Origin of the sequence: Nonomuraea sp. NPDC050783, from assembly GCF_040802095.1 — a bacterium.
In the GTDB taxonomy this organism is placed as follows: Bacteria; Actinomycetota; Actinomycetes; order Streptosporangiales; family Streptosporangiaceae; genus Nonomuraea.
This window is the reverse complement of the sequence record NZ_JBFAHK010000009.1, coordinates 112,707-168,595: the sequence shown is the minus strand read 5'-3', so window position 1 is coordinate 168,595 and position 55,889 is coordinate 112,707. Positions and strand designations below refer to the sequence as shown.

At 74.6% G+C, this 55,889-nt stretch carries 54 protein-coding genes (2 of these 54 cut by a window edge); 31 read left to right on the top strand and 23 right to left on the bottom strand.

Annotated elements, in window-relative coordinates; translation table 11 throughout:
- A protein-coding gene (locus AB0H75_RS25245) for an amino acid adenylation domain-containing protein (protein WP_367800030.1) crosses the window boundary here: on the bottom strand, nt 1–3,001 show its beginning. 3,539 nt of this gene lie to the left of the window's left edge; 3,001 of the gene's 6,540 nt are visible here — the first part of the coding sequence; the start codon lies at nt 2,999–3,001; its stop codon lies beyond the left edge, outside the window.
- A gap of 322 nt (nt 3,002–3,323) precedes the next feature.
- On the opposite strand from AB0H75_RS25245, the gene AB0H75_RS25240 reads away from it, so the two are divergent.
- The 10 genes from AB0H75_RS25240 to AB0H75_RS25195 all read left to right on the top strand — a co-directional run bounded on the left by AB0H75_RS25240 (nt 3,324) and on the right by AB0H75_RS25195 (nt 14,048).
- Nucleotides 3,324–3,644: a phosphopantetheine-binding protein gene (locus AB0H75_RS25240; RefSeq protein ID WP_367800028.1), complete on the top strand. Its 321-nt coding sequence runs from the start codon at nt 3,324–3,326 to the stop codon at nt 3,642–3,644.
- Nucleotides 3,641–5,050, top strand: a complete 1,410-nt coding sequence (locus AB0H75_RS25235) for a glycosyltransferase (protein ID WP_367800026.1) — start codon at nt 3,641–3,643, stop codon at nt 5,048–5,050. The genes AB0H75_RS25240 and AB0H75_RS25235 overlap by 4 nt, the downstream gene beginning before the upstream one ends.
- Complete coding sequence (locus AB0H75_RS25230; protein ID WP_367800024.1) at nt 5,050–6,312, top strand: glycosyltransferase family 4 protein; 1,263 nt, start codon at nt 5,050–5,052, stop codon at nt 6,310–6,312. Before AB0H75_RS25235 ends, AB0H75_RS25230 begins: the two co-directional genes overlap by 1 nt.
- Nucleotides 6,309–7,256 (top strand): thiamine pyrophosphate-dependent dehydrogenase E1 component subunit alpha, encoded by a 948-nt coding sequence (locus AB0H75_RS25225; RefSeq protein ID WP_367800022.1) that lies wholly within the window; start codon nt 6,309–6,311, stop codon nt 7,254–7,256. The genes AB0H75_RS25230 and AB0H75_RS25225 overlap by 4 nt, the downstream gene beginning before the upstream one ends.
- Nucleotides 7,253–8,257 carry an alpha-ketoacid dehydrogenase subunit beta gene (locus tag AB0H75_RS25220; RefSeq protein WP_367800020.1) on the top strand — a complete coding sequence of 335 codons (1,005 nt, stop codon included), beginning with the start codon at nt 7,253–7,255 and terminating at the stop codon, nt 8,255–8,257. The genes AB0H75_RS25225 and AB0H75_RS25220 overlap by 4 nt, the downstream gene beginning before the upstream one ends.
- Nucleotides 8,254–9,441 (top strand): 2-oxo acid dehydrogenase subunit E2, encoded by a 1,188-nt coding sequence (locus AB0H75_RS25215; protein WP_367800018.1) that lies wholly within the window; start codon nt 8,254–8,256, stop codon nt 9,439–9,441. The genes AB0H75_RS25220 and AB0H75_RS25215 overlap by 4 nt, the downstream gene beginning before the upstream one ends.
- On the top strand, nt 9,438–10,850 hold the full coding sequence (locus AB0H75_RS25210; protein ID WP_367800016.1) for a condensation domain-containing protein: 1,413 nt from the start codon (nt 9,438–9,440) through the stop codon (nt 10,848–10,850). Before AB0H75_RS25215 ends, AB0H75_RS25210 begins: the two co-directional genes overlap by 4 nt.
- 70 nt (nt 10,851–10,920) lie before the next feature.
- Nucleotides 10,921–12,531 (top strand): PP2C family protein-serine/threonine phosphatase, encoded by a 1,611-nt coding sequence (locus AB0H75_RS25205; RefSeq protein ID WP_367800014.1) that lies wholly within the window; start codon nt 10,921–10,923, stop codon nt 12,529–12,531.
- A complete protein-coding gene (locus tag AB0H75_RS25200; protein ID WP_367800012.1) occupies nt 12,528–13,616 on the top strand; it encodes a B12-binding domain-containing protein in 1,089 nt (362 codons plus the stop codon). Before AB0H75_RS25205 ends, AB0H75_RS25200 begins: the two co-directional genes overlap by 4 nt.
- Before the next feature lie 60 nt (nt 13,617–13,676).
- A complete protein-coding gene (locus AB0H75_RS25195; RefSeq protein ID WP_367800010.1) occupies nt 13,677–14,048 on the top strand; it encodes an STAS domain-containing protein in 372 nt (123 codons plus the stop codon).
- Nucleotides 14,049–14,072: 24 nt separating this feature from the next.
- Here the strand turns inward: AB0H75_RS25195 and AB0H75_RS25190 are convergent, their stop codons facing one another.
- Nucleotides 14,073–14,498, bottom strand: a complete 426-nt coding sequence (locus AB0H75_RS25190; protein ID WP_367800008.1) for an STAS domain-containing protein — start codon at nt 14,496–14,498, stop codon at nt 14,073–14,075.
- A gap of 329 nt (nt 14,499–14,827) precedes the next feature.
- Here AB0H75_RS25190 and AB0H75_RS25185 point away from each other — a divergent pair, with 329 nt between their 5' ends.
- Nucleotides 14,828–15,775, top strand: coding sequence for a lytic murein transglycosylase (locus AB0H75_RS25185; protein WP_367800006.1), 948 nt, complete (start codon nt 14,828–14,830; stop codon nt 15,773–15,775).
- A gap of 13 nt (nt 15,776–15,788) precedes the next feature.
- Here the strand turns inward: AB0H75_RS25185 and AB0H75_RS25180 are convergent, their stop codons facing one another.
- A complete protein-coding gene (locus tag AB0H75_RS25180; RefSeq protein WP_367800004.1) occupies nt 15,789–17,579 on the bottom strand; it encodes a glycoside hydrolase family 15 protein in 1,791 nt (596 codons plus the stop codon).
- 37 nt (nt 17,580–17,616) lie between these two features.
- Nucleotides 17,617–18,222 carry a YitT family protein gene (locus AB0H75_RS25175; protein ID WP_367800002.1) on the bottom strand — a complete coding sequence of 202 codons (606 nt, stop codon included), beginning with the start codon at nt 18,220–18,222 and terminating at the stop codon, nt 17,617–17,619.
- 62 nt (nt 18,223–18,284) lie between these two features.
- Here AB0H75_RS25175 and AB0H75_RS25170 point away from each other — a divergent pair, with 62 nt between their 5' ends.
- Entirely contained in the window at nt 18,285–19,715 is a 1,431-nt protein-coding gene (locus tag AB0H75_RS25170) for a PLP-dependent aminotransferase family protein (RefSeq protein ID WP_367800000.1), read from the top strand.
- A 70-nt stretch (nt 19,716–19,785) separates the two neighbouring features.
- Here the strand turns inward: AB0H75_RS25170 and AB0H75_RS25165 are convergent, their stop codons facing one another.
- Entirely contained in the window at nt 19,786–20,394 is a 609-nt protein-coding gene (locus tag AB0H75_RS25165) for a trimeric intracellular cation channel family protein (protein ID WP_367799998.1), read from the bottom strand.
- Nucleotides 20,395–20,404: 10 nt separating this feature from the next.
- Complete coding sequence (locus AB0H75_RS25160) at nt 20,405–21,898, bottom strand: peptide MFS transporter (RefSeq protein WP_367799996.1); 1,494 nt, start codon at nt 21,896–21,898, stop codon at nt 20,405–20,407.
- Between the two features lie 149 nt (nt 21,899–22,047).
- Between AB0H75_RS25160 and AB0H75_RS25155 the strand changes: the two genes are divergently transcribed.
- The 5 genes from AB0H75_RS25155 to AB0H75_RS25135 all read left to right on the top strand — a co-directional run bounded on the left by AB0H75_RS25155 (nt 22,048) and on the right by AB0H75_RS25135 (nt 28,145).
- A complete protein-coding gene (locus tag AB0H75_RS25155) occupies nt 22,048–23,898 on the top strand; it encodes a long-chain fatty acid--CoA ligase (RefSeq protein WP_367799994.1) in 1,851 nt (616 codons plus the stop codon).
- 80 nt (nt 23,899–23,978) lie between these two features.
- A complete protein-coding gene (locus AB0H75_RS25150; protein ID WP_367799992.1) occupies nt 23,979–25,349 on the top strand; it encodes a hypothetical protein in 1,371 nt (456 codons plus the stop codon).
- A gap of 115 nt (nt 25,350–25,464) precedes the next feature.
- A complete protein-coding gene (locus tag AB0H75_RS25145) occupies nt 25,465–25,956 on the top strand; it encodes a hypothetical protein (RefSeq protein WP_367799990.1) in 492 nt (163 codons plus the stop codon).
- A gap of 332 nt (nt 25,957–26,288) precedes the next feature.
- The gene (moaA, locus tag AB0H75_RS25140) at nt 26,289–27,278 is read left to right on the top strand and encodes a GTP 3',8-cyclase MoaA (RefSeq protein WP_367799988.1); all 990 of its coding nucleotides are present in this window, start codon (nt 26,289–26,291) and stop codon (nt 27,276–27,278) included.
- Nucleotides 27,279–27,290: 12 nt separating this feature from the next.
- Nucleotides 27,291–28,145, top strand: coding sequence for an NTP transferase domain-containing protein (locus AB0H75_RS25135; RefSeq protein WP_367799986.1), 855 nt, complete (start codon nt 27,291–27,293; stop codon nt 28,143–28,145).
- A 314-nt stretch (nt 28,146–28,459) separates the two neighbouring features.
- Here AB0H75_RS25135 and AB0H75_RS25130 read toward each other — a convergent pair whose 3' ends face one another.
- Nucleotides 28,460–28,774: a DUF3099 domain-containing protein gene (locus tag AB0H75_RS25130; RefSeq protein WP_367799984.1), complete on the bottom strand. Its 315-nt coding sequence runs from the start codon at nt 28,772–28,774 to the stop codon at nt 28,460–28,462.
- Nucleotides 28,775–28,873: 99 nt separating this feature from the next.
- Between AB0H75_RS25130 and AB0H75_RS25125 the strand changes: the two genes are divergently transcribed.
- A complete protein-coding gene (locus AB0H75_RS25125; RefSeq protein WP_080046529.1) occupies nt 28,874–29,086 on the top strand; it encodes a dodecin in 213 nt (70 codons plus the stop codon).
- A gap of 218 nt (nt 29,087–29,304) precedes the next feature.
- On the opposite strand, the gene AB0H75_RS25120 is transcribed toward AB0H75_RS25125, so the two are convergent.
- Both AB0H75_RS25120 and AB0H75_RS25115 read right to left on the bottom strand, forming a co-directional pair.
- Nucleotides 29,305–30,675, bottom strand: a complete 1,371-nt coding sequence (locus AB0H75_RS25120; RefSeq protein ID WP_367799981.1) for a metallopeptidase TldD-related protein — start codon at nt 30,673–30,675, stop codon at nt 29,305–29,307.
- Nucleotides 30,672–32,165, bottom strand: coding sequence for a TldD/PmbA family protein (locus AB0H75_RS25115; RefSeq protein ID WP_367799979.1), 1,494 nt, complete (start codon nt 32,163–32,165; stop codon nt 30,672–30,674). The genes AB0H75_RS25120 and AB0H75_RS25115 overlap by 4 nt, the downstream gene beginning before the upstream one ends.
- 77 nt (nt 32,166–32,242) lie before the next feature.
- Here AB0H75_RS25115 and AB0H75_RS25110 point away from each other — a divergent pair, with 77 nt between their 5' ends.
- Entirely contained in the window at nt 32,243–32,938 is a 696-nt protein-coding gene (locus AB0H75_RS25110; RefSeq protein ID WP_367799977.1) for a beta-ketoacyl-ACP reductase, read from the top strand.
- Nucleotide 32,939: 1 nt separating this feature from the next.
- Nucleotides 32,940–33,704, top strand: coding sequence for an enoyl-ACP reductase FabI (fabI, locus tag AB0H75_RS25105; protein ID WP_367799975.1), 765 nt, complete (start codon nt 32,940–32,942; stop codon nt 33,702–33,704).
- Nucleotides 33,705–33,775: 71 nt separating this feature from the next.
- On the opposite strand, the gene AB0H75_RS25100 is transcribed toward fabI, so the two are convergent.
- Together AB0H75_RS25100 and AB0H75_RS25095 are read right to left on the bottom strand one after the other, a co-directional pair.
- Entirely contained in the window at nt 33,776–34,666 is an 891-nt protein-coding gene (locus tag AB0H75_RS25100; RefSeq protein WP_367799973.1) for a hypothetical protein, read from the bottom strand.
- Between the two features lie 127 nt (nt 34,667–34,793).
- A complete protein-coding gene (locus tag AB0H75_RS25095) occupies nt 34,794–35,741 on the bottom strand; it encodes an aldo/keto reductase (protein WP_367799971.1) in 948 nt (315 codons plus the stop codon).
- A 132-nt stretch (nt 35,742–35,873) separates the two neighbouring features.
- Here AB0H75_RS25095 and AB0H75_RS25090 point away from each other — a divergent pair, with 132 nt between their 5' ends.
- The 6 genes from AB0H75_RS25090 (at nt 35,874) to AB0H75_RS25065 (ending at nt 40,892) form a co-directional block, all read left to right on the top strand.
- Complete coding sequence (locus AB0H75_RS25090; protein WP_367799968.1) at nt 35,874–36,560, top strand: MSMEG_4193 family putative phosphomutase; 687 nt, start codon at nt 35,874–35,876, stop codon at nt 36,558–36,560.
- A 9-nt stretch (nt 36,561–36,569) separates the two neighbouring features.
- Nucleotides 36,570–37,118: a DUF3090 domain-containing protein gene (locus AB0H75_RS25085; RefSeq protein ID WP_367799966.1), complete on the top strand. Its 549-nt coding sequence runs from the start codon at nt 36,570–36,572 to the stop codon at nt 37,116–37,118.
- On the top strand, nt 37,115–37,879 hold the full coding sequence (locus tag AB0H75_RS25080) for an SCO1664 family protein (RefSeq protein ID WP_367799964.1): 765 nt from the start codon (nt 37,115–37,117) through the stop codon (nt 37,877–37,879). The genes AB0H75_RS25085 and AB0H75_RS25080 overlap by 4 nt, the downstream gene beginning before the upstream one ends.
- A 31-nt stretch (nt 37,880–37,910) precedes the next feature.
- Nucleotides 37,911–38,561, top strand: a complete 651-nt coding sequence (locus tag AB0H75_RS25075) for an NRDE family protein (RefSeq protein ID WP_367799962.1) — start codon at nt 37,911–37,913, stop codon at nt 38,559–38,561.
- A gap of 10 nt (nt 38,562–38,571) precedes the next feature.
- Nucleotides 38,572–39,798, top strand: a complete 1,227-nt coding sequence (gene mshC, locus AB0H75_RS25070) for a cysteine--1-D-myo-inosityl 2-amino-2-deoxy-alpha-D-glucopyranoside ligase (protein ID WP_367799960.1) — start codon at nt 38,572–38,574, stop codon at nt 39,796–39,798.
- Between the two features lie 140 nt (nt 39,799–39,938).
- Nucleotides 39,939–40,892 (top strand): NAD-dependent epimerase/dehydratase family protein, encoded by a 954-nt coding sequence (locus AB0H75_RS25065; protein ID WP_367799958.1) that lies wholly within the window; start codon nt 39,939–39,941, stop codon nt 40,890–40,892.
- Between the two features lie 65 nt (nt 40,893–40,957).
- Here AB0H75_RS25065 and AB0H75_RS25060 read toward each other — a convergent pair whose 3' ends face one another.
- The 9 genes from AB0H75_RS25060 to AB0H75_RS25020 all read right to left on the bottom strand — a co-directional run bounded on the left by AB0H75_RS25060 (nt 40,958) and on the right by AB0H75_RS25020 (nt 50,493).
- Complete coding sequence (locus AB0H75_RS25060) at nt 40,958–41,926, bottom strand: UDP-glucuronic acid decarboxylase family protein (RefSeq protein WP_367799956.1); 969 nt, start codon at nt 41,924–41,926, stop codon at nt 40,958–40,960.
- Nucleotides 41,923–42,810: a glycosyltransferase family 9 protein gene (locus AB0H75_RS25055; RefSeq protein WP_367799954.1), complete on the bottom strand. Its 888-nt coding sequence runs from the start codon at nt 42,808–42,810 to the stop codon at nt 41,923–41,925. The genes AB0H75_RS25060 and AB0H75_RS25055 overlap by 4 nt, the downstream gene beginning before the upstream one ends.
- Entirely contained in the window at nt 42,801–43,475 is a 675-nt protein-coding gene (locus AB0H75_RS25050; protein WP_367799952.1) for an SDR family oxidoreductase, read from the bottom strand. The genes AB0H75_RS25055 and AB0H75_RS25050 overlap by 10 nt, the downstream gene beginning before the upstream one ends.
- Nucleotides 43,472–44,824 (bottom strand): PfkB family carbohydrate kinase, encoded by a 1,353-nt coding sequence (locus tag AB0H75_RS25045; protein ID WP_367799951.1) that lies wholly within the window; start codon nt 44,822–44,824, stop codon nt 43,472–43,474. The genes AB0H75_RS25050 and AB0H75_RS25045 overlap by 4 nt, the downstream gene beginning before the upstream one ends.
- Complete coding sequence (locus AB0H75_RS25040; RefSeq protein WP_367799949.1) at nt 44,825–45,373, bottom strand: SIS domain-containing protein; 549 nt, start codon at nt 45,371–45,373, stop codon at nt 44,825–44,827.
- Nucleotides 45,374–45,375: 2 nt separating this feature from the next.
- Complete coding sequence (locus tag AB0H75_RS25035) at nt 45,376–46,563, bottom strand: glycosyltransferase (RefSeq protein WP_367799947.1); 1,188 nt, start codon at nt 46,561–46,563, stop codon at nt 45,376–45,378.
- Nucleotides 46,560–47,567 (bottom strand): glycosyltransferase family 9 protein, encoded by a 1,008-nt coding sequence (locus tag AB0H75_RS25030; protein ID WP_367799946.1) that lies wholly within the window; start codon nt 47,565–47,567, stop codon nt 46,560–46,562. Before AB0H75_RS25030 ends, AB0H75_RS25035 begins: the two co-directional genes overlap by 4 nt.
- Before the next feature lie 185 nt (nt 47,568–47,752).
- Complete coding sequence (locus tag AB0H75_RS25025; protein WP_367799944.1) at nt 47,753–48,865, bottom strand: glycosyltransferase family 2 protein; 1,113 nt, start codon at nt 48,863–48,865, stop codon at nt 47,753–47,755.
- Nucleotides 48,862–50,493, bottom strand: coding sequence for a carbamoyltransferase (locus AB0H75_RS25020; protein ID WP_367799942.1), 1,632 nt, complete (start codon nt 50,491–50,493; stop codon nt 48,862–48,864). Before AB0H75_RS25020 ends, AB0H75_RS25025 begins: the two co-directional genes overlap by 4 nt.
- Nucleotides 50,494–50,676: 183 nt before the next feature.
- Between AB0H75_RS25020 and AB0H75_RS25015 the strand changes: the two genes are divergently transcribed.
- From AB0H75_RS25015 to AB0H75_RS25005, 3 genes are all read left to right on the top strand, one after another.
- On the top strand, nt 50,677–51,267 hold the full coding sequence (locus AB0H75_RS25015) for a D-glycero-alpha-D-manno-heptose-1,7-bisphosphate 7-phosphatase (protein ID WP_367799940.1): 591 nt from the start codon (nt 50,677–50,679) through the stop codon (nt 51,265–51,267).
- Nucleotides 51,264–52,184, top strand: a complete 921-nt coding sequence (locus tag AB0H75_RS25010) for a glycosyltransferase (protein WP_367799938.1) — start codon at nt 51,264–51,266, stop codon at nt 52,182–52,184. Before AB0H75_RS25015 ends, AB0H75_RS25010 begins: the two co-directional genes overlap by 4 nt.
- Nucleotides 52,185–52,255: 71 nt before the next feature.
- A complete protein-coding gene (locus AB0H75_RS25005; RefSeq protein WP_367800282.1) occupies nt 52,256–52,534 on the top strand; it encodes a WhiB family transcriptional regulator in 279 nt (92 codons plus the stop codon).
- Here AB0H75_RS25005 and def read toward each other — a convergent pair.
- Complete coding sequence (gene def / locus AB0H75_RS25000; RefSeq protein WP_367799936.1) at nt 52,470–52,985, bottom strand: peptide deformylase; 516 nt, start codon at nt 52,983–52,985, stop codon at nt 52,470–52,472. The two genes, AB0H75_RS25005 and def, sit on opposite strands and share 65 nt — an antisense overlap.
- A gap of 223 nt (nt 52,986–53,208) precedes the next feature.
- Between def and AB0H75_RS24995 the strand changes: the two genes are divergently transcribed.
- Nucleotides 53,209–54,375, top strand: a complete 1,167-nt coding sequence (locus tag AB0H75_RS24995) for a uroporphyrinogen-III synthase (RefSeq protein ID WP_367799935.1) — start codon at nt 53,209–53,211, stop codon at nt 54,373–54,375.
- Complete coding sequence (locus tag AB0H75_RS24990; RefSeq protein ID WP_367799933.1) at nt 54,372–55,178, top strand: sirohydrochlorin chelatase; 807 nt, start codon at nt 54,372–54,374, stop codon at nt 55,176–55,178. Before AB0H75_RS24995 ends, AB0H75_RS24990 begins: the two co-directional genes overlap by 4 nt.
- On the opposite strand, the gene AB0H75_RS24985 is transcribed toward AB0H75_RS24990, so the two are convergent.
- Nucleotides 55,064–55,633, bottom strand: coding sequence for a hypothetical protein (locus AB0H75_RS24985; protein WP_367799932.1), 570 nt, complete (start codon nt 55,631–55,633; stop codon nt 55,064–55,066). The two genes, AB0H75_RS24990 and AB0H75_RS24985, sit on opposite strands and share 115 nt — an antisense overlap.
- Before the next feature lie 237 nt (nt 55,634–55,870).
- On the bottom strand, nt 55,871–55,889 hold the 3' end of the coding sequence (locus AB0H75_RS24980) for a PAC2 family protein (RefSeq protein ID WP_367799930.1). The gene runs 836 nt beyond the window's last position; only the last 19 of its 855 coding nucleotides appear in the window; its start codon lies off the right edge, out of view; it ends in the stop codon at nt 55,871–55,873.

The window sequence follows — 55,889 nt, the reverse complement described above, 5'->3', positions numbered from 1 at the left end:
CGGCCGCGTCCAGCAGGGCGGTGAACCGCCGGGCCAGGCCCGCCACGGTCGCCGCGTCGAACAGCGCCGCCTCGTACCCGAAGACCAGCTCCAGCCCGCCCGCCGCCGGCCAGGCGTCCAGCGTCAGGTCGAAGCGGGCGGGCGCGTACTCGGCGGGGAACACCTCGGCCGTGGCGTCCCCGACCCGCACCGGCGCGCCGTCGTCCTGGGTGTGCAGGATCATCATGGTCTGGAACAGCGCGTGGCCGTCACCGGCGCCCAGCCGCTCCATCGGCACGTCGCCGTGCGCGAGCGCGCCGAGCACCGCCTCCCTGGTGCGCGCCAGCAGCTCGGTGAACGCCGGGTCGCCCGACAGGTCGCCGCGCAGCACCAGCGTGTCGGCCAGGAAGCCGACCAGCGGCTCCAGCTCCACCCGGTCCCGCGCGGCCACGGCGGTGCCGACGGTCAGGTCGTCCTGGCCGGCGTGCCGGGCCAGCAGCGCCTGGTAGGCGGCCAGCAGCACCATGAACAGCGTCGTCCCCGTCCGGCGGCCGAGCTCCTCCAGCGCGGCCACCGTCTCCCGCGGCAGCCTCACCCGGTGGAACGCGCCGCGCCGCGCCGTGCCGGGGGAGCGCGGCCGGTCGGCCGGCAGCTCCAGCGGCGGCGCCCCGGCCAGCCGCTCCCGCCAGTACGCCAGCGCCGTGTCGCCCGCGCCCGCCGCCTCCCGCTCGCGCCGCCAGTACACGACGTCCCCGTAGGAGAGCGACGGCGCGGGCGGCTCCCGGTCCTCGTAGCAGGCGGCCAGGTCCGACAGCAGCACGTTCTGCGACCAGCCGTCGCCGATCACGTGGTGGAACACCACGCACAGCACGTGCTCCTCCGCCGCGAGCCGGATCAGCGTGGCCCGCACCGGCGGCGCGGCGCCGAGGTCCAGCGGCGCGTTCACCCGCTCGGTCGCCAGCCGCCGCGCCGCCGCCTCGCGCTCGCCCGCCGGCAGCCCGGACAGGTCCACCCGCTCGACCGGCAGCGGCCGGGGCGGCTCGACCACCGCGACCGGCATGCCGTCCACCTCGGGGAAGCGGGTGCGCAGCGGCTCGTGCCTGGCCACGACGCGGGTGAGCGCGTCCACCAGCCGGGTGGTGTCGAGCCGGCCGCGCAGCCGCCGCGTCAGGTGGAGGTTGTAGCTCGCGTCGTCCGGGTCGAGCCGGTAGAGGAACCACAGCCGCTCCTGGCCGGGCGAGAGCGGTGGGGCGGTGCCCGCGGGGCGCGGACGCAGCGGCGCCGGCGGGTCCTTCAGCTCCTCCAGCGCCCGCGCGAACGCCGCCACCGACGGGTGCGCGAACAGCGCCGCCACCGGCGCCTCGACGCCCAGCCGCCGGGTCAGCCGCGCCGCCGCCCTGGCGGCCAGCAGCGAGTGGCCGCCCAGCAGGAAGAAGTCGTCGTCCGCGCCCAGCGACCCGGGCTCGCGGCCGAGCACCTCGGCGAACACCTCCGCCACCGCCAGCTCGGCCGCCGTCCGCGGCGCGGCGCCCGCGCCGCCCTCCGGCGCCTCCGGCTCCGGCAGCGCCCTGCGGTCGATCTTGCCGTTGGGGGTGAGCGGCAGGCGGTCCATCGGGACGACCACCGAGGGCAGCATGTACGCGGGCAGCCGCGCGGCCAGCCGCTCCCGCAGGTCGGCGGGCACGTCGCCGGTGAGGTAGGCGACCAGGTTCTCCCGGTGCACGGCGGTGACGGCCTGCCGGACGCCGGGCAGCGCCTCCAGCGCCGACTCGACCTCGCCCAGCTCGATGCGGTGGCCGCGCAGCTTGACCTGGTTGTCGGTACGCCCGAGGTAGCGCAGCTCGCCGCCCTCGACGCGCACGACGTCACCGGTCCGGTAGAGCCGCCCGCCGGGGACCGTCCCGAAGGGGTCGGGGACGAACCGGTCGGCGGTCAGGCCGGGCCGCCGGTGGTATCCGTGGGCCAGGCCGTGGCCGCCCAGGTGCAGCTCGCCGGTGTGCGCGGGCTCGCCGTGCTCGTCCAGGACGTGGACCTGGGTGTTGCCGATGGGCCGGCCGATGGAGACGTGCGCGGGTTCCTCCGGGACCTCCCAGGCGGTGGACCAGATCGTCGTCTCCGTCGGGCCGTAGACGTTGAACAGCCGGCCGGTCCGCGACCGCAGCTCCCGGGCGAGCGGCAGGGTCAGCGCCTCCCCGCCGACCAGGCCCGTGACGGCCGGGTCGGCGTAGCCGGCGGCCAGCAGCACCCGCCAGCCGGACGGCGTGGCCTGCACGTGCGTGACGCCCTCGGCGCGGATCAGCCCGGCCAGGCGGTGGCCGTCCCTGGCGGTGGCCGGATCGGCGATCACGGTGCGGCCGCCGGTGACCAGCGGCAGGTACAGCTCCAGCCCGGAGATGTCGAACGACAGCGAGGTGAGCGCGAGCCAGGCGTCGTCCGGGCCGGATCCCAGCAGCTCACGCATGGCGACGAGGAAATTCAGCAAGGCGCGGTGCGCGATGACGACGCCTTTCGGGCGGCCGGTGGAGCCGGAGGTGTAGAGCAGATAAGCGGGATCAGCAGGATCGACCGCCACCTCTACATTTACAGCGCTATAAGCGGATAAATCGTCATCAAGGGCTAAAACGGGCGCCGTGCTGCTCGCGGGTAAACGTTCGCGCAGCTCGCCGGGGGCGAGCACGACCCGCGCGCCGGAGTCCTCCAGTACCAGTTCCACCCGGGCGGCGGGGTAGTCGGGGTCCAGCGGCAGGTAGGCGGCTCCGGCCTTGAGGACGGCGAGCATGGCGGCCAGGGTGCGGGCCGAGCGTCCTGCGTACAGGGCGACGACGTCGCCGCGGCCCACGCCGGCCTCGATCAGGCGGCGGGCCAGCCGGTTGGCGGTGGCGTCCAGCTCGCCGTAGGACCAGCGCGCCGCGCCGTCCACCACGGCCACCCGCTCCGGGTCCCGCGCCTCGAACAGCGCCGTCAAGGCGGGCACGTCGGGCAGCGCCAGCGTGGTGTCGTTCATTTCGGGGAGTTCGCGCATGCGCCAACCTTCGTCGGACAGGCGGGGATTCGTGGGAACGCTCCCACGGGACGTCAGGGTAAGGAGCGCTTCCACTCACGGTCAACGACAGTTGAAGTTTTGATTGAATTACCCGCCGAAACCGGACGATAGCGCTTCTAGCTGCGGTTCCTTACAAGGTCGTTTCGGAAACATTACACAGTCTGTTCTCTTGACATTGCTGTGTCGTGATTCCACGCTCTTTCTGGAGGCGCTCCCTGGCCCATTTTTGGGAGCGCTCCCACTTTTTCCCCGCCCTCTGAACCTCCGGAGAACGGCAATGACACCGACCGAGGAAGTCGTCATGGGGATCTGGACCGACCTCCTGAGCACTCCTCCGACCTCCCTCGCCGATGACTTCTTCGCGCTGGGCGCGCAGTCGCTCACCGTGGTGCGCTTCCTGGCCGAGGTCCAGGACCGGTACGGCGTGGAGTTACCCGTGGACGAGTTGTTCGCCGGCGACTTCACCGTCGCCGCGGCCGCCCGGCTCATCGACGAGACGTCGCTCGGCGAGGTCGCCGACGACCAGCTCGCCGAGCTGCTCGCCGAGCTGGAGGGCATGTCCGAGGAGGACGTACGGGCCCTGCTGGACGAGGGCTCCCCGCTCGGCGAGTCCTCGTCGTGACGGACCCCGTGACCGGCCCCCTGACCGGCCCCCTGACCGGCCCCGTGATCGGCCCCGCCACCGGCGGGCCGCTGGCGCGCATGTTGCTGGTGGCGCACGGGAGCGACGGCGACGTGCTGCCGTTCGTCCGGCTGGGCGCGGTGCTGCGCGAGCGCGGGCACGACGTGACGCTGCTGACCCACGCCCCCTACGGCGACCGGGCGAGGGCGGCGGACCTGGACTTCGTCCCGATCGACACCCACGACGCCTTCGAGCGCTACTCCGCCGACACCGCGCTCCTCCCCGGCGGTCTGGGCACGCTCGACTGGCTGTCCTTCTACCGGCGCAACCGGCTGTTCGACCAGTTCGCCCTGGAGTGCCGCGCCCTCGCCGCGCGCGTCGTGCCGGGGCGCACGGTCCTCGTCGGCCGGCACACCTCGGCCCTGTCGGTGCTGGCCGTGCGGGAGCTGCTGGGCGTCCCGGCGGCGTGGGTGGCCGTGGCGCCGATCCAGCCGATGGCCGCCGGCATCGCCCGCCACCTGTACCAGCAGGTCCTGGCCGACGGCCTCGACGCCGTGCGCGGCGACCTCGGCCTGCCCAGGGTGGGCGACTGGCGGGCCTGGTTCGCCTCCGCCGACCTGCAACTCGGGCTCTGGCCGGAGTGGTTCGACCGGGCCGGCCCGGCCGGCGGCCCCAGGATCCGGCTGACCGGCTTCCCGCTGCCCGACGACGACGAGGCGGACCCCGTCCCCGGCGCGGCGGCCGAGCTGCTGGACGCGGCGGTCCGGCCGGTGCTGATCACCGGGGGCACCGGGCGCATGCTGCACGCGGAGTTCTACGCCGCCGCGGTGGCCGGATGCCACCGGGCCGGGCTGCCCGCGCTGCTGGTCGCCCCGCACGCCGAGGCAATCCCGCGACCGCTGCCGCCCGGCGTGCGGCGCTTCGCGCGGCTGCCGTTCCGCGAGGTCGTGCCCCGGGCCGCGGCCGTGCTGCACCACGGCGGGATCGGCACCCTGACCCGCGCCCTCGCGGCCGGGACCCCGCAGGTGATCCTCGCCCACGGCGCCGACCGGCCCGACAACGCCGCCCGCCTGGAGAAGGAGGGCCTGGCCCGCTGGCTGCCCGACACCCGCTGGGACGCGGACGAGGTCGCCGCCGCCCTGCACGCGGCCCTGCGCGACGGCCGCCACCCGCCCAGGACCGGCCCCCGCGACGCGGCCGGCGGCCTCGCCCTCGCCGCCGACCACCTGGAACGCCTGCTCGCCCCGCCCGGGTCCGCCCCCGGCGCGGCCGGACCCGCCCCCGGGCGGCGGCCCGGCCGCCCCGGGCACGGCGAGGTGAGCCTGCGGCTGGCCGGGCTGCCGGACGAGCAGCGCAGGCTGGTCGCCGCCCGGCTCCGCAGGCGGCTGGCCGGGCGGGAGGCGTGATGCGGATCCTGCTGGCCCAGAACCTCATCCACCTGCCCTCCCACGGCGGCGCCAACAAGTCCAACCGCCTGCTCATGGAGCACCTGGCCGCCCGCGGCCACGAGGTGCACGTGGTGGCCCCGCTCTCCGGCGCCCTGAGCACCGGCACCTCCTCCGCCCTCGACGACCTCGCCGCCCGCGGCGCGTCCCCCGTCCCGTCCGGCGACCCCGGCGTGCTCACCTACCGCCACCGCGGCGTGCGGGTGCACGCCGTGACCGATCCCGCGCTCCTGCCCGGGCACATCGCGCGGGTGGCCGGGCGCCTGGCCCCCGACTGGACGCTGGTCCCGTCCGACGACCCCGGCCTGGTGGTGCTGGGCGCGGCGCTGCGGGCCGCCCCCGGCCGGGTCGTCTACCTGGTCCACACCCTCCAGCAGCTGCCCTTCGGGCCGGGCGCGTTCTACCCCAGCGCGGCGGGCACCCGGATGGTGCGCCGGGCCGCCGGGGTGATCGCGGTCAGCCGCGCGGCGCGGGACTACTGCCTGCGGCACGCCGGCCTGCGTTCCACCGTCATCTATCCGCATGTGTACGACGAACCGCCGGCTCCCTCGTCCGCCGCCACCGCCCCGTACGTCACCATGATCAACCCCTGCGGCTACAAGGGCCTGCCGATCCTGCTCGGCCTGGCCGACGCCTGCCCCGGCGTCGCCTTCCAGGCCGTCCCCACCTGGGGCACCACCGACGCCGAGCGCGCCGAGCTGGCCCGCCGCCCCAACATCCGCCTCACGCCCCCCGCCGACGACCTCGGCGGCATCCTCGCCGGCACCCGCGCCCTGCTCATGCCCTCCCTCTGGGACGAGACCTTCGGCTACGCCTGCGTCGAGGCCATGCTGCGCGGCGTCCCCGTCCTGGCCGCCGACGTCGGCGGGCTGGCCGAGGCCAAGCGCGGCGTGCCGTACCTGCTGCCGGTCACCCCCATCGAGCGGTACGAGGCCGCCGCCGGCCAGGCCCGCCCCGTGCCCGTCGTGCCCGCCCAGGACCTGGCCCCGTGGCTGGCGGCCCTGCGCCGGCTCCTGGACGACCCCGCGCACCACGCCGACCTGGCCGCCCGCTCCGCCGGCGCCGCCCGCGCGTTCGTGCGGGGCCTGGACCGGGACGCGCTGGAGGCGTACCTGACCGCGCTCGCCCCGGCCCGCGTCCCCGCCCCGCCGCCGCCCCACCGCCGCGCCGCGCTGGCCAGGCTGGCCGCCGCCCGCGCCGCCACGAAGGGAGCCGCCACGTGAGCGCCGTCACCGGCGAGCCCGCCGTCCGGGAGGCCGGGACCGCCGGCCTGACCCCGCCGGCCGCCGCCGACCTCGACCGGCTGCTGCTCATCAGGCACTTCGAGAGCGCCCTGCTGCGCCTGTTCGGCGACGGCCTGCTCAGCGGCACCACGCACACCTGCCTGGGACAGGAGCACGTCCCGGTCGCGCTGAACCCCCTCCTGCGCGAGGACGACTTCACCTTCAGCCACCACCGCGGCCACGGCCACTTCCTGGCCCGCTACGGCGACGAGGCCGGCGCGCTGCTCGCCGAGATCATGGGCAGGCAGGGCGCGCTCTGCGACGGCGTCGGCGGCAGCCAGCACCTCTACCACCGCACGTTCATGTCCACCGGCGTGCAGGGCGAGAGCCTGCCGGTCGCGGTCGGCATGGCGCTGCGGCTGCGCAGGGCCGGGCACGGCGCGCTGGCCTGCGCCTACCTCGGCGACGGCACGTGGGGCGAGGGCTCGGTCTACGAGGCGCTCAACCTGGCGGCGCTGTGGCACGCCCCGCTGCTGGTCGTCGTGGAGAACAACGGCATCGCCCAGTCCACGCCCACCGAGCGCGGCATGGCCGGCACCATCGCGGGCCGGGTGGCCGCGTTCGGGATCCCGTACCTGCGGATCGACTCGATCGACCTGGCCGCCGTCCGCGGCGAGCTGGCCGGGCCGGTCGCCGCGGTCAGGGAGGGCTCCTTCCCGCTGGTGGTGGAGTTCGTCACCCGGCGGCTCGGGCCGCACAGCAAGGGCGACGACACCCGCGGCGAGGACGAGCTGCGGCGGGCGCGGGCCGCCGGCTGGTACGAGCGCTACGCCGCCGCCTTCCCCGACCGCTTCGCCGCGGCCGACGGGTTCTGGCGGCGGTACGTGGACGACCTGGTCGCCGAGGTCTCGGCGCGTCCCCCGGCGTACTGGACGGTGCGATGAGGGAGCCGGTCCGCGCGGAGCGGGTGTCGGAGCACCTGAACCGCGCGCTGCACGACGTCCTGGCCGCCGACCCCACGGTCCACGTGCTGGGCGAGGACATCGCCGACCCGTACGGCGGCGCGTTCAAGATCACGAAGGGGCTGTCGTCGCGGTTCGGGGAGCGGGTGCGCTCGACCCCGATCAGCGAGGGCGCCATCGTCGGCGCGGGCGCCGGGCTGGCGCTGGGCGGTGACAAGGCCATCGTCGAGATCATGTTCGCCGACTTCGCGGCGCTCGCCTTCGACCAGCTCCTCAACTTCGCCAGCAAGTCCACCTCCATGTACGGCCGGCCGGTGCCGATGCCGCTGGTGGTGCGCTGCCCGTCGGGCGGCGGGCGCGGCTACGGGCCCACCCACAGCCAGAGCCCGCAGAAGCACTTCATCGGCGTCCCCGGGCTGTCGGTGCTGGAGCTGACCCCGTTCCACGACGCGCGCGCCCTGCTGGAGGGCAGCCTCGCCGCCGGGCGGCCGGCCGTGTTGTTCGAGGACAAGGTGCTCTACACGCGGCGGATGTTCCGCGACGGCGTCGTGGACGAGCTGTTCAGGTACGAGCTGGTGGCGGACGTCGCCCGGGTCGGCGTCGAGGGCGTCACCGGCTACGACTGCACGATCGTCGCGCCCGGCGGCATGGCGCACCGCGCGCTGGAGGCCATGCGGGAGCTGCTGCTGGAGCACGACGTGCTGTGCGAGCTGCTGGTGCCCGCCCGGCTCCACCCGTTCGACCCCGGCGCCGTGCCGCCGCGCGGCCGGCACGTGTGCATCGCCGAGGACGGCACGGCCGGCGGCACGTGGGGCGCGGAGGTGGCCACCCGGCTCTACCCCCTCCTGTGGGGGCGGCTGGCGCGGCCGATCACGCTCGTCAGCGCCGCCGACAGCATCATCCCGGCAGCTCCCCATCTGGAACGAGAGGTGCTCGTGCACGCCCGTACCATCCGCCAGGCCGTCCTGGAGGCGCTGGCATGAACGGCGTCGTCGTCCCGAAGATCAACAGCAACGACGCGCGCTACCTGCTGGTCGAGTGGGTGGCCGCGGACGGCTCGACGGTGCGGCCCGGCGACGTGCTGGCCCTCATCGAGACGTCCAAGACCGTGGAGGAGCTGGCCGCCGAGGGCGGCGGCGTGCTGCGCCACCTGGTGGCCGAGGGCGCCGAGTGCCTGCCCGGCCAGACCATCGCCAGCCTCGCCGACGGCACCACCCCCGAACCCCCGGAGCCCGCCGCGCCGGAGCCCGCCGCGCCCGAGCCCGCCGCGCCCGAGCCCGCCGCCCCCGCCGCCCCCGAGCCCGGCATGGTGATCACCGCCCCGGCCCGCCGCCTCATGGCCGAGCTGGGCATCGGCGAGGACGCCCTGCGCGCCCTGGGCAAGAAGGTGATCCGCCGCGAGGACGTGACCGCCCTGCCCGGGCCCCCTCCCGGACCGGCCGGCGGGCCGGTTGACGGGCCGGTTGACGGGCCGGCCGGCGACGAGATCGCGCTGCCGCCGTCCCAGCACCGGGTCGCCGAGGTCGTCACCCGCTCCCACCGCGAGGTCCCGGCCGCCTACACCGCCGTCAAGGTGGACGTGGAGGACGCCCTGCGGCTGGCCCGCGAGCTGACCCCCGCCCTGCGCACCCTGGTCGGCCTGCCGGAGCTGCTGGTCAAGGCCGTGGCGGGCCTGGCGGGCCGGTTCGAGCTGCTGTTCGCCACACCGGTCGGCCCCGGCCGCGTCCGCCGCGCCGCCACCGCGCACGTGGGCGTGACCATGGACGTCGGCAAGGGCCTGTTCGTGCCCGTCGTGCACGACGCCACCGGCCGCCCGCTGCGCGAGATCTCCAGGACGCTGATGGCGTACCGGCTGGCGGCGCTGCGCGGCGGCCTGCACGAGCAGGACCTGTCGGGCGGCAACATCACGCTCACCCTGCACAACGAGAGCAGCGTCACGCTGGCGATCCCCATCATCCTGCCCGGCCAGGTCTGCGCGCTGTCCCTGGCCGCCCCGCAGCCGGAGGTCGTCCCGGCCGCGGACGGCTTCGCCGTCCGGCACACCGTCCACCTCGGCCTGGCCTACGACCACCGCTACGTCAACGGCCACGACGCGGTCGTCTTCCTGGACGCCGTCCGCGCCGCGCTGGAGGCGCCCGCCGCCCTCACGGCCGGGGAGCCCGCGTGACCCGGGCGGGCCTGCCCGCCGACCGGCGGGAACTGGTGACCCGGCTGCTCGCCCGCAAGGCCGCCGCCGCGGCCGTCCCCGTGCTGCCGCGCACCGGCGAGCCCCTGGAGTGCTCCCACGAGCAGCGCCGCATCTGGCTGGCCGGGCAGGCCGCCCCGGAGTCCGCCCCGCCGAACGTCACCCTCGGCCTGGCGGTGACCGGCGAGCTGGACCTGCCGCGCCTGGCGGCGGCGCTGGGCGGGCTGGTGTCCCGGCACGAGGCGCTGCGCACCCGGTACGCCGCCCCCGACGGGCTGCCGCACCAGGTGGTCCGCCCGGCCCAGCCGGTGCCCTTGGAACTGGTGGACCTCACCTGCCTGCCCGGCCCCGACCGCGAGCCCGAGGCGCTGGAGCTCGCGCGGGCGGCGGCGGGGGAGCGGTTCGACCCGGCGCGGGGGCCGCTGCTGCGGCTGACCGTCTACCGGCTCGGGCCCGCCGAGCACCGGCTGCTCCTGGCCTGCCACCACATCGCCTGCGACGGGGCCGGCGTCGCGCTGGTCGCGGCCGACCTGGCCGCCCTGTACGCCGGCGAGGAGCTGCCGCCGCCGCCCGTCCCGCAGTACGCCGACTACGCCGCCTGGTCGGTGCGCCGGGCGGCCGAGCGGGCGCCGCGGCGGCTGCCGTACTGGAGGGAGCGGCTGAAGGGCCTCGAACCGCTGTTCCCGCGCCTTCCCGCCGCGACCTCGCCATCCCCGGCGGACGGCGGCCGGAGCAGCGCGGCGGCGAGCGTCAGAGTCGAGCGCGCCCTGGTGGACCGGCTGCGGGGCGACGCCCGGACGGGGGGCGGGCCGGTCACCCCGTTCGCCGCGCTGCTGGCGGCGTACCTGGTCGTGCTGCACGGGCTGACCGGCCGCCGCGACCTCGTGGTGGGGACGGTCACCTCCGGCCGGGCCCGCCGCGAGCTGGAGCCGGTCGTCGGCTGCTTCATCAACCTGGTGCCGCTGCGGGTGAGCCTGGACGGCCTGACCGGCTTCCCCGCCCTGCTCGCCCGCGTCCGCGAGACGGTGGCCGGGGCGCTGGCCAACGAGGTCCCGTTCGACACGCTGGTCTCCGGCCTCGGCGGCCACCGCCTGCCCGGCGTGCACCCGTCCTTCCAGGCGGCGTTCGTCCTGCGCGCCGATCCCGCGCCGCCGCCCGGCTGGGCGGGCCTGCGGGCCCGCGTCTGGGAGCACGAGGTGGACGACGCCGGCTTCGACCTGGGCCTGACGGCCACGCCGCGCGGCGGCGCGTACGAGCTGACGCTCACCGGCCGCCTGGCCCGCTTCGCCCCCGCCGAGCTGGCCGCCCTCGCCGGCCGCCTGGCCGCCGTCGTCCGGGACCCGGCTGGCGATCCGGCGAGCCTCGGCTACAGTGGGAAAGAGATCGAGTAAGGCATCAGTGACACAGGGAGGCAGGGCCCGTCCCGGCGGGCTCGCTGTTTTGACGGGTCTGACGAGCAGCTTGGGGCAGGACGAGACCGGAGCCGTGTGGCGAGGAGCCCCCTACCCGGTCCTGATGGTGGACGCCTCGGGAGTCATCGCCCAGGCCAACGACGCGGCGCTGGTGCTGCTGCCCGGGGCGGTCCCCGGCGCGCTCCTGGCGGACGCCGCCCCCGCCTGGCTGTCCCTGGCCCACACCCGGGTCCTCGACCCCGCCGCGTCCCCGGCGCGGGGCCCGATCGGGCCGGGCACGTACGAGGCGCGGCCGGTGCCCGCCGCCGACGTGGTGACCTGGTGGCTCACCGACGCCACCGACCTCGAACACGCCACCCGCTCTCTGCGCGTCGAGCGCGAGCGGACCGCGTTCCTGGACCAGGCGTCCAGCGAGCTGCTGTCCTCGCTCAACCTCGACCGCTGCATGGAGGTGACCGCCCGCCTGGCCGCCCGCCACCTGGCCGACGCCGCGCTGGTCATCCTGCCGCCGGCCCGCCGCCGCCACCCGGTCGCCTACTGCGGCCCCGACGGCGTCGTCGTCCACGAGGAGCTGGCCATCGACGCCGGGGCCGTGCCGGGCCTCGCCGAGGCGCTGCGGGGCTACCCGCCCCTGCCCTCCCGCTGGATCGATCCCGGCGCCGCCCCCGGCTGGCTGGCCCGCGAGGGGTTCGGCGAGGTGGGCTCCCTGGTGGTCAGCGCCCTGCCCGGGCACGGCGTCCCCGCCGGGGCGCTGGTGCTGCTGCGCGGCAGCGGCCACGCCGGCTTCTCCGAGGGCGAGGAGGTCTTCGCCCGGCTGTTCGCGGCCCGCGCCGGCGCCGCCATGGCCGCGGCCCGCCTGTACGCCGAGCAGACCGGCATCACCGAGACCCTGATGCGCGAGCTCCTGCCGCCCCGCGGCCGCGACCTGCACGGCGTCGAGGTCGCCGCCCGCTACCGCCCCTCCGAGCACACCGCCCGCGTCGGCGGCGACTTCTACGACCTCCACCCGCCCGCCGAGCCCGGCCAGGAGTCGCTGGTGGTGCTCGGCGACGTGGCCGGCAAGGGCCTGGAGGCCGCCGTGCTCACCGGCAAGATCCGGCACACCCTGCACGCCCTGCTGCCGCTGGCCGGCGACCACCAGCGCGTGCTCGAACTGCTCAACGGCGTGCTGCTGACCGGCGCCGACCGCACCCGCTTCGTCACGCTCGTCCTGGCCTCCGTCCTGCGCGCCGGCGGCCGGGTACGGCTGCGGCTGACCAGCGCCGGGCACGCGCCGCCGCTCATCGTGCGGGGCGACGGCCGCGTCGAGGAGGCCCGCACCAGGGGCACCCTCATCGGCATGCTGGAGAGCATCACCAGCGTCACCGACACCGTCGTGCTCGAACCCGGCGAGACCTGCCTGCTCTTCACCGACGGCATCACCGAGGCCGTCGGCGGCCCGCTGGGCGACGAGATGTTCGGCGAGGAACGCCTGCTGGACGAGCTGCGCCAGTGCGGCGGCATGCCGCCGGAGGCCATCGCCGAGCGGGTGGAGATGTTGTCGGCGCAGTGGGTGGGCGACGGCGACCACGACGACATGGCCGTCATCGCCATCACCGCGCCACGTGGCGCCCACCTCAGCGCGGTGGGAGGGCACGGACGGGGGAGGTTCACCGCATGACGGACGCGACCGGGTTCTCCGCCTGGCGGGACAAGCTCTGGCAGGCCGCGGTGGCCGGCGACGAGTTCGCCGCGGCGGACGTGGCGCTCGCCGCGCTCGACCACCGGATCCCGGTGGAGACCCTGCTGCTGGAGATCGTCGCCCCCGTGCAGGCCCGCGTCGGCCTGGAGTGGGAGGCCGACCGGATCACCGTGGCGCAGGAGCACACCGTGACCGCCATCAACGAACGGGTGCTCGCCGCGCTTGCCCACCACCCGGTCGCCCGGCGCACCGCCGCCGCGGCCCGGCACGCCGGCCGGATCGCCGTCGCCTGCATCGACGGCGAGTGGCACGCCATGCCCGCCCGGATCCTGGCCGAGGTGCTGCGGCTGCGCGGCTGGCGGGTCGACTACCTCGGCGCGCAGGTGCCCACGCCGCACCTCATCGCGCACCTGCACCGCACGGTCTACGACGTGGTGGCGCTGTCCACCTCCATCCCGGCCCGGCTGCCCGCCGCGCACGCGGCCATCACCGCCTGCCAGGCGACCGGCACGCCGGTGATCGTCGGCGGCGCCGCGTTCGGGCCCGACGGCCGCTACGCCCGCCTGCTCGGCGCCGACGCCTGGGCCCCCGACGGCCGGGCCGCCGCCGACCGGCTCGCGGCTGCCCCGCTGCCCCGCCCGACGGCCTCCCGCCAGGCCGCGGACGACCTGCCGCATCTGGACGACCAGGAGTACACCCTGGTCAGCCGGTCGGCCGGGCGGCTGGTCCGGGAGATCATGAGCGGCCTGCCCGAGCGCGTCCCCGCCATGGCGGGCTACAGCGAGCAGCAGCACCGGCACACCGCCGAGGACGTCGCGCACATCGTCGACTTCCTGGCCGCCGCGCTCTATGTGGACGACCCCGGGCTGTTCACCCGCTTCCTCACCTGGACGACCGGCGTCCTGACCGCCCGCGGCGTCCCGGCCGGCGCCCTGCTGCCGGCCCTCGACCTGCTGGGCGGGCTGCTGGAGGACTTCCCGCGCGCGACGGCCCTGATCCGGCGGGGCCACGACGCCGTGCGCGCCGCGTCCGCGCAGGCGCCCCCGCGCAGGCCCCCTCCGTAAACTCCTCCCGCCCGCCGACTCATCCGACGACGACCGCGTCTCTGGCCACGGAAAGACCGCATGACCGCCTTCGTTCCCGACCCGCTGATCCTCGCCCTGGACACGCCCCACCCGGGGGCGCTGCGCGTCGCCCTCAAGGGCGACCTGGACTTCACCACCGCCGGCGAGCTCCTGGCCGCCGCCGTCGCCGCGATCGAGGACCGCGCGCCGGCCGACCTGTACCTCGACTGCGGGGGCCTGCGCATCTGCGACTCCAGCGGGCTCGCGATCCTGCTGACGGTCCGCCGGCACGCCACCGCGGCCGGGGCGCGGCTGCACCTGGACGACCGCCCGCCGGTGCTCGACCGGCTGCTGGAGCTCAGCGGCACCTACGAGCACCTCGTCGGAGCCCCGGCTCCGGCCTCCTCGCGGTGGTCCTCAACCCAGGACTGACCCGGACGGGCCCGGCCCCCGGGCTCAGCCCGCCTGGACCTGCCCGGCCGCGCCCGGCACCGGGCGGCTCACCCGCAGCAGGGCCGCCGCCTCGGCCACGGTGTCGCCCATGGCGATGTGCTCGGCCAGCCCGGTGCGGTGCATCATGATGGCGCAGATCGGCGGCGGGCACGCCACCGCCAGGTCGTGCCCGGCATCCCGCACCTGCTTCCACAGGGCGATCACTACGGCGAGCCCGGAGGAGTCGAAGAACTCCAGCCCGCCCAGGTCGAGCACGAACCGCCCCGCCGCGCTGCCGCCCCCGTCGCCGTGCCCAGTGGCCACGACCGCCGTCATCCACTCCCGGAACCCCGGAGCGCTGATGAAGTCGAGGTCACCGCTCAACCGTACGACCAGGCAACTCTCCGAGCTTCCCGTCTCCGCCCGCAACCGGGGCCCCCGCCAGCTCATCTCGCGCCTCTCACCTCCGGTGGCGTTTTCCCTACCCGTCATGTTCCGGCACACGCCACCTCGTCCCGCCAAGAGTACGAAAAACGAAGGCGCACCGCTCGCGCGAAACGGCGGTTATGGCGAGATGAGGGGAGACGACCCGTACCTCCCGGTGTGGTCTGCGCTGCGGGCGCGTGATCGGGGTAGGTTGGCCGACCATGCAGGATCACCGATCCCCGTCCGGCACCCAGCGGCCACCGGCGGCCCCCACCCGCGTTCCCGCCCGTGTACCCGCCCGTGTTCCCGCCCGTGTTCCCGCCCCTCTGCCTGCCCGCCTCGCGGTGGCGGGCGTGGCGCTCGCCGTCGCGGCCGGGTGCGGTGGCGCGGCCCCGCCCGCGTCCGGCCCGCCGGACCCGCCGGCGGCCGCCCCGCGCTCGTCCTCTTCTCAGCCGTCCTCTTCTCGGCCGGCCTCCTCCCCGCCGGTCTCCTCCCACCCCGCCTCGCCTCGCCCGGACGCGAGCACCGGGGCGTCCTCCGGCGAGGCGTTGCCCGCGCCCGGCGCGCCGATGCCCGGCGACCCCGCCCGGCTGGCGGGCGCCCTGCGCACGACGACCGCCGCGCTGAACGCCGCCATCGACCGCTGGAAGGCCGCCAAGGGCGACCCGCCACGGGACGTCCAGCTCCTGGCCCTGCACCAGCAGCGCCTCTACCGCCACGCCGCCCGCCACCCCGCCCTGGCCCGGCGCGCCTTCGCCCGCCTGCCCGCCGCGCTCGCGGCCCGCTCCAGGGACGACACCGCCGCGATCCGCGAGCTGCTCGCCCTGGCCCGGCCCATCAAGCCGTCGGCCGTGTTCAGGGTCCAGCCGGCCCGCCCGGCCGCCGAGCTGCTCGGCCACTTCAAGCGGGCCGAGCGCCGTTTCGGGGTGGAGTGGGAGGTGCTGGCGGCGGTGATGTTCGCCGAGACCAAGTTCGGCCGGGTGCGCTCCGACAGCCACGCCGGCGCGCAGGGCCCGATGCAGTTCATGCCGGCGACCTGGCGGGCGTACGGGATGGGCGGCGACATCCAGGACCCCCGGGACGCGATCATGGGCGCGGCCAACTACCTCCGCGCCACCGGCGCGCCCCGCGACTACCGGCGGGCCCTGCACGCCTACAACCCGTCCCAGGCGTACGTGAACGCCATCCTCCTGCACGCCCGCCAGATGAAGCGCGACCCGCGCGCCTACTACGCGTACTACAACTGGCAGGTGTTCGTGATCACCACCGCGGGCGAGCGCCGCCTGACCGGCCCGGAGTGACCCGCTCGTGACGTCACGGGCGGGTGCCGGCGCTCTCGTCGGGACGCTCGGCCGACAGGGCGCGGGCGGCGTGGATGAGCGGGACGTGGCTGAACGCCTGCGGGAAGTTGCCGACCAGCCGGCCGTAGCGGGGGTCGTACTCCTCGGCCAGCAGCCCGACGTCGTTGCGCAGCGCCAGCAGCCGCTCGTACAGGTCCTCGGCCTCCTCCTTGCGGCCCTGCATCGCCATCACCTCGACCAGCCAGAAGCTGCACGCCAGGAACGCGCCCTCGCCGCCCGGCAGGCCGTCCACGTCGTTGTCCTCGGCGAGCGGGTAGCGCAGGACGAACCCGTCGGACATCAGCTCCTTCTCGATCGCGGCGACCGTGCCCACCACCCGGGGGTCGTCGGCGGGCAGGAAGCCCACCATGGGGATCATCAGCAGGGCGGCGTCCAGCTCCGACGACCCGTACGACTGGGTGAAGGTGTTGCGCCTGGGGTCGTAGCCCTTCGCGCAGATCTCGGCGTGCACGGTGTCGCGCAGCGTCCGCCACTTGTCCACCGGGCCGGTGCGGCCGAAGCGCTCGACGTACTTGACGGCCCGGTCGAGCGCCGCCCAGCACATCACCTTGGAGTGGACGAAGTGCCGGCGTGGCCCGCGCACCTCCCACAGGCCCTCGTCGGGCTCGTCCCAGTGCTCCTCCACGTAGTCGAGGAGCTGGCGCTGGATGGTCCAGGCCCGCTCGTCGGCCGCCAGGCCCCGGCTGCGCGAGACGTAGAGGCAGTTCATGACCTCGCCGTACACGTCGAGCTGGAGCTGGCGGACCGCCTCGTTGCCGATCCTGACCGGCCGGGAGTCCTCGTAGCCGTCCAGCCAGTCCAGGCGCAGCTCGGGCAGGCGCCGCTCGCCGGCGACGCCGTACATGATCTGCAGGTCCTGGGGGCGGCCGGCGATGGCCCGCAGCAGCCACGCGCGCCAGTCGGCGGCCTCCTCCAGGTAGCCGGAGGAGATGAGCGCGTCGAGGGTCAGCGTGGCGTCGCGCAGCCAGCAGAAGCGGTAGTCCCAGTTGCGCACGCCGCCGATGTCCTCGGGCAGCGAGGTGGTGGGCGCGGCCACGATGCCGCCGGTCGGCGCGTAGGTGAGCGCCTTGAGCGTGATGAGCGAGCGGACCACCGCCTGCCGGTACGGCCCCTCGTAGGTGCACCGCGACACCCACTCCCGCCAGAACGCCTCGGTCTCCTGGAGCTGGTCGTCGCACTCGATCTGGGCCGGCATCGCCTCGTGCGAGGGGTGCCAGGTGAACACGAACGGCAGCCGGTCGCCCTCGTTGACGGTGAACGTGGCCCGGTGGGCGTAGTCGCCGCCCTTGAGCGGCACCGGCGCGTGCAGCCACACCGAGTCGGGCCCGCCGATGGCCTGCAGGTGCCCGTTGGTGCGCCGCACCCACGGCACGATGCGGCCGTAGTCGAAGCGCACCCGCAGCACCGTGGAGACCTCCACGCTGCCGGAGACGCCCTCGACGATGCGCACCACGTCGGGGTTGCGGTCGCGCGGCGGCATGAAGTCGACGACGCGGACCGTGCCCGTCGGGGTGTCCCACTCGCTCTCCAGGATGAGCGTGTCCGGGCGGTAACGCCGCCGGTCGGCGGGTCTGCGGCCGGCCGGGCCGATCCACCAGTGGCCGTTGCGCTCGCTGCCGAGCAGGGCCGAGAAGCACGAGGGGGAGTCGAACCTGGGCAGGCACAGCCAGTCGATGGAGCCGTCCCTGGCCACGAGCGCGGCCGACTGCATGTCTCCGATGAGGGCGTAATCCTCGATCCGCATGCCTATGACGCTACTCGGCCCGCGCGGGTGGGTGCGATCATCTCAGCGGGAACCAGCGGGTGAAAAGCTGCGTCAGCGGCCCGATGGCCAGGGCGAACACCAGGGTCCCGACGCCGACCGTGCCGCCGAGCAGCCAGCCGGCGGCCAGCACGGTGATCTCGATGAGGAAGCGGCCCAGGCGTACCGACAGGCCGAGCCGCACCAGCCCGGTCATGATCCCGTCGCGCGGGCCCGGGCCCAGGCCGGCGCCGATGTAGAGCACGGTGGCCAGGGCGATGGCGGGCACGCCCAGCGCCACGTACAGCGCCTGGAGCGCCAGGGGGCCCGGGGTCGGCAGCAGGGCGATCGCGGCGTCCGCGAACAGGCCCAGGAACACCACGTTGCTGATCGTCCCGATCCCGGGGCGCTGCCGCAGCGGGATCCACAGCAGCATCACCAGCGCGCCCACGGCGATGATGACCGTGCCGATGGAGACGCCGGTCCGCAGTGCCAGCCCCTGGTGGAAGACGTCCCACGGGTCGTTGCCGAGGCCGGACTCCACCTGCAGGCCGATGCCGGTGCCGTACAGGGCCAGCCCGCCGTAGAGCCTGGCCAGGCGGGCCGGCAGGGAACGGGTGCGCGGAAGGGTCGTCGTCTCGCTCATGATGGCCCCACAGTGGCAGGCTCCGGCTTGCCAAAACAGGGCCAATCACGAAAAGTGGCCTTATGCGGCATCTCTCGGCGGCCCAGGTGGCCCGGCTCGCCGGCGTCGGCCCCGGCGCCCGCCCCTACTACCGGGCGCTCGCCGACGGCGTGCGCGAGCGCATCATGGACGGCCAGATCCCGGTCCGCGTCCGCATGCCCGCCGAGCGCCACCTCGCCGAGGCGCTGCGGGTCAGCCGCACCACCGTCACCGCCGCCTACGACCTGCTGCGCGAGCGCGGCTACCTGGAGAGCCGCCAGGGCTCGGGGAGCTGGACCGCGCTGCCCGACCCGGCCACCACCACCGACAACCCGTGGCTCGGCACCGGCGGCGACGGGCTGATCCAGCTCCACGCCGCCGCCCCGCCCGCGCCCTCCGCGCTGGTGGCGGCGGTGCGGGAGGCGGCCGAGGACCTGCCGCGCCACGGCATGGGCAACGGCTACGACCCCATGGGCCTGCCGGTGCTCAGGGAGCGCGTCGCCGCCCGCTACACCGCCCGCGGCCTGGCCACCCGGCCCGAGCAGATCGTCGTCACCACCGGCTCCCAGCACGCCATCCAGCTCGTGCTCGGCCTGCTGGTGGGCGCGGGCGACGCGGTGCTGGTGGAGTCGCCGACGTACCCGCACGCCATCGACGCGGCCCGGCAGCGGGGCGCCAGGCTCGTCCCGGCCGGGGTGACCTCCGAGGGCTGGCAGCCCGACCTGCTCGCGGGGGCGATGCGCCAGTCAGGGGCGCGCCTGGCCTACCTCATGCCCGACTTCCAGAACCCCACCGGCGCCCTCATGGACGACGCCACCCGCGCCGCCCTGACCGGCGCGGCCCGGCGCGCGGGCACCCTGCTGCTCGTGGACGAGACCTGGCAGGAGCTGGCCCTGGACGAGGTGCCGGCCACCTCCCCGATGGCCGCCTTCGACACCGACAGCCGCGTGATCAGCATCGGGTCGGCGTCCAAGCTGTGGTGGGGCGGGCTGCGCATCGGCTGGATCCGGGCCACCGCCGCGCTGGCCCGCCGCCTGGCCCTGCACCGCTCGGCCGTGGACATCGCCAGCCCGGTGCTGGAGCAGCTCGTCGTGGCGCGGCTGTTCGACCGGCTGGAGGAGACCCGCGCCGAGCGCCGCCGCGCGCTGCGCGCCTCCCGCGATGCCCTGGTGGCGGGGCTGCGCGAGCACCTGCCCGCATGGTCGTTCACGGTGCCGCGCGGCGGCGGCACGCTGTGGGTCCGGCTGAACGGCGACGCCGCCACCCCGCTGGCCGAGGCGGCCGCCGGGCACGGGGTACGGCTCGCGCCCGGGCCGTGGTTCGGCCTGGAGGGCACCCTGGAGGGATACCTGCGGCTGCCGTTTACCCTGCCGCCCCTGACCCTCGCCGAGGCCGTGCGCCGCCTGCGCGCCGCCCGCGCCGGCGGCCCCCTGGGCGCGGGCCCCGTCCAGGACCCGGTCATCGCCCTGGTGTGAACGGGCGACCGGCCCACGGCCCCCGTCCGGTCGCCCCGCCCCACGACCCCCTCCGGTCACCCCGGCCGCCTCAGTCGCCGACGCCCTTGGCGAGCGGGGCGCGCCACCTGCGGCGCATGGCCAGGATGCGCAGCCCGAAGGCCAGCAGCGCCGCCGCGAGCGTGGCGGGCCAGCCGTGCAGCCCGTACGACGACAGCACCGCCATCACCCCGGACCCCAGCATCGCCGGCACCGCGTAGAGCTGGCGGTCGTACAGCAGGGTCGGGATCTCCCTGGCCAGCACGTCGCGCAGCATGCCGCCCCCGACCGCCGTCGTCACGCCCAGCAGGGTGGCGTGCAGCGGGCTCAGCCCGTACTCCAGGGCCTTCTCGGTGCCGACCGCGCAGAACAGCCCGAGCCCGGCCGCGTCGAGCACCAGGATGGCCGGCATCACCCGGGCCACGTGCGGGTGCCAGAAGAACACGATCACCGTGGCCGCCACGGGGACCAGCACGTAGCCGAGGCTCTGGAAGGCGATCGGCCGCACGTTGAGCACCAGGTCCCGGAGCACGCCGCCGCCGAGGGCGGTCATCCCGGCGAGCACCAGCATGCCGACCACGTCGAGCCGCTTGCGGACGCCCATCAGCGCACCGGACAGGGCAAAGACGAAAATTCCGACAAGGTCCAGGATTTGTGACACGTCGGAATGTCTACCGGATCGTCGAAGGCAGGGCCTCCGCGTGGTAGTGCTCGGCCATCAGCACCCGCAGCCGCCGGGTGAACATGAACAGCGCCACCCCCGCCACGATCGCCATCGCCGCCAGCACCAGGTAGTAGGCCGGCTCCGACAGCACCGCGCCGAGCCGCCCCGTCTGCCCGCCGACCGCGTCGCCCACCGAGACCGCGATGAACCACACGCCGAGCATCTGCGCCTTGAACGCCTCGGGCGCCAGCTTCGTCGTCACCGACAACCCGACCGGGCTGAGCGACAGCTCGCCGAACACCTGGACCGCGTACACCAGCACCAGCCACCACACCGACACCCGCCCGGCCGTGGCCAGCCCCGCGGCCACCGCCATGACCACGAAGCTCAGCCCCACCATGACCAGCGCGAACCCGAACTTCTGCGGCGTGCTCACCCGCGTGCCCAGCTTGACCCAGAGCGCCGCGAACACCGGCACGAAGATCATGATCATCAGCGGGTTGAACGACTGCGTGGTGGCCGCCTGGATCCGCACCCCGAACAACGACAGGTCCGTATGGTCCGCGGCGAAGAACAGCAGCTTGCTCGGCGCCAGGTCGTAGATCATCCAGAAGATCGCGGCCGCCGCGAAGAGCCAGATGTAGGCCTTCATCCGGTCACGCTCGTCGCCGGTCAGGCCGTGGCCGCCCATCATGATGTACGAGAAGTAGACGACCGGCACGACGAGGATGACGACGGTGACCACGATCGTCAGCCGGTCGATCGTCAGCGTCCCGGTCGCCGCCCAGGCCGCCAGCGCCGCCGCGGCCGCGCCCGTCCCGAGGCCCGCCAGCCGGCCGAAGCGGCGCCGCTCGGCCGGCGACAGGCGCAGGCCCGGCCGCTCGCCGACGCCGCGCAGGTTGCGCCCGCCCCACGCGTACTGGGTCAGGCCGAGCGCCATGCCCACGGCGGCCGCGCCGAAGCCGAGGTGCCAGCGGTCGCCGGCGGCCAGCCAGCCGACCACGATCGGCGCGAAGAACGCCCCCAGGTTGATGCCGAGGTAGAACAGCGAGAACCCGGCGTCGCGGCGGCCGTCCTCGTCCTCGTTGTAGAGCCGGCCCACCATGACCGAGATGTTCGGCTTGAGCAGCCCCGTGCCGATGATGATCAGCAGCAGGCCGAGCCAGACGAACAGCGGCGTCGTCACCGGCACCGCCATGCTGATGTGCCCCAGCATGATGACGAACCCGCCCCAGAACACCGACCGGCGCGCCCCGAGGATCCGGTCGGCCACCCAGCCGCCCGGCAGCGCCACCAGGTAGATCAGCGCGCCGTAGACGCCGACGACCGCCTGCGCCGTCTCCGGGCTCAGGCCCAGCCCCTCGCGCGCCGGCGAGGCGGCCATGAACGTGGCCAGGATCGCCCGCAGGCCGTACCAGCTGAAGCGCTCCCACATCTCGGTGCCGAACAGCGTCGCCAGACCCCACGGATGGCCGAAGAACGTCCTGCCGCCGCCAGTCATCGCCGCGCCTCCAGAGTCGCCGTCCGTGTCAGGACAATCACTCTACGTGAGAGATGCCGCTCTTTCGCCTTTAGGTCTTGCCGCTACCCGGGCCTTGTGGTGCGATGCATGCCATTCACGCAAGTGAACACTGACGGGAGGCGCGCGACATGGACGACGTCCTCGAGGTCCGGGCCGAGATCGAGCGGCAGATCGCCGGCCGTACCGTCTGCGGGCAGCTCATGCGGGTGGCCGAGCAGCATCCCGACGCCCCCGCCTACTCCGACCCCGACCCCTTAGACCCCGACGGCGGCTGGACCACCCTCACCTACGCCCGCGCCAGGCGGCGCGTCCTGGAGATCGCGGCCGCCTTCGCCGCGCTGGGCCTCGGCCGCGGCGAGTCCGTCGCGCTCATGATGGTCAACCGCAGCGAGCACGTGCTGGCCGACCTCGGCGCCGTGCACGCCGGGGGAGTGGGCTGCACCGTCTACTCGACGTTCGCGCCCGAGCAGATCGAGTTCGTCGTCCGCGACGTCGGCGCCCGCTACGCCGTGCTCGGCGGCCCCGCCGAGCTGGCCCGCTGGCGGCCGGTGCTCGACCGCCTGGACGGCCTGCGGCGGATCATCGTGCTGGAGGGCGCCCCCGACGGGGACGAGCGCTTCCTGGCCTGGGCCGACTTCCTGGAGCTCGGCCGCGCCCGGCTGGCCGGGGACCCGGCCGGCATCGAGGAGCGCTGGCGCGCCGTCACCCCCGAGGACACCGTGACCGTCCTCTACACCAGCGGCACCACCGGCCCGCCCAAGGGCGTCCCGCTCACCCACGCCAACGTCTTCTACGAGGTCGCCGCCACCGACCGGATCACCGAGCTGCCGATGCTCGGCACCCAGATCTCCTACCTCACCTACGCGCACATCGCCGAGCGCATCCTCAGCCTCTACCTGCCGCTGGTCAAGGCGTCGCACGTGCACTTCTGCACCGACCTGGCCAACCTGGGCGCCACGCTCGGGCAGGTCCGGCCGATGATGTTCTTCGGGGTGCCGCGCGTGTGGGAGAAGATGATGGCCCGCCTGCTCGCCGTGCTCGCCACCCAGCCCGAGGAGCAGCAGACCGCCGTCCGCGAGGCCATGGCGGCGGGCCGCGCGTACGTCGAGGCCGGCCAGTACGGCCACACGCTCACCCCCGAGATCCAGGCGGCCTACGACCGGGCCGACGCCACCCTCCTGAGCCTCATCCGCGGCATGATCGGCTTCGACCGCGCCCAGTGGACCGCCACCGGCGCCGCCCCCCTCCCGCCCGAGGTCCAGAACTTCTACGCCGGGCTCGGACTCAAGGTCATCGACGTGTACGGCATGACCGAGACGACCGGCGCCTTCACCGGCAACAGCCCCGCCTGCTACCGCCTCGGCACGGTCGGCCGGGCCGAGCCCGGCGTCGAGGTCCGCCTCGCCGGGGACGGCGAGCTGCTGACCCGCAGCCCGCTCAACACCCGCGGCTACCTCAGCCGCCCCGAGGCCACCGCCGAGCTCGTGGACGCCGAGGGCTGGCTGCACACCGGCGACATCGGCGCCGTGGACGACGACGGCTTCTACCGTGTCGTGGACCGCAAGAAGGAGCTCATCATCACCGCCGGCGGCGAGAACATCTCCCCGGCCGAGATCGAGAACCACCTCAAGCAGCACCCGCTCATCGGCCAGGCGCTCGCCTACGGCGACGGCAGGCCCTACCCGGTGGCCGTGCTCACCCTCGACGCCGAGGTCGCGCCGGGCTGGGCGGGCGCGCGCGGCCTCGCCTACGGCTCGCTCGCCGAGCTGGCCGAGCACCCCGAGGTGCTGAAGGAGGTGGGGGCCGCCGTCGAGGCCGCCAACACCAGGCTGGCCCGGGTCCAGCAGGTGAAGCGGTGGGCGCTGCTCGGCACCGAGTGGACCGCCGAGACCGAGGAGCTCACGCCCAGCCTCAAGCTCAAGAGGCGGATCATCCACGCGAAGTACGCCGACATCCTCGAAGGGCTCTACTCCGGCTGATCCCGTCTTTCCCGGGCTTTGCCAACCGGGGCGTGTGTCGAGGGTTTGGCCATGACCGGGTGGTTCCTACCGTCCTGAGCATGACCAGAGGACTGCTACTCGCCTCGCTCGCGGCGGGGGCGCTCGCGCCGGGAACGCTCGCGGCACCCGTACCCGCACCCGCGTCCGCCGCCGTACCCGCCGCCGTGCCTGCTGCCGCGTCCGCCGCCGCGTCCGTCGTCGTGCCCGCTGTCGTGCCCGCCGCCGGATCCGTCGGCGAGGCCGGGCCCGCCATCCGGGCCATCTCCGTACGCCCCGCCGAGCCCGTCGCCGGTCCGCGCGGCTCCGTCCGCCTGGTGATCGACGTGATCGCCAGAGGGGCGCAGGGCAAGAAGGGCGTCACCGTCAGGGTCGAGCCAGGCCGCCCGCCCGGCCCGCTCCTGGCCTCCAAGCCCTCCCTCCCCGCCACCCCGGCCGAGCCGCCGCTCGCCGACCACCCGGCCGAGCCCCCCACCCGGCACACCCCGGCCGAACCACCGTCCGTGAACACCCCAGCCGAGCCGCCCAACTGGAACACCCCGGCAGAGCCTCCGTCCCGGAACACCCCGGGAGAGCCGCCGTACCGGAACACCCCGGGAGAGCCGCCGTACCGGAACACTCCGGGAGAGCCGCCGTACCGGAACGCTCCGGCGGAGCCGCCCTACGCGGGGACCCCGGCCGAGCCTCCGGCCCGGAACGCTCCGGCCGAGCCGCCGGGCAGGGACGTCCCCGCCCAGGCGCCCGCCCGGCCGCCGGTCGTCCCGGAGTCGGCGGACGTCGCCGTGCGGCCCGCGGACCCGTCCGCGGGCCGGGGCCCGGCCGCGCCCTCCTGGCCCTCGTCCCCCTCGACGTCCCAGGCCCCGTCCGGGGCGGACGGCGCCGCCTTCCGCCCCGGCCCGGCCGCCGACCAGGGCCGGCAGCCCGCCTCGTTCCGCCTGGCCTGGCGCCGCGCCATCCCGCCCGCGCCCCGCCCTGCGGCGGCCGCCGACGGCTGGGAGACCTGGCGTTTCCTCCCCGACAAGCAGCTCAGCCGCTACTACCCGACCGGCACCTGGACGATCACCGCCACCGTCCGCGGCAGGGGCGGCCGGACGGTGACCGAGTACGCCGCCTTCCAGTTCCGCCGCGCGACCCGCCTCACGCCCCTCCACGCGGAGCGGGCCGGCGACGCCGTCCGCGTGCACGGCTCGCTGACCAGGGTGGACCCGCGCGGCCTGACCGACTACGGCCCGTTCGGCAGGCAGCCCCTGGAGATCCTGTGGCGCCCGGACGCGGCCACGCCCTGGCAGCGGGTGGGGGAGACGGTCACGGACGCCGCCGGCGGGTTCACGGGCACGGTCACGGGCCGGGCGAAGGGCTTCTGGGGCGTCCGCTACGCCGGCACGGGCCACTACGCCCCCGACACCTCGAAATTCCGACAAATAGTTCCATAAGACGCCCGTTGCCAAACTGTGATCAACTTTGCCGCAACTTTCCCTTACTTTTACGCGTCAATGATTGACGTGCCCTGATCGGGGCGCGTATGTGACGGGGAAGGAAAGAATGAAGATGCGACGAATCGCAGCCGGTCTGGCGGCCGCCGCCCTGGGGGCCACGATGGTGGCCACCGCCGCCTCGCCCGCCCTCGCGGACGAGCCGGACCCGGACTTCGTCGGCGGCAACACGAGCCTCACGTTCGACGCCAACCCCGAGCCCGCCTGGCGTGGCAGGCCCATCAAGCTCGACGGCAAGCTGTCGGTGCAGTGCGAGGAAGACTACATCAGCGGGTTCGTGCAGGTGCTCCACTCCGACGCCTGCAAGAAGCAGGAGAGCTGGCACCGCCTGGCCTGGAAGCGGATCGTGATCCTCTTCCGCCCGAACGGCACCGGCAAGTGGGAGTACGTCGACTCGATCAGGACCGGCCGCGACGGCTACTTCCACACCCAGGTCCCGGCCCGCACGTCGGGCACCTGGCGCGCCGTCTTCGAGGGCGCCCGCTACCTGGAGCCCTCCGAGGCCACCGACTACGTCACGGTGATCGGCCGCCGCCACCACCGCTGACCCGCCTCATCCCAGCACCACCCGGACGCCCGGCCGCACCCGCGACCGGGCGTCCGGCGTCCCCGCCCCTGCTCCCCGAACACGGCCGGCTCCGCCGCGCGGCCCGCGACGAGATCCGCCCTGCTCCGCGCCCGGGAGACCTGGCACGCCGCCTCCTGACCTCCCGCCCGTGGCGACGTACCGCCGCAAAAGCCGCAGGTTCCGGCGTCCGGGCGGAATCGATCTCGGGGCGCGAGCGTTGTCGTGCGGTGAACAGAGCGATTTTGAGCATGGTCGGAACGACGTCATAGGCTGGCCCTCTGGCGAGCGAACGTACTGGAGGTGGCGTCCCCGTGTTGCGAGACTCGTTCGGACGGGTGGCGACGGATCTCCGGGTGTCCCTCACGGACAAGTGCAACCTGCGCTGCACGTACTGCATGCCCCCCGAAGGTCTCGACTGGCTGCCCAACGCCCAGCTCCTCACCGCCGACGAGGTCGTCCGCCTGGTGAGCCTCGGCGTCGAGCGCCTGGGCATCACCGAGGTCCGCTACACCGGCGGCGAGCCGCTGCTGCGGCGCGAGCTGGCCGACATCGTGGCCCGCACCGCCGCGCTGGAGCCCCGCCCGCAGATCTCGCTGACCACCAACGGCATCGGGCTGGCGCGCCTGGCCGGGCCGCTGGCCGACGCCGGGCTCGACCGCGTCAACGTCTCCCTCGACACCCTCGACCCCGCCACCTTCAAGCGCCTGGCCCACCGCGACCGGCACGCCGACGTGATCGCCGGGCTCGCCGCCGCCGACCGTGCCGGCCTGCGCCCCGTCAAGGTCAACGCGGTGCTCATGCGCGGCGTCAACGAGCACGAGGCCGTGCCGCTGCTGCGCTGGTGCCTGGAGCAGGGCTACGAGCTGCGCTTCATCGAGCAGATGCCGCTCGACGCCCAGCACCGCTGGACCCGCGAGTCGATGGTCACCGCCGACGAGATCCTCGGCCTGCTGTCGGAGGCGTTCGACCTGACGCCCGACGACCTGGAGGAGCGGGGCAGCGCGCCGGCCGAGCGGTTCCTGGTGGACGGCGGGCCGGCCCGGGTCGGCGTCATCGGCTCGGTGACCCGCCCGTTCTGCGGGGCCTGCGACCGCGTCCGCCTCACCGCCGACGGCCAGGTCCGCAACTGCCTGTTCGCGACCGAGGAGTCCGACCTCAAGGCCGCGATGCGGGCAGGGGCCACCGACGACGAGCTCGCCGAGCGCTGGCGGGCGGCCGTGGGCCGCAAGCGGGCCGGGCACGGCATCGACGACCCGTCCTTCCTCCAGCCCGCCCGCCCCATGTCCGCCATCGGCGGCTGACCCCCCGCCCCGATGCCGGATCCCGCCCCGCCGCCGGCCCCCACCGCCGCACCGCGTCCCGCCGCGTCGGGGCCGGGTGGCTTCGATGCGGTGATCCTGGCCGGGGGAGAGGCCAGGCGGCTCGGCGGGCTGGATAAACCGGGCATCACCGTCGGCGGCCGCTCCCTCGTCGAGAACGTCGTCGCCGCAGCCGCCGACGCCCGCCGCACGATCGTCGTCGGCCCCGAGCGCCCCATCCCCGGCGTCCGGTTCGTCCGCGAGGACCCGCCGCACGGCGGCCCCGTCCCCGCCCTGGCCGCGGGCCTGGCGCACGTCACCGCGCCCCGCGTGGCCCTGCTCGCCGGCGACCTGCCCTTCCTGACGCGGGCGCACGTACGGGCCCTGCTGGCGGCCGCGCCGCCCGGCGGGGGAGCGGTGATGGTGGACGACGGCGGGCGGGAGCAGTGGCTGACGGGCGTCTGGCCGGTCGCCGAGCTGAAACGCGCGCTGGCCGCCTACACCGGCCGCTCGCTCAAGGGGCTGCTGGCCCCGCTGGCCGCCGCGCGCCTGTCGCCGCCCGGCCGCCCGTGGTTCGACTGCGACACAATGGACGACCTGGAGGAGGCTCACATGCACGTGCTCAACGAATGGACCGCCCTGGCCTGCGCCGAGCTGGGCATCGACCCGGCCACCGTGGACCGCGACCTGATCCTCGACCTCACCAAGGAGGTCGCCCACGGCGTGGCCCGCCCGGCCGCGCCCCTGACGGCCTACCTGCTCGGCCTGGCGCAGGGCGCCGGCACCGCCCCCGAGGACGCCGTGGCCAAACTGACCACATTGGCGAAGAACTGGTCCCGTGAGGCCCCCGAGACGCTGACAGGGGGCTGACACTCGAACGAACTCTTGAAGTCAAGCCCGCCCTGCCTGAAGATTTCCTGTGAATAACGAGGCGGGAGGGAGTGTAAACGATTTCGGGAAAGCGGTCCTATCCGACCGCTGGGGCAGCACCGCACCTGATCATCGCGGGGGCCGGGTTTCGCCAGAAAAGGGCGACGCCGGGTGGTTACGGGGGCAAACCACCCGGCGTCGCTTCATCGGCGTTCCGACGGGGGCCCGGAACGCCGGCACCAGCACTCCGACGGGGGACCGGAGCGCTTGGCTAAAGCGTACACCTACAACCCATGGGATGCGTCAAGACTTAGTCACGACCCGATCTCGCGTCGATGCAGCGGTATCTCGCTTTGGTTAGCCTCAGGGCTCTGAAAGGTGGGGGGCGGGGCCCCGTTGCCCCTCTCATTGGCCCCGATTACCGCTATGTATGGCAAAAACACCGCGCCCGCGATGAACAGCAGCCTGAACGGCCACGGCACCGGCACCACCACGGCCAGGATCAGGCAGAGGGTGCGGATGCCCATCTTGATGAGGTAGCTGACCTCGCGCTTGCGGATATCGGCCGTCAGCGACGGCCTGGCGTCCGTGACCTGGTGGACGTCTGGTTTCCTGCGCCACCGCTTCATATCTTCCACCGTAGACCTCGCAGTAGGGGCACGCGACGGCGCACCCGGTCGGCGACGGGGGTCATGCGATCATGGCTTTCGAGTAAGGAGGAGAGGGAGATGACGGATCGAACGTACCGGGTCACCGAGATAGTCGGGACCTCGGGGGAGAGCGTCGACCAGGCCATCCGCAACGGCATCAGGCGGGCCTCGGAGACGCTGCGGCACCTGGACTGGTTCGAGGTGACCGAGATCCGCGGCCACATCGACGCGGGGGAGGTCGCCCACTTCCAGGTCGGCATGAAGGTCGGCTTCCGCCTGGAAGACGCCTGAGCGGCCCTCTGAGGGCCGCTGGGGCACGGCGGGGAGGGCTTCGGGGAGGGGCGGCGCCCCTGCCCGTGACGGCCGGGCGCGCCGGGCCGCCGCCGCGGCCCGGCCGCCCTCCTCGACCCCCGGTGAGCCCGCGTCCTGAGCCCCGCGTCCTGAGCCCCCACGTCCTGAGCGGAGCCGGCGAGGCCCCGCCTCAGCCCGCCCGCCTCAGCCCGCCCGCCTCAGCTCGCCTGGCTCACCGTGGACATGTTGAAGTCTGGCACCCGCACCGCCGGCATGACCGTCCGCTGGAAGTAGTCGCTCCACTCGCGCGGCAGCGTCCGCTCCGCCGATCCCGCCTCCGCGAGCCGTCCCAGCAGGTCCACCGGGCTCTCGTTGAAGCGGAAGTTGTTGACCTCGCCCACCACCTCGCCGTGCTCCACCAGGTAGACCCCGTCCCGGGTCAGCCCGGTGACGAGCAGGGTCTGCGGATCGACCTCGCGGATGTACCACAGGCAGGTGAGCAGCAGCCCGCGCCGGGTGCCGGCGATCATCTCCTCCAGCGACCGGCCGCCCTCGGGCCCGCGCATGATCAGGTTGTCGACGGCCGGCGTCACCGGCAGCCCGCTCAGCTCGGCGGAGTAGCGGGTCTGCTGCAGCGCCTCCAGCCGCCCGTCCTTGATCCAGTCGGTCGGTCCCAGCGGCAGCCCGTTGTCGAACACCGAGCTCTCCCTGCTGGGGGCGTGCGCGGTGACGAACGGCGCGCACGCGATGCCCGCCGCCCCGGGGTCGCTCGACAACGTCACCGGCAGCGTGGCGAGCCGCTCGCCCACCCGGGTGCCGCCGCCGGGCCTGGCGAACACCGACCGCCCGTCCAGCGCGTCCCTGGCCCCCGACGACCAGAACAGGTAGATCATCAGGTCGGCCACGGCGCTCGGCGGCAGCAGCGTCTCGTAACGGCCGGCCGGCAGGTCCACCCGGTTCTTGGCCCACTCCAGCCGCTGGGCCAGCGAGGAGCCGAGCGCGGCCACGTCGACGTCGGTGAAGTCGGGGGTGGACACGCCGGTCCACGCCGACCGCTTGAGGTCGGCCGACTTGGCGTTGAGCTCCAGCCGGCCGGTCGGCTGGTCGTGGCGCAGCCGCACGCCCGTGGACGTGCCGAGGAAGGTGGAGGTCAGCCGGTGCTCGGCGAAGCCGTACAGCTTCCTGCCGCCCGCCTCGGCCGCCGCGAACGCCTCGCCCAGCGCGGGCGCGAACCCCTCGAACACCCCGATGTCGGTCGGCCGGACGTCCTCCTCCCAGCCCGCCGCGGCCGGTCCGCCCGTCACGAGCGGCCGCGCGTCCTCGGCGGGCTGCGCGTCCCTGGCGGCCGCGTCGGCCGCCGCGACGACGTCGCCGAGCTGGTCCTCGCGCACCGCCGCGCGCGAGACGACCCCCACCCGGTCGCCCGCGATCGAGATCACGGTCAGCCGGGACGAGCGCGCCACGCCGTTGGTGGTGAGCGTGTTGCCGGCGAAGCGCAGGTTGGCCGTGGACCCCTCGTCCACGAGCACCACGCAGCCGTCGTTCCTGGAGAGCCCCAGGGCCCTCTCCACCATCTCTTGGGGAGTCACTTCCCGCCCTCCTGCACGGTGTTGAGGATCCGCACGCCCTTGAACAGGGCCGACGGACAGCCGTGGCTGACCGGGGCGACCTGCCCCGGCTGGCCCTTGCCGCAGTTGAAAGCGCCGCCCAGCACGTAGGTCTGCGGCCCGCCGACCGCCTCCATCGACTGCCAGAAGTCCGTGGTGGTCGCCTGGTAGGCGAAGTCCTTGACCTGCCCGGCCAGCCTGCCGTGCGAGATCCGGTACGCCCGTTGCGCCGTGAACTGGAAGTTGTACCGCTGCATGTCGATCGACCAGCTCTTGTCGCCGACGAGGTAGATGCCCCGCTCGACCCCGGCGATCAGCTCGTCGGTGCCGGGCCCGCCGGGCGCGGGCCGCAGCGACACGTTGGCCATGCGCTGGATCGGCATGTGACCCGGCGAGTCGGCGAAGGCGCACCCGTTGGAGCGGCCGAACCCCTTCATCAGCGCCATCCGCCGGTCGAGCTGGTAGCCGACCAGCACGCCGTCCTTGACGATGTCGAAGCTCTGCCCCTGCACGCCCTCGTCGTCGTAGCCGACGGTGGCCAGGCCGTGGGTGACGGTGCGGTCGCCGGTCACGTTCATCAGCGGCGAGCCGTAGACCAGCTCGCCGAGCTGGTCGAAGGTGGCGAAGCTGGTGCCGGCGTAGGCCGCCTCGTAGCCGAGCGCCCGGTCCAGCTCGGTGGCGTGGCCGATCGACTCGTGGATGGTCAGCCACAGGTTGGACGGGTCGATCACCAGGTCGTAGTCGCCCGCCTCCACCGACGGGGCCGCCAGCTTCTCGGCCAGCAGCTCGGGCAGCCGGGCCAGCTCCTCCTGCCAGTTCCAGCCGGTGCCGGTGAGGTATTCGTAGCCGCGCCCCGCGGGCGGCGCGATGGTGGACATGTCGTCGAAGCCGCTCTCGCCCGCCTTCATGGCGTTGAGCCGGGGGAAGATCCGCACCCGCTGCTGCGTGGTCTCGGTGCCGGCCGTGTCGGCGTAGAACTTCTGCTCCTTGACCTGGAGCAGCCGCGCCGACACGTGGTCGGCGCCCTTCATCAGGCCCGCCGACCACTCGGCCAGCAGGCTCACCTTGTCGGCCGGGGGCACCTCGAACGGGTCCACCTCGTACGCCGACACCCACACCGCCCCGGCGTGCACCGGCTCGGGCGCCAGCTCGATCGGCTCCCTGTTGATCGGCGCCGACACCTCAGCCACCCGCACCGCCTGCTCGGCCACCCGCGCCGCGGCCTCCGGCGTCAGGTGGATCCCGGCGGCGAACCCCCACGTGCCGCCCTTGACCACGCGCACGGCGTAGCCGAGGTCGTCGGCGTCCATGGCGCCCTCCAGGCGGGCGTCGTACAGGCTCAGCGTCTCGGCGCGGACGCGTTCGAGCCGGAAGTCGGCGTGCTCGGCGCCGAGGTCGCGAGCGCGTTGCAGGGCGGCGTCCGCGAGCCGCCGGAGCGGCAGCTGCAGGAAGTCGGCATCGATCTGGCGCATGTCCACGATCCTAACCCTGTGATCTTGTCTCACCCGGACAAGCGGATACCCGCGGGTAGGGGATAGCGTCAGGTGTCATGGCACGCTCTGTACTCGTCACCGGGGGCAACCGGGGCATCGGCCTCGCGATCGCCCGTGAACTCGCCGCGGCCGGCGACGCCGTCGCGGTCACCTACCGATCGGGGGAGCCGCCCGAGGGCCTGTTCGGCGTGCGCTGCGACGTCACCAGCACCGCGGACGTCGAGGCCGCCTTCGACAAGGTCGAGGCGGAGCACGGCCCGGTCGAGGTCCTGATCTCCAACGCCGGCATCACCAGAGACACCCTGCTGGCGATGATGAAGGAAGACACCTTCACCGACGTCATCGACGCCAACCTCACCGGCGCCTACCGGGTGGCCAAGCGGGCCATCCGCCCCATGATGAAGCTCAAGCGCGGCCGCATCGTGCTCATCAGCTCCGTCGTGGGCCTGTCCGGCCAGGCCGGCCAGGCCAACTACGCCGCCTCCAAGGCCGGCCTGGTGGGCTTCGCCCGCTCCCTGGCCCGCGAGTACGGCTCGCGCAACATCACGGTCAACGTGGTCTCGCCCGGCTTCGTCGCCACCGACATGACGGCCGACCTCGACCAGGACAAGATCGTCGCGAACATCCCCCTCGGCCGGCAGGCGGCCCCCGAGGAGGTCGCGCGCGTCGTCCGCTTCCTGGCGAGCGACGACGCCTCTTACATCACCGGGGCCGTGATCCCGGTCGACGGCGGACTCGGAATGGGGCACTGACATGGGCATTCTCGACGGCAAGCGGATCCTCGTGACGGGCGTGCTCACCGACGCCTCGATCGCCTTCTCGGTCGCCAAGCTGGCCCAGGAGGAGGGCGCCACGGTCGTGCTCACCGGGTTCGGGCGGCTGAGCCTGGTCGAGCGCATCGCCAGGCGGCTGCCCTCGCCGCCGCCGGTGCTGGAGCTCGACGTCCAGAACACCGAGCACCTCGACACGCTGGCCGATCGCGTCGGCGAGCACCTCGACGGCCTCGACGGCGTGGTCCACTCCATCGCCTTCGCCCCGCAGACCGCGCTCGGCGGCAACTTCCTCAACACCTCGTGGGAGGACGTCTCCACGGCGGTGCAGATCTCCACGTACTCGTACAAGTCGCTGGCCGTGGCCTGCCTGCCGCTGATGAAGGAGGGCGGCGCGGTGGTCGGCCTCGACTTCGACGCCTCCAAGGCGTGGCCGGTCTACGACTGGATGGGCGTGGCCAAGGCCGGCCTGGAGTCCTGCAACCGCTACCTCGCCCGCGACCTCGGCAAGCACGGCATCCGGGTCAACCTGGTGGCGGCGGGCCCGCTGCGCACGATGGCGGCCAAGTCGATCCCGGGCTTCAAGGAGTTCGAGGACAGCTGGCCGGAGAAGGCCCCGCTCGGCTGGGACCTGTCCGACACGCTGCCGGCCGCGCGGGCCTGCGTGGCCCTGATGTCCGACTGGTTCCCCGCCACCACGGGCGAGATCGTCCACGTGGACGGCGGCGTCCACGCCATCGGCGCCTGACCCGCGCCGTCCCGCGCCGCGCCGTCCCGCGCCGCGCCGTCCCGCCCGTGGTCCGTCGCCCGCCCGGCCGCTCAGGCCAGGCGCTGGCGGCCGCCGCCGGCGGGGGCCGGCTCGAAGGGGATCGTCTCCACCGGCTCGGTCCGCTGCCGCCGCTGCTGCACGATGCGCGTGGCCAGCACCGCCGACCCCAGCAGCGCGATCGTCAGCGCCGTGCCCAGCACGTCGGAGGCCGGGGGAGTGGGCCGCACCACCCGCTGGTCCTGCAGCGGCACGGTCAGCTCGTGCGCGAACGGGTTGGGCCACAGCAGGTCCACCCGGGGCTCGTCGGGGTCGGCGGCGAGCCGCTCGCCCGCCCGCCGTCCCTCCCCGGTGGCCCGGGGCAGCGGGCTCCCGGCGGGCGTGGGCCCGAGGCCGGTCGCCGCGGGGGCGGCCGACGCCTTCCCGGCCGGGCGGCCGCGGGAGCGCTCGGCGCGCCCCGTGGAGCCGGCGGAGCCGTCCGGCCGCGGCCGCGGGGTCCCGGCGGGCTCGCCGGCCGCGCAGCCGCGCTCCCCGGCGCACGTCTCCTCCCGCCTCCCGGACGGCCCCGTCCGCGTCGCGCCGGGCGATCGCGAGGTGGCCGGCCTGGAGGTGGCCGGCCTGGAGGTGGCCGGCCTGGAGGCCGCCGGGTCCGAGGCGCTCGGCCTGCCGGTCGGTACGGCCTCGCCCACCCGGCCGAGCAGCTCGTCGGCGGTGCTCTCGACGGGATCGGTCACCCGGCCGGTCGTGCCGCCGGTGAGGGTGTCCACGGTGCCGGTCAGGGTGCCCACCACGTCGCACAGGGCGTTGGTCACCCCCGACAGCAGGCCCCCGTCACGCGTGCAGTCCTGGGCCGCGCTCACGGCCGCCGCGGCGGGCGCCGCACCGGGAACGGCCACCAGCGCCGCCGCGAGAATTCCGGCCGAGATCGTGGCCCTGCTCCCCATCCGTCCCCTCCTGCGTCGCTTACGGGGAGAATCTTGGGGGACATCGCCCCTCAGACGCAGGTGTTTGCCGGGTAACGTTGCGATTCGGTATCGAGTAGTGATACGCGAGGAAGGCTCTCGTCGCCGATCAGTCGAGCGATGACACGTCATCGAGGGCCTCCCGGATCTCGATCGGCAGGACGACGTCCTCGGCCGGCAGGATGCCCTTGAGCTGCGCGTGCGTCCGCGCCCCCACGATGGCCGAGGCCACGCCCGGCTGGTCGCGCACCCACGACAGCGCCACGGCCAGCGGCGAGACGCCCAGCCCGTCGGCGGCTGTCATCACCGCCTCCACCACCGCGCGCGAGCGCTCGTCCAGGTAGGGCCGCACGAAGTCGGCGAAGTGCGGCGTCGCGGCCCGGGAGTCGGACGGCACGCCGGTGCGGTACTTGCCGGTCAGCACGCCCCGGCCCAGCGGCGACCAGGCCAGCACCCCCACCCCGAGGTGCGCCGCCGCAGGCAGCAGCTCGCGCTCGGGCTCGCGGGCCAGCAGGCTGTACTCGGCCTGCGCCGAGGTGATCGGGATGCGGCCGGGGATGGACCGCTGGGTGACCGCGGCCGCGGCGAGCTGCCAGCCGGTGTAGTCGCACACGCCCGCGTAGACCGCGCGGCCGGAGGAGACGATCGCGTCGAGCGCGGCCAGGGTCTCCTCCAGCGGCACCTCCTCGTCGTAGGTGTGCAGCTGCCACAGGTCGACGTAGTCGAGCCCGAGGCGGTTGAGCGAGTCGTCCACCGCGGCGATGAGGTGGCGGCGGGAGGCGTCGCGCGGCCGGCGGCCGGCCGGGGTCACCACGGCCTTGGTGGAGATCACCAGCTCCGAGCGCGGCACCGAGTCGCGCAGCAGCCGGCCCAGCAGGCGCTCGGCGTCGCCGCCGGTGTAGACGTCGGCCGTGTCGACGAGCGTGCCGCCGGCGTCCAGGAACGTGCGGAGCTGGGCGGCCGCCTCGTCCGCGTCGGTGTCACGCCCCCAGGTCATCGTGCCGAGCCCCAGCCGGGACACCGACAGGCCGCTGTGGCCGACATAGCGCTGCTCCATGATCCCGCCAGGTTACCGCCCGGATGGCCGCGACGTCGTGATCGCCGCCTTTCACGGCATGGAAGTGACCGCTTCGGGAACGGCGGCCCGGCCGGTTTCGACAGTGTGATCGACGGCTGCGACACTTACCGGGTGACCACGCTGCTTCTGGCCCGCCACGGGCTGACGGACCTCACCGGGCCGGTGCTGGCCGGCCGCACCCCCGGGGTGCGGCTGAGCGAGGCGGGGCGGGCGCAGGCCGCGGCGCTCGCCGGGCGCATCGCGGGCGTCCGGCTCGACGCCGTCGTCTCCAGCCCGCTCGAACGCTGCCAGGAGACGGCCGCGGCGGTCGCCGCGGGCCGCGGCCTCGCGGTCGAGACCGACGAGCGCTTCGTCGAGTGCGGCTACGGCACGTGGACCGGCCGGCCGCTGAAGGAGCTCGCCGAGGAGCCGTTGTGGCAGGTCGTGCAGGCCCACCCCAGTGCGGTGACCTTTCCGGAAGGGGAGTCGCTGTCCGGTATGCAACAACGAGCCGTCGCGGCGGTCCGGGAGTGGAACCAGCGCCTCGGGGAGAAGGCTGTCTACCTGGTGTGCAGTCACGGCGACGTGATCAAGTCGATCGTCGCCGACGCTCTGGGGCTCCACCTCGATCAGTTTCAGCGGATAACGGCTGATCCGGCGGCGCTCACCGTCATTCGCTACGCCCCCCTCCGCCCCTTTGTTCTCAGGCTCAACGATATGGGGGAATTGCGGCTTCCTGAGGATTCGGAGGAGAAAGACGGGGGAGAAAATCACACCGGGAGCGATGCCGCCGTCGGCGGCGGACCCGGAACCACGTAAGGTCAGGCTATGCCGGTCTTCGACTACGACCCACCGGAGAGGTTCGTCGCCGGCGCCCTGGGGCAGCCGGGCGCACGGGTCTTCTATCTGCAGGCCAGGGCCGAGGGCAGACTGACCACGGTGGCACTGGAGAAGCTTCAGGTCGCCGCGCTGGCGGGCAGGCTCGACGAGCTGCTCGACGAGGTGCTGCGCCTGAGCGGGGGCGCCGCCCACGTGCCCGCGGTGGCCCCGGCCGATCTGGCCGACGACGGGCCGCTCGACGTGCCGCTGGCGGAGGACTTCCGCGTGGGTACGATGGCGTTGGCGTGGGACGCCGAGAGATCGCAGGTGGTGATAGAGGCGCAAGAGGTCATCGACGAGGACGATCTCGACAGCCCCGACCCCGCGGTGCTGCGCGTGCGGATCAGTGCGGGAGCCGCGCGCGCGTTCACCCGGCGGGCGCTGCGGATCGTCGCGGCGGGCCGGCCGCCGTGTCCCCTGTGCGGGCAGCCGCTCGACGCCGCGGGGCACGTGTGCGTACGCCTCAACGGATATCGCGGGGGTGAGGCGGCTTCATGACCGCTCCGGAGAGCGAACCGGCCGTCAAGCAGTCCCATCCACCGGGCATGCACGAGGAAGAAGCCCTCACGCTGCTGCGCGACGGCCGGCTGGAGGTGGCGGGCCGCCTGGTCGAGGCCACCAACATGACGCTCTACTGCTCGGTCACGCTCGGCGAGCGCTCCGCCGCCTGCGTCTACAAGCCGGTACGCGGCGAGCGCCCGCTGTGGGACTTCCCCGACGGCACCCTCGCCGCCCGCGAGGTGGCCGCCTACGAGGTCTCCGCGGTCACCGGCTGGCGCATCGTCCCGCCCACGGTCTACCGCGACGGCCCGTTCGGCCCCGGCATGTGCCAGCTCTGGATCGACACCGAGCGCGAGATCGACCTCATGCGCCTGGTCAAGAGCCGCAACCCGGTGGTGCGGCGGATGGCGGTCTTCGACGCGGTGGTCAACAACGCCGACCGCAAGGGCGGCCATCTGCTGCCGCTGCCCACCGGGCACGTCTACGGGGTCGACCACGGGGTGTGCTTCTCGGTCGAGGACAAACTGCGCACGGTGCTGTGGCAGTGGCGCGGCAAGCCGCTCTCCCGCGAGGCCGTGGCGGTGCTGGCCAAGCTGGAGCGCGAGCTGGAGTCGGGCACTCTGGGCCGCCGGCTGCGCGAGCTGCTGACGCAGGCCGAGGTCGAGGCCACCTGGCACCGGGTCAGGCGGCTGCTGGACACCGGGGTGCACCCTTACCCGTCGGAGGGCTGGCCGGCGATTCCGTGGCCCCCGATCTGAACCATCCTGGGGCGTTGATTACCCTTTGCCCATGTGCACGCTGATCGTACGGACGGGACGTCCGCTGACCCTCATGGGCGTGCGGGACGAGTTCACCGACCGCCCCTGGGAGGGGCCGGGGGAGCACTGGCCGGAGTACCCCGGCGTGATCGGCGGGCGCGACCTCAAGGCCGGCGGCACCTGGCTGGCGGTCAACCCGGCGGCGCGGCGGGCCGCCGCCCTCCTCAACGGCCGCGGCCGGCCCGCGCCCGAGCGGACCAAGGTCTCGCGGGGTGACCTGGCGCTGCGGGCGGCGTACACCGGGGACGCGCCCCGGGGCGACCTGTCGCGCTACGACCCCTTCCACCTGGTGCTGGCCACTCTGGAGCGGGTCCGCCTCTACAGCTGGGACGGCGACCGCCTGAGCGCCGCCGACCTGCCCGAGGGCACCAGCATGGTCGTCAACGAGGGCCTCGACCCCACCAGCGAGCGCGTGCTGGCGCACCTGCCGCGCTTCACGGCCGCCACGGCCTGGCGGGAGCTGGTCGCGGCCGAGCCCTCCGCCGACCCCGGCGCGCTCATCGTCCGGCACGAGCTGCCCGACGGCCGGATCTTCGCCTCCCTGTCGGTGATGGAGGTGGCGCTGACCCCGGACGACGTGACCTACGACTTCACCGACCTGACCGCCGAACGGGACAGATAGGCTCAAAGACATGAGATCGTGGTCTGCCCAGAACGTCCCCCAGCTCCCCGGCGAGAGCATTCCGCTGCGTCTCTACGACACCTCGGCCGGGCAGGTCCGGCAGAGCGACCCCGGACCGACCGCCAGGATGTACGTCTGCGGCATCACGCCCTACGACGCCACCCACCTGGGCCACGCCAACACCTACCACGCCTTCGACCTGGTGGGCCGGATGTGGCGGGACGCCGGCCACGACGTCCACTACACCCAGAACGCCACCGACGTGGACGACCCGCTGCTGGAGCGGGCGGCCCAGACCGGCATCGCCTGGCAGGAGCTGGCCGAGCGGGAGATCGAGCTGTTCCGCGGCGACATGGAGGCCCTGCGCATCCTGCCGCCCCGCGAGTACGTCGGCGTCACCGAGGTCGTCGGCCGGGTGGCCGAGCTGATCGCGAAGCTGTCGGCCAAGGGCGTCACCTACGAGCTCGACGGCGACGTCTACTTCAGCGTCGCCGACGCCCCGAAGTTCGGCCAGGTCTCCGGCTACGGCGAGCCGGAGATGCTGGAGCTGTTCGCCGAGCGCGGCGGCGACCCCGACCGGCCGGGCAAGCGCAACCCGCTCGACTGGCTGTTGTGGCGCGCCGAGCGGCCCGGCGAGCCGGCCTGGGACTCCCCGCTGGGCAGGGGGCGCCCCGGCTGGCACGTCGAGTGCACCGCGATCGCCCTGGACAACCTGGGCCCCGGCTACGACGTCGCGGGCGGCGGCTCCGACCTGATCTTCCCGCACCACGAGTGCGGCGCCTCCGAGGGCCACGCCCTGACGGGGGAGTGGCCGTTCGCCCGGTTCTACACCCACGCCGGGATGGTCGCGCTGGACGGCGAGAAGATGTCGAAGTCCCGGGGCAACCTGGTCTTCGTCAGCAGGCTGCGCCAGGAGCACGACCCGATGGCGATCCGCCTGGTGCTGCTGGCCCACCACTACCGCGCCGACTGGGAGTACGTCCCGGAGCTGATGGCCGAGGCCGAGCGCAGGCTGGCCACGTGGCGCTCGGCCGTCGCCCTGCCCGGCGGCCCGGCCGGCGAGGAGCTGCTGGCCCGGGTGCGCGAGCGCCTGGCCGACGACCTCGACTCGCCGGGCGCCCTGGCGGCGATCGACGCCTGGGCCGGTGACGCCCTCGCCCACGGCGGCGGCCCCGACGCCTCCGCCCCGGCCCTGGTCAGGTCCCTGGCCGACGCCCTGCTCGGCGTCGCGCTGTAACTCCCGCCCGCGCCGTAAAGCCGGGCCGCCTCCCTTCCACCCCGCACCCGCTCCCGGGTGCGGGGTTTTTCACGCCCACATCTCCCGCTATGCTGATTATCAGCAACACTGATTGTTTCTACGACTGATCGGCAAATCTCATGATCCTGATCACCGGCGGGCTCGGCTTCATCGGCACCCACACCACCCGCGCCCTGCTCGACCTCGGCGAGCCCTGCCTGCTCCTGCAGCGCCGCCCGCCCCGCGACCCCTTCCCCGGCGAGGGCGTCACCGTCGAGCAGGCCGACCTCACCGACGAGGCCGCCCTGCTCGCCCTGGGCGACAAGTACGAGATCACCTCGATCCTGCACCTGGCCGGCTCGTTCCCCTGGCCCCCCGGCGCCGACGAGCCCGTCCAGGGCGCCCGCCAGGCGCTGACGGGCCTGCTCAACGTCTTCGCCGCCGCCACCGCCTGGCGGGTCTCCCGGCTCGGCCTGGCCAGCACGATCGGCGTCTACGGCGGCGCCCCCGGCACCGGCCCGTTCGCCGAGGACACGCCGCTGCCCCTGACCGCCCCCCACCCCATTCCCGGCTTCAAGAAGATCGCCGAGCTGCTGGCCGACCACCTCGCCGGCGCCGGCGGCCTCGACGTCGTCACCTACCGCATCGGCGCCATCTGGGGGCCGCTCGGCCACAGCCCGTCGCCGTTCTTCGCCGCGCCGCAGCTCGTGCACGCCGCCGCCCGGGGCACCGCCGTGCAGGTCCACCCGGCGCGCGCGGACAACCCGCCGCGCGCCGAGGAGGCCATCGACCTGTGCTACGTCAAGGACTGCGGACGCGCCCTCGCCCTCCTGCAGACCGCCGCCACCCTGCGCCACCGCACCTACAACGTCGCCACGGGGCGGCCCACCACCAACGGCGAGGTCGCCGCCGCCCTCCGCGAGCTCGTCCCGGACGCCCGGATCGAGCTGCCCGAGGGCCGCGGCCCCGGCGCGCGTGACGTCTGGCTCGACATCACCCGGCTGCGCGAGGACACCGGCTACGAGCCCGCCTACGACACCCGGCGGGCCGCCGCCGAGTACCTGGCCTGGCTGCGCGCGGGCCACGACCGCTGAGCGACGCGGGCCCCCGCGCCGTCAGGCCCGCGCCCGTCGGCCCGCGCCCGTCAGGCCCGTGCTCGTCAGGCGCCGGAGGAGACCCGCTCCGGCTCGCCCATCGCGGCCAGCTCGGCGCGGAACCACTCGATCGTGCGGCGCAGCCCCTCCTCGGCCGGCACCCGCGCCCGCCAGCCCAGCCGCTCGGCGGCCAGCGTGGTGTCGGGCCGGCGCACCTTCGGGTCGTCGGCCGGCCGGTCGATGAAGACGATCTCCGACGACGACCCCGCCAGGTCCCGGATCAGGGTGGCCAGCTCCAGCATGGTCACCTCGTCCGGGTTGCCGATGTTGACCGGGCCGGCGAAGTCGCTCCTGGCCATCGCCATGATCCCGGAGACGGTGTCGTCCACGTAGCAGATCGAGCGCGTCTGCGAGCCGTCCCCGGTGATCGTGATCGGCTCGCCGGTCAGCGCCTGCCTGATGAACGTCGGGATCGCCCGCCCGTCGAACGGGCGCATGCGCGGCCCGTAGGTGTTGAAGATGCGCACGATGCCCGTGTCGGTGCCGCGCGAGTGCCGGTAGGCCGTGGTCAGCGACTCGGCGAAGCGCTTGGCCTCGTCGTACACGCTGCGCGGCCCGACCGGGTTCACGTTGCCCCAGTAGGTCTCCTTCTGCGGGTGCTCCAGGGGGTCGCCGTACACCTCGCTGGTCGAGGCCAGCACGAACCTGGCGCCCTTCTCCCTGGCCAGGCCGAGCGCGTGCAGCGTGCCCACGCTGCCCACCCGCAACGTCTCGATGGGGTAGCGCAGGTAGTCGGCGGGGGAGGCGGCCGAGGCGAAGTGCAGCACCAGGTCCAGCCGGTCCGGGACGTGCACGAACCCCGTCAGGTCGCACTCGATCAGCCGGAACTCGGGGCGGTCCATCAGGTGCTCGACGTTACGCGGCCCGCCGGTCAGGAAACTGTCCATGCAGACGACCTGCGCGCCCTCCTCCAGCAACCGCTCGCACAGGTACGAGCCCAGGAAACCCGCGCCTCCCGTGACCAGAGCTCTCATGACGTGACCTCCAACGCGGCCTCGACGACTTCGGAAACCTCGATCTTGAGCAGGCCCGGATGGGGCCGCTCGCCGTGCGGGTCGCCGTTCTCGCCGGCCCACAGCGCCACGTGCCGCCAGCCGGGCGGCGGCCCCCACAGCGCCGGCGAGACCGGCCCGAACAGCACCACCGACGGCACGCAGAACGCCGTCGCCAGGTGCGCCACGCCCGTGTCGCCGCACACCACCAGCCGCGCCCGGCCGACCAGCTCGATCAGGTCGGCCAGGCCGGTCCGCCCGGCCAGCATCCGCTCCGGCGGCAGGCCCGCCAGCTCGGCGACCTTGCGGGCCAACGGCACCTCCTCCGCGTTGCCGGTCACCACGACGTCCCCCAGCGCCGCCGCGACCTCGGCGAAACGCTCCGGCGGCCACCGCCGCGCCGGGAAGGACGCCCCCGGGTGCACGATCACCGGGCCGCTGCGGTCGGAGACGCCGAGCGTCAGGTCCGCAGGGTCGGCCGGGATGCCGTACCACTCCAGCAGCTCGCACCAGCGGCGCACCTCGTGCACGTCGTCGCGCCAGCGCGGGCCGGTGCCGTAACTGATCAGCCGGCCCGGCCCGGTGCGCCGCAGCGCGTCGATGCTCTGCGGCCCCTTGCCGTGCAGGTTCACGGCGATGTCGGGCCGCTCGAACGGCAGCTCGTCCAGCGGGACGGGCCCCGGCCCCGACACGTCCACCTGCTCGTCCACCGCGCCGGTCAGCGGCAGCAGCGCCGCCAGCGGCCGAGGCGCCGCCAGCGTGACGCGGTGGCCGGGGAACGCCTGGCGCAGGGCCCGCAGCGCGGGCACGGCCGTGAGCAGGTCGCCCAGGCCGAGCCCGCGCAGCACCAGGAGGTCTAGGGCCATGACGTCTCCGTGGAGGGGCAGACCACGAGCTCTCTCACCTCGCATCCGGCCGGCTGCCGCAGCGCGAACACCACCGTCTGCGCGACGTCGGCGGGATCGTTGAGCCCGGCCTCCGGGCCCGGCTTGTACTGCTCGGGCCGGCCGTCGAAGAAGCTCGTCCGCATGCCGCCCGGGATCAGCAGCGTCACCCCCACCTCGCCGCGCAGCTCGACGGCGAGCGCGCGGGTGAGGCCGACGACGCCGAACTTCGAGGCCGAGTACGCCGAGGCGTCGCTCAGCGGCCGCAGCCCCAGCGTCGAGGCGCAGGTGACGATCCTGCCGCGGGTCTGCTTGAGGTAGGGCAGCGCGGCCCGGATGACCGACGCCGTGCCCAGCAGGTTGACCTTGACGACCCGCTCCCAGTCGTCGGCGGGCACGTCCTCCATCCGGCCGCAGGCGTCGATGCCCGCGGCGGTGACGACGCCGTCCAGGCCGCCGGCCCGCTCGGCCAGCTCCCGTACCGCCCGCTCGGCCTCGCCGCGGTCGGCCAGGTCGGCCGTGACGTGCTCGAAACGCTGGTCCGGCGCGCGCACGTCCACGACGAGCGCCCGCCAGCCCTCCTTCTCCACGGCCTCCGCCGTAGCCAGGCCGAGTCCGGATGCTCCCCCGGTGATGAGAATGTTCACTGGATCTCCCTGATCAGGTTGGTTGTGGAACGCCCCGGCAGGGTGCTCAGCACGACGATCTCCGCGCCGAGCCTGCCGAGGACCTCGGATTCGGGCAGGAATTCCCCCTCGTAGTCCCCGCCCTTGACCCACACGTCGGGGCGCAGCAGCTCGATCGCGCGGGCCGGGGTGTTCTCCTCGAACACCATCACGGCGTCCACGCAGCCGAGCGCCCTCAGCACCTCGACCCGGTCGCGCACGTCCACGATGGGCCGCCCCGGGCCCTTCAGCCGGCGTACCGAGTCGTCGGAGTTGACGCAGACGACGAGCGCGTCGCCCAGCGCCCTGGCCCGCCGCAGCAGGCTCACGTGGCCCGCGTGCAGCAGGTCGAAGCAGCCGCCGGTGGCGATGAGGCGGCCCCCGTTGGCCCGGGTGAGCTCGGCCACCTCCAGCGCCGTGCGCGGCCGGTCACCGAGCTCCTGCTCGGCGACCTTGACGTTGGCGGCGCCGCCGCGCTCGACGAAGCGCGAGGCCTCGCCGACGCCGACGGTCACCGCGTCCCTGACGTCGAGGCCGTCGCGCAGCGCCAGCGCCGTGGCGCCGGCGAACCGGTCGCCCGCGCCGCACGCGTCCTGGCCGCCGGCCTGCACCGGCGGCGGCACGTGCGCGAACGGGCCGCCCTCGACGGCCAGCGCGGCCCCCCGCGAGCCCGTGGTGACGGCCACCGCCCGCGCGCGCAGCTTGCGCACGAGCTGCCGGGCCGCCTGGTCGGGCCCGGTGTACCCGGACGGGCACATCGCCCGCGCCTCCGCCTCGCTCGGCGTCAGCAGCGTGCACCCGGCGACCGGCTGCTCGCCGCGCGGATGCGGGTCCCACACCACCGGCACGCCCGCCCCGCCGGCCCCGCAGGGAAGCTGGTGCAGCAGCTCGCGCGCCATCCTGGCCACGCCCCTGCCGTAGTCGGAGACCAGCACCGCGCCGGCCCGCCTGATGGCCTCGGCCGCCGCGTCGCTGGGGGCGTAGCGGGCCACGCCGTCGCCGGTGTCCAGCCGCAGCAGGGTCTGGCCGCGCGAGCGCACCCGGGTCTTGCGGACCGTGCCGCCGCTCATCGGCAGCCGCACCAGCTCCAGCTCCTCCGACAGCAGCCCGCACAGCCGGTGCCCGTCGGGGTCCTCGCCGATCGCGGTGACCAGCACGACGTCGGCCCCGTCGCGGGCGGCCAGCAGCGCGGCCAGCCCGGCGCCGCCCGGCCGGGCCTGCTCGGCGGTGACGTCCACCACCGGCACGGGCGCGTCCGGGCACAGCCGCTCGGTCTCGCCCTCCACGTCCACGTCCAGCAGCGTGTCGCCGATCACCACCAGCGGCCCCATCTAGAGCGCCCCCTCTAGGGCCTCGCACAGCAGGTGGATCATGGCCAGGTGCACCTCCTGGACGGTGGCGGTCTCCTCGGCGGGAACGGCCACGGCGTCGTCGCACAACTCGGTCAGCGGGTTGGGCCCCGGACCCGTCATGGCCCAGGCCAGCAGCTCGGCCGCCCGGGCCGCGCGGGCCGCGGCCAGCACGTTCGGGCTGGTGCCGCTGGTGGACAGGCACAGCAGCACGTCGCCGGGGCGGCCGTGCGCGTGTACCTGGCGGGCGTAGACCTCCTCGGCGCCGAAGTCGTTGGCGATCGCCGTCATCGACGAGGTGTCGGCGTGCAGCGCCAGCGCCGCGTACGGCCGCCGGTCCTCCCTGAACCGGCCGACCAGCTCGGCCGATAGGTGCTGCGCCTCGGCCGCCGAGCCCCCGTTGCCGCAGACCAGCAGCCTGCCGCCGGAGCCCAGCGAGCCGGCCAGCCGCGCCCCCCAGGCGCGTACGGTGACCGCCTGGTCGTCGACCTTCTCCAGCGCGTTCCAGAGCTTTTCGAGATGGACGTCCACGGTCAGCCTCCCATCGCTTCGAGGCCGCACAGCCTGCCGTCGATGACCTGCGCGTACACGGCCTCGGTGCGCCCGGCGACATGGGGCCAGCCGTAGCGCTCGCGGGCCCGCCTGGCCCCCGCCGCGCCGATCCGCGCCCTCTTCTCCTCGTCGCCGAGCACGTCCTTCAGCGCCCTGGCCAGCGCGCGCGGCCGGCGCGGCGGCACCAGCACCCCGCAACCGGCCACGGTGTCCAGGTGCCCGCCGACGGCCGAGGCCACGACGGGCACGCCGCAGGCCATCGCCTCGACCGGGACCATGCCGAACGGCTCGTACCAGGGGACGGTGACCACCACGTCGGCCGCGCGCATCAGCGCCGGCACGTGCGCGCGCGGCACGCTGCCGATGACGTGCACGCGCTCGCCGAGGCCGTAGCCCGCGGCCAGCTCGCGCAGCCGGACCGCCTCCTCGTCGTCCGGCCCGCCGCCCGCGATGACCAGCTCGGCCCCGGGAACCTGGCGCAGCGCCGCGATCACGGTGTCCACGCCCTTGCGCGGCACCATGCGGCCGATGCACAGGATCATCCGGCCGCCGGTGCGCGGCGCCTTCGGGCCCTCCGGGCAGAAGTGCTCCAGGTCCACGCCGCACGGCACCACGGCGATGCGCTGCTCCGGGATGCCCATCGCGCACAGCTCGCCCACCTCGTCGCTGCAGGTGGCCAGGACCGCGTCGGCGCGCTTGCCGACCTCCCGCTCGGTCTCGACGCGGTGCGCGGGGCTGGTGTCGGCCTCGCCCTGCCAGCGGCGCTTGACCGTGCCGAGCGCGTGGAACGTCTGCACCACCGGGAAGCCGTCGGCGGCCTGCAACGCCGCCTGGCCGCTCATCCAGAAGTGCGCGTGCGCCACGTCCGGCGGGTCGATCGCCCAGCGGTCGGCGAGGAAGTCGGTGAACTCCGGCATGTACGGCGGCAGCTCGTCCTTCGGCACCGGCGCGGCCGGGCCCGCCGGGACGTACTCGACGACGACGCCGGGCGCCAGCCGCACCGAGCGGGGCTGGGCCCGCGACGAGCGCCGGGTGTGGACCACGACCTGGTGCCCGCGCCCGGCCAGGGCGACGGCCAGCGCGGCGACGTACACGTTCTGGCCGCCCGCGTCCACGCCGCCGACCGCGGCCAGCGGGTCGGCGTGCTCGGAGATGAGATCGACCTTCACTGTGTCAGCTCCCTCACTGCCTTGACCACCTGCTCGCTGGTCACCTGGGACAGGCACGGGTGCCCGGGGACGGGGCAGGTGCGCGCCCTGCTGTCCCGGCAGGGCGCCCGCTGGTCGCCCAGCAGCACCACCGGGACCCCGTACGGGGCCCACCGGGCGGCGGGGACGACGGGGGCGAACAGGCTCACGACCGGCGTGCCGACCGCGGCCGCCAGGTGAGCGGGGCCGGTGTTGCCCGCCACGAGCACGCCGGCGCGCTCGATCACGGCGGCCAGCTCGGCGAGCGTGGTCGCGCCGCCGAGGTCGAGCGCGTCGTCGCCGGCGACGTGGGCGGTCAGGTCGCGCTCGGTCCCGGTCACGACGACCCGGTGGCCGTCCTCCACCAGCTCCCGCACGGTCTGCCGGTGCCTGTCGGCCGGCCAGGTCCGCGCGGGCGCCGACGTCCCCGGGTGCACCACGACGTATCCGCCCCTGCCGGCGTCCGGCAGGCGCGGCATGATCTTCCGTACGTCCGGCAGGGGGCGCCGGACGGCGAGCCGGCCGTCGTCGCCCGGCGGCGGCTCGAACCCCGCCGCCCTGGCCACGGCCAGCATGCGCTCCGCCTCGGGCACGTCCACGCTCTCGTCCCACCGGTGCCGGACGTCGAGCAGCGAGCCCGGGTAGTCGTTGCTGATCGCGCTGATCCTGCCCACCCCGGCCAGCCGCAGCAGCAGCGCGAGCGGCAGCGCCGACTGGTGGAAGGAGGTCAGGATCACCGCCTCGTCCACGCCCGCCACGCGGGCCAGCAGGTCCGCGACCTGCTCCTCGCTGACCGGCGGGGGAGTGTGGTCGATCCACGGCGCCCGCCACTCCACGACGCGGTCCACGCCGGGCAGCAGCTCGGCGGCCGCCCTGCCGTGCGGGCCGGCCAGGAAGACGACCTCGGCCGCCCGCGCGGCCACCGCGCGCACCGCCGGACCGGCCAGCAGCACGTCACCGGCGTCGTCCAGGCGCGCCACGAGCACCCGCCCCCGACCCCTCACCCCACCCGCACCGGTCCCGCTCGCGCTGGTTCCGCTCGCGCTGGTCCTGCTCGCGCCGGCTCCGTCCGGGCTGGTTCTGCTCGCGCCGGTTCCGTCCGGGCCGGTTCTGCTCGTGCCGGTTCCGTTCGCGGTGGCCTTGTCCGTGGCGGCTCGTGGCGTCCTCGCGCTCATCGCCGCACCCTCCATTCCCCCAGCAGCCGGTGCGCGCACGCGACCGGCGGGATCACCACGCTGGTGACGGTCATCCGCCACACCTCCGCGGGGGTACGGGGACCCGGCGCGATCCGGCGCCAGGCGAACTCGGCGGTCAGCCCCGCCCACGCGACCCCGGCCACCGCCGCCAGCCAGGCCACCGGCCGCCCCGGCCGCACCGCCGGCCCGGAGGACGCCGGCCCCGAGGACGCCGGCCCGGAGGACGTCGGCCCGGAGGACGTCGGCCCGGAGGACGCCGGCCCGCGGGTCCCGGCGGCCAGGGCGCCGAGGGCGACCGCGGCCAGCCCGGCCGCCGTGGTCACCGCGTGCATCCGCAGCCGGCCGGGCCCGCCGCCGATCGCCGCGCGCCAGCGCGGCCCGTGCAGGCGTCGCATGAGCGCGTCGTCGGCGTTGCCGCGCTGGAAGCGCACGCTGGCCCAGAAGCCGTCCTGCCGCACCGGATGCCGGGTGACGCGCTCGCCGCGCACCAGCCGGTGGCCGGCCCGCGTCATGCGCAGCGCCAGGTCGGCGTCCTCGCGGTAGGCCCGGGGGAAACGCTCGTCGAAGCCGCCGGTGGCCTCCAGCGCGGCGCGCCGGTAGGCCATGTCGGCGGTGACCCACCGCGCGCCGGTCAGCCCGGCGGTGTGCCGCTCGCCGTCGGTCGGGCGCCGGTGCCGGGGGAGGGGCACCACGATCCTGCCCTGGCTGCCCGCCACGTCGTCGGGCAGGCCGGCCAGGTCCTTCCAGACCGCCTCGGCCCAGCCGGGCTCGGGGATCACGTCGTCGTCGAGGAAGACGATCCAGGGCGTGTCGGCGGCGCGCCAGCCGGCGTTGCGCGCGGCCGCGGGGCCTTTTCCGCCGCTGCGCACGACGCGCACGTGGTCAGGCGGATGGGTCAGGACGGTGGGCATGCCGATCTCCTCCGAGCAGCTGCCACCGCTGTCACCGACTGTACTCGATCCGGTGCGCCGCGCAACTTCGGCCCCGGCGCGATCGTCCACCACGATCACCGGCACCCCGGGGCCGACCGCGGCGAGGGTGTCGCGCAGCGTCGGCCGCCCGATGGTGGGGATCACGATGGTGATCACGAAGCGAACACCTCCCGCCGCCGCACCACGTACGGCCCGAGCACCAGCACCTCCACCGGCGCCGAGCCGAAGCACTCCAGTGCGTCGCGCGGGTCGTCCACCATGGGCCGCCCGGCGGTGTTCAGGCTCGTGTTGACGACCACCGGCAGGCCGGTGCGCCGCTCGAACTCGGTGAGCATCCGCGCCACCAGCGGCTCGGTCCGCGGCGAGACCGTCTGGATGCGGGCCGTGCCGTCCACGTGCACGACCGCCGGGATGCGCGGCGCCCAGTCCGGGTGCACGTCGTGCACGAACAACATGTACGGCGACGGCACCGGCCCCCGGCCGAAGACGTCGCGGGCCCGCGACTCCAGCACCATCGGCGCGACGGGCCGGAACTGCTCGCGTCCCTTGACGTCGTTGAGCCGCTCGGTGTTGCCCGCGTACCCCGGGTGCGCCAGCAGCGAGCGGTGCCCCAGCGCCCGCGGCCCGTACTCCGCGCGGCCCTGGAACCAGGCCACGATCCTGTTGTCGGCCAGCTCGGCCGCCACCTCGGCGGCCAGGTCGGCGGGCCGGGTGTAGGGCACGCGCGCCACGTCCAGCCACGCGCCCAGCTCCTCGTCGGTGAAGCCGCGCCCGAGCGCCGCGGTGCCCATGGGCGCGGCCGGCTCGCCGCGGGACTGCGCCAGGTGCAGCGCGCCGCCCAGCGCGGTGCCGGAGTCCCCGGCGGCGGGCTGCACCCACACCTCCTCGAACGGCCCCTCGGCCAGCAGCCGCGTGTTGGCCACGCAGTTGAGCGCGACGCCGCCGGCCAGCGCCAGCCGCCGCTCGCCGGTGCGCTCGTGCAGCCAGCGCACCAGCTCCATGAGCACCTCCTCCAGCCGCGCCTGCACGCTGGCGGCCAGGTCGGCGTGGTCGGAGGTCCAGGGGGCGCCCTTCGGCAGCGCCTTGGCGTAGGCGTTCCAGTCGATCGGCTCGACGCGGAAGCCGCCGTCGCCGGTCGTGTGGATCACCTCGCGCAGCGCCTCCAGGTGGCGGGGCCGGCCGTAGGAGGCCATCGCCATGACCTTGTACTCGTCGCTGGAGCGCAGGAAGCCCAGGTGCTGGGTGACGTCCTCGTACATGAGGCCGAGCGAGTGCGGCAGCTCCTGCGCGGCCAGCACCTCCAGCTCGCCGTCCCGGTAGCGGCCGGCCAGGTGCGAGACGTTCTCGCCGCGGCCGTCGCACACCAGCACCGCGCAGTCGCGCCACGGCGAGGCCAGCCCGGCCGAGGCGGCGTGCGCCACGTGGTGCGGCACGTACGTCACCCGCGCCGGGTCCAGCCCCGGCAGCGCGGTGGCCAGGAACAGCGGGGCGCGCACCGCGTACCGGGTGCGCAGGTCCTCCCAGTCGCCCTCCGGACGCTGGATCACGAGGGAGGGGTCGTAGGAGTAGGCCACCGCGTCGATGTCCTCGGGGCCGAGGCCGGCCTCGCGCAGGCACCACGCGGCGGCCTGCTCGGGCAGCTCCCACGCCGAGAACGCCAGTGGCCGCTTTCCGTGCTTGCGGCGGCTGAAACGCTCCTCCTCCGCCGCCGCGACGATCTTCCCGTCGGCGACGAGTGCGGCCGCCGGGTCGTGGAAGATCGCATTGATGCCGAGAAATCTCATTCTTCCTCCCCCACGGATATCGAGAACCGCTACCGAGAGAAGCGGTTCTCAAACATTCCGCAGTCGATACTCATATGAAATCGGGCGTTTTTCCCGGTATCTGTCCTGCGTAATGTCACAGTCGGTAGTTGTTTGTCGGGATCGCCCTCGGGTAGCTCAGCGACACGCGACGGAGGTGGAGAGGTGTTCGAACGACGACGTGCCGGCGCCGTGCTCTTCGACAGGGACGGGACCCTCATCAGGGACGTGCCCTACAACGGCGACCCGCGCCTGGTCGAGCCCATGCCGGGGGCCCTGGATGCCCTCTGCCGGCTGCGCCGCGCCGACGTGCCCATCGCCGTGGTCACCAACCAGTCCGGCGTGGCCAAGGGCCTGCTCACCCCGGACGAGATGGACCAGGTGAACGCCAAGGTCGAGGAGCTGCTCGGGCCGTTCGACGCGTGGGCGATCTGCGTCCACGACGACGCCGACGGCTGCACCTGCCGCAAGCCCGCGCCCGGCCTGGTGATCCGGGCCGCCGCCGTGCTCGACGTCAGCCCCCGCGACTGCGTGGTCGTGGGCGACATCGGCCGGGACATGGAGGCGGCGCGCGCCGCCGGCGCCCGCGGCATCCTGGTGCCCACCGAGGTGACCCTGCCGGCGGAGATCGAGCAGGCGCCCGAGGTCGCGGAGGACCTCACCGACGTCGTGGACCGCGTCCTGGCCGACGCCGAGGGCCCCGTGCCGGCCGCCTCGGCGCCGTGGGCCCGCGCGATGGGCTGGAGCCACTGGTGAGGATCCTGCTCTGGCACGTCCACGGCTCCTGGACCAACGCCTTCATCCGGGGCGGGCACGAGTACCTGCTGCCGGTCGTCCCCGGCCGGGGACCCGACGGGCGCGGGCGGGCCGACACCTACGACTGGCCCGCCGCGGCCCGCGAGGTCCCCTGGGACCGGCTCCGCGACGAGCCGATCGACGCCGTGGTCTACCAGCGCCCGCACGAGCCCGGCCTGGCCCGCGAATGGCTCGGCCGCGACCTGCCCGGCGTGTACGTCGAGCACAACACCCCCGCGGGCGACGTCCCGCGCACCCGGCACCCGCTCGCCGACCAGGACGCGATCACGCTCGTCCACGTCACCCACTTCAACGAGCTGTACTGGGACAACGGCCGCGCGCCCACCCGCGTGATCGAGCACGGCGTCCCCGACCCCGGCCCCCTCTACACGGGCGAGCTGCCCCGGGCCGGCGTCGTGGTCAACGAGCCCGTGCGCCGCACCCGGGTCGCCGGCACCGACCTGCTGCCGCGCTTCCACGAGCGCGTCCCGCTGGACGTGTTCGGCATGAAGGTGGACGGCCTGCCGTACGGCACCTACGAGGACCTGCCGCAGCACGTCATGCACGCCGAGCTGGCCAGGCGCCGGGTCTACCTGCACCCGTACCGGTGGACCTCGCTCGGGCTGGCCCTCATCGAGGCCATGCATCTCGGCATGCCGATCGTGGCGCTGGCCGCCACCGAGGCGATCGAGGCCGTGCCGCCGGAGGCCGGGGTGCTCTCGACCAAGGTGCACGTGCTCGCCGACGCCCTGCACGCCTTCGCCCGTGACCCCGGGAGCGCCGCCCAGGCCGGCAAGGCCGCCCGCGCCGCCGCCCTGTCGCGCTACGGGCTCGGCCGTTTCCTCGCCGACTGGGACCGCCTGCTCGCCGAGCTGTGAACCGGCCCCGATCCCGGTGCGTGATCGAGGTATGACCCGGTAGGGGACGGGTAGGCGCGATGGGCATGACGATGTTCGACTGGACCCGCAGGGCCGCCTGCCGCGATCTCGACCCGGAACTGTTCTTCCCGATCTCCGTGGAAGGGCCGAGCCGCTCACAGGTCGAGCAGGCCAAGACCGTCTGCCACGGCTGCCCGGTGCGGCGCCCTTGCCTCGACTACGCGCTGAGCACCTGCCAGGCGTACGGCGTGTGGGGCGGGACCGATCCCGACCAGCGCCGCGAGCTCAGCTCGGCGGCAGCGCGGCGGCCAGAAACCGTTCCCGCTCGCCCGCTTCGAGGTGATCGCTGAACAGCACCCCGTCGAGATGGTCGGCCTCGTGCTGCAACACCCTCGCCAGCATCCCGATCGCCCGGACCGTCACTGCCTTGCCGAACATGTCCCGGCCACGGGCGGTGACCAGGTAGGAACGTTCCAGTGGCCACCACACGCCGGGCGCCGACAGGCACGCCTCGTCGGCGACCACGCGCCGCTCCGACAGCTCCAGGCGCGGGTTGACCAGATGGCCGGCGCGGCCGTCGTAGTCGTAGACGATCACCCGTAGCGGCTCGCCGACCTGTGGCGCGGCCAGCCCCGCGCGGCCGGCGCCCGCCCGCATCGTCGCGGTCAGCGCCTTGACCAGGCGCCGCAGCTCCCGGTCGAAGTCGCGCACCGGCTCGGCCACGGCCCGCAGCGCCGGATCGTCGAACGTGCGTATGGGCAGCACCGTCACCCGTGTCTCCCCGATCGGTGGCGTCGTCACGGTGGTAGCTTCCCATGATCTTCGTACGCCAATCGCCGGGCCTCGGCCTTGTAGCACAGCGGTAACAGAGGAGACCCCCGGGCGAAACCACCCGAAAGCAGGATCGGAGGGTGATCTCACTTGCGTCACGCGTGCTTGTGATGCCTGGCCGGGTGCTCGGGGCCCGGCCAGGCGTCCCCACGTACCCGCCCCCGCACCCGCCCCCGCATCTGGAGGTGACGGCATGACCGCCCTCGCCGCAGGCGGCGGCACTTCCCCGGAGACGGCCCCCGACGCGCTGGCGGGCTTCACCATCGGCGTGACCGCGACCCGGCGGCGCGAGGAGTTCGGCGCGCTGCTGGAGCGCCGCGGCGCCCGCGTGGTGAGCGCGCCCGCGATCCGGCTGGTGCCGCTCGCCGAGGACGCCGACCTGCTCGCCGCCACCCGGCTCGCCCTCGGCGCGCCGCTCGACGACGTGGTCGTCACCACCGGCGTCGGCTTCCGCGGCTGGATGGCCGCCGCCGAGGGCTGGGGCCTGTCCGCCGACCTCGGCGAGCACCTGGCCGGCTCGCGGCTGCTCACCCGCGGCCCCAAGGCCAGGGGAGCGGTGCGCGCCGCCGGGCTCAACGACCACTGGACGCCCGGCACCGAGTCCTGCGAGGAGGTCAAGCAGTACCTGCTCGCCCAGGACCTGCGCGGCCGGCGCATCGCGGTGCAGCAGCACGGCGAGCCGCTCGACGACTTCGTGGCCGCGCTGCGCGCCGCCGGCGCCGAGGTGATCGAGATCCCGGTCTACCGGTGGCTGCCGTACCGCGACACCTCGCCGCTGCGCCGCCTCATCAGCCAGACCGTCTCCGGCTCGGTGGACGCCGTCGCCTTCACCAGCGCGCCCGCCGTGCACGCCATGCTGAACGCGGCCCGCGCCGAGGGCCTGGAGGAGAGGCTGCTGGCCGCCTTCGGCGGGCCGGTCGTGGCCGCCTGCGTGGGCCCGGTCACCGCCGGCCCGCTCACCTCGCGCGGCGTGCCGACCCTGCAGCCGGACCGCTCCAGGCTCGGCGCCCTGGCCCGCGCCCTGGCCCGCTACCTGCCCGAGCACGGCGTCACCCGGCTCGTGGCCGGCGGCCACCGGCTGGAGATCCGCGGGCACGCCGTGGTCGTGGACGGCGAGCTGCGGCCGCTGCCGCCCGCCCCGATGGCGGTGCTCAAACGCCTGGCGGACAAACCTGGCCACGTGGTCTCCCGCGCCGACCTGCGGACCGTGCTGCCCGGCGGCGTCACGCGCGACTCGGCCGAGCACGCCGTCGAGATGGCCGTCACCCGGCTGCGCCGGGCGCTCGGCCCCGGCGGCATCGTCGAGACCGTGGTCAAGCGCGGCTACCGCCTGGCCTGCCGGTACGAGGCGGAGACGTGAGCCGCGCACCCGCGCTGGTCCTGGCCGCGCACGGCACCCGCAGCGCCGCGGGGGAGGCGACCCTGGCGGCCCTGGCGCGGGCGGTCGGGAGGGCGCGTCCCGGGCGGCGGGTCGAGCTGAGCTACCTGGAGATCAGCTCGCCGCCGCTGGCCGAGGTGCTGCCGGCCGTCCGGGGCCCGGTGGTGGTGGTCCCGCTGCTGCTGGCGGGCGGCTACCACGTCCACATCGACCTGCCCGAGGTCATCGCCGGGCACCGGCCCGACGCGGTGGTGGCCGGCTGGCTGGGGCCGCACCGGCTGCTGACCGGCGTGCTGGCCCGCAGGCTCGCCGGGGCGGGGCTGCGCGACACCGACGCGGTCGTGCTCGGCGCGGCCGGCTCCTCCGACCCCGCCGCCCTCGCCGACGTGCGCGCCGCCGCCCGGCTGCTGGCCGGGCGGCTGGCCCGGCCGGTCACCGCGGCCTTCGCCTCGGCGGGCTCGCCGTCGCTGGAGGAGGCCGTGGACCGGCTCGGCGCGGGGCCGGCCGCGCGCGTGGCGATCGCCTCGTACGTGCTGGCCCCCGGCTTCTTCCACGACCGCCTGGCCGCGGCCGCCACCGGCCCGGTGAGCGAGCCCCTGGGGGCCGACCCCGACGTGGCCGCCCTCGTCTGGCACCGCTACGACCAGGCCCTGCGCGGCGCGGCCCCGGCTCAGCCGGTGGCGGGCGCCGCGGGGACGGGCCCGAGCCGCAGCTCGCGCACCGCCTCGGCGGCGCTCGCCTCGCGTGAGGGGCAGGCGTCCTCGCCGACGAACATCTCGATGTAGGCGCGGTGGAAGCAGGCCGCGATGAGCAGGCGGGCGCTGGCCTCCGGGTCGGCGTCGGCCCGCACCCGGCCGATGCGCTGCTCGGCCGCCAGGTAGGCGGCCAGCGGCCCGGCCTCGGTCCACGGGCCGAGGCCGGTGTCGCGGACGGCCTGCCGGAAACGCACGGTGACATGGGGCGAGGTGAACGCGGGCAACGCCGCGCTTTGTACGTCTATGTAATATTGGATACCCGCTCGGGCTATCGGCCGGAGATTATCGTCCACGCTCCCTTTCCCGACGCGGTGCTGGAGATCGTGGAGCAGGCTCAGCCAGGACGGGAGCCGGTCCTGGAGCAGGGCGAGGAAATGGTCCACGGAGCCGCCGCGGCGGTCCTCGCGGAGCGAGACGGCCATTTCCAGGACGCGCCGCCTGGCGTCCTGGCTCCGCTGGTACGGGTCTACATGGGATGTCGCCATGGCGTGCCTAACGTACGCGGTCAGTGGGTAGGCATCACGGCGCGAGGCCGGGGGTTCACGAGTCGCGAAGATGCAAGTGTGGCGTGGGTCCCAACGTGGTGCAATCTTGTACGGCTTCTGATTATGGCCTGAATCAGCAAGGAATTGGGGGGTTCGGCCCCCGAAAGTTGGCCGCCGACGGCACGCCGGGGGCACCCCGCTCCGCCCGCCCGGCCCCGCCCGGTCGCGGGGGCCGGGTCAGGTGTCGGTGTCGCGG

Bases quoted from the DNA above. Each gene is read 5' to 3' on its own strand.
- AB0H75_RS25240 (WP_367800028.1), top strand. From the start codon at position 3,324: ATGGGGATCTGGACCGACCTCCTGAGCACTCCTCCGACCTCCCTCGCC.
- AB0H75_RS25230 (WP_367800024.1), top strand. From the start codon at position 5,050: ATGCGGATCCTGCTGGCCCAGAACCTCATCCACCTGCCCTCCCACGGC.
- AB0H75_RS25220 (WP_367800020.1), top strand. From the start codon at position 7,253: ATGAGGGAGCCGGTCCGCGCGGAGCGGGTGTCGGAGCACCTGAACCGC.
- AB0H75_RS25215 (WP_367800018.1), top strand. From the start codon at position 8,254: ATGAACGGCGTCGTCGTCCCGAAGATCAACAGCAACGACGCGCGCTAC.
- AB0H75_RS25200 (WP_367800012.1), top strand. From the start codon at position 12,528: ATGACGGACGCGACCGGGTTCTCCGCCTGGCGGGACAAGCTCTGGCAG.
- AB0H75_RS25195 (WP_367800010.1), top strand. From the start codon at position 13,677: ATGACCGCCTTCGTTCCCGACCCGCTGATCCTCGCCCTGGACACGCCC.
- AB0H75_RS25190 (WP_367800008.1), bottom strand. From the start codon at position 14,498: ATGAGCTGGCGGGGGCCCCGGTTGCGGGCGGAGACGGGAAGCTCGGAG.
- AB0H75_RS25180 (WP_367800004.1), bottom strand. From the start codon at position 17,579: ATGCGGATCGAGGATTACGCCCTCATCGGAGACATGCAGTCGGCCGCG.
- AB0H75_RS25175 (WP_367800002.1), bottom strand. From the start codon at position 18,222: ATGAGCGAGACGACGACCCTTCCGCGCACCCGTTCCCTGCCGGCCCGC.
- AB0H75_RS25170 (WP_367800000.1), top strand. From the start codon at position 18,285: ATGCGGCATCTCTCGGCGGCCCAGGTGGCCCGGCTCGCCGGCGTCGGC.
- AB0H75_RS25160 (WP_367799996.1), bottom strand. From the start codon at position 21,898: ATGACTGGCGGCGGCAGGACGTTCTTCGGCCATCCGTGGGGTCTGGCG.
- AB0H75_RS25155 (WP_367799994.1), top strand. From the start codon at position 22,048: ATGGACGACGTCCTCGAGGTCCGGGCCGAGATCGAGCGGCAGATCGCC.
- AB0H75_RS25150 (WP_367799992.1), top strand. From the start codon at position 23,979: ATGACCAGAGGACTGCTACTCGCCTCGCTCGCGGCGGGGGCGCTCGCG.
- AB0H75_RS25145 (WP_367799990.1), top strand. From the start codon at position 25,465: ATGCGACGAATCGCAGCCGGTCTGGCGGCCGCCGCCCTGGGGGCCACG.
- AB0H75_RS25135 (WP_367799986.1), top strand. From the start codon at position 27,291: ATGCCGGATCCCGCCCCGCCGCCGGCCCCCACCGCCGCACCGCGTCCC.
- AB0H75_RS25130 (WP_367799984.1), bottom strand. From the start codon at position 28,774: ATGAAGCGGTGGCGCAGGAAACCAGACGTCCACCAGGTCACGGACGCC.
- AB0H75_RS25125 (WP_080046529.1), top strand. From the start codon at position 28,874: ATGACGGATCGAACGTACCGGGTCACCGAGATAGTCGGGACCTCGGGG.
- AB0H75_RS25115 (WP_367799979.1), bottom strand. From the start codon at position 32,165: ATGCGCCAGATCGATGCCGACTTCCTGCAGCTGCCGCTCCGGCGGCTC.
- AB0H75_RS25110 (WP_367799977.1), top strand. From the start codon at position 32,243: ATGGCACGCTCTGTACTCGTCACCGGGGGCAACCGGGGCATCGGCCTC.
- fabI (WP_367799975.1), top strand. From the start codon at position 32,940: ATGGGCATTCTCGACGGCAAGCGGATCCTCGTGACGGGCGTGCTCACC.
- AB0H75_RS25100 (WP_367799973.1), bottom strand. From the start codon at position 34,666: ATGGGGAGCAGGGCCACGATCTCGGCCGGAATTCTCGCGGCGGCGCTG.
- AB0H75_RS25095 (WP_367799971.1), bottom strand. From the start codon at position 35,741: ATGGAGCAGCGCTATGTCGGCCACAGCGGCCTGTCGGTGTCCCGGCTG.
- AB0H75_RS25085 (WP_367799966.1), top strand. From the start codon at position 36,570: ATGCCGGTCTTCGACTACGACCCACCGGAGAGGTTCGTCGCCGGCGCC.
- AB0H75_RS25080 (WP_367799964.1), top strand. From the start codon at position 37,115: ATGACCGCTCCGGAGAGCGAACCGGCCGTCAAGCAGTCCCATCCACCG.
- AB0H75_RS25075 (WP_367799962.1), top strand. From the start codon at position 37,911: ATGTGCACGCTGATCGTACGGACGGGACGTCCGCTGACCCTCATGGGC.
- mshC (WP_367799960.1), top strand. From the start codon at position 38,572: ATGAGATCGTGGTCTGCCCAGAACGTCCCCCAGCTCCCCGGCGAGAGC.
- AB0H75_RS25065 (WP_367799958.1), top strand. From the start codon at position 39,939: ATGATCCTGATCACCGGCGGGCTCGGCTTCATCGGCACCCACACCACC.
- AB0H75_RS25060 (WP_367799956.1), bottom strand. From the start codon at position 41,926: ATGAGAGCTCTGGTCACGGGAGGCGCGGGTTTCCTGGGCTCGTACCTG.
- AB0H75_RS25055 (WP_367799954.1), bottom strand. From the start codon at position 42,810: ATGGCCCTAGACCTCCTGGTGCTGCGCGGGCTCGGCCTGGGCGACCTG.
- AB0H75_RS25045 (WP_367799951.1), bottom strand. From the start codon at position 44,824: ATGGGGCCGCTGGTGGTGATCGGCGACACGCTGCTGGACGTGGACGTG.
- AB0H75_RS25020 (WP_367799942.1), bottom strand. From the start codon at position 50,493: ATGAGATTTCTCGGCATCAATGCGATCTTCCACGACCCGGCGGCCGCA.
- AB0H75_RS25005 (WP_367800282.1), top strand. From the start codon at position 52,256: ATGTTCGACTGGACCCGCAGGGCCGCCTGCCGCGATCTCGACCCGGAA.
- AB0H75_RS24995 (WP_367799935.1), top strand. From the start codon at position 53,209: ATGACCGCCCTCGCCGCAGGCGGCGGCACTTCCCCGGAGACGGCCCCC.
- AB0H75_RS24985 (WP_367799932.1), bottom strand. From the start codon at position 55,633: ATGGCGACATCCCATGTAGACCCGTACCAGCGGAGCCAGGACGCCAGG.